The following is a 57,671-nucleotide window of genomic DNA, read 5'->3' as shown; positions in this document are numbered from 1 at the left end:
TCAAGGTGTTAAATCTGTATTAAATGCCAGTCCCGCTAAACTCACCCTAGAATGTTATTTACCACAACCAACAGCACAGCAACAGGGACAGTTTTCAGTACAGACATTTAATCCCTATATCGCCGATGTGCAGATACATTCGCTCTGGATTTGGACACAGCAATTTCATCAATTAGGTTGTTTACCGGCAGAGATTCAATATTTTGAAGAATTTGCATCCGTCCCATTTGGTGAAACGTTTTATGTTACTTGTGAGATTAAATCTCAGACTGCACTAACTGTAATTGCTGATGTCATTACTCACAATCGCCAAGGGCAAGTTTATAATCGCATGATTGGCGCTAAGGGAACTATTTTGAGTCAACCAATTTAAGGAGTTTTAATCGCAGATTTTTGGGTAAATGAACCGCATTTTTTTGTCTCACGCAGAGGCGCAGAGGCGCAAAGAGGAATCAAGAGTTTGGTCTGCAAATGTCCTTCGCAATGCACTTGCTTCTCTGTGTCTCTGTGGTTAGTTAAAAAAATGATTTTGATGACAGACCCTAGCCTTAACTGAACCCAATTGCAAAATAATGGAGAATAATAATGAAAGAATTTTACCAAAATCAATCTCAGAAAATGGCAATTGTGGGGATGGATTGCTATACTGGTGGTTGTCAGGAATTGGATGCTTTTGAACGCTGCATTTATGAAGGTAAGCAGTATTTTGTTTCTGCCAATTATGCCAATGAACGATTACCTTTAATTGATCTTTGCAAATTACCAATTAGCCCAGAGGAAATTAATCAACTTCCACTTCAACAATTGTTAATGCTGAAAGTGGCTGCTCGTACTCTCCAAGATGCAAAACTGCAACCAGAAACAAAAATCGCAGTGATCATGGTGAGTACACCCCAAGGAGATAAACCCAATAAATTAGCCAGTTATATTTCCCGTCTTTGGGATGCGACTAGTCCTGCTTTCGGTGAAGAAAATTCAGTTTTCTCAGCCTTACATTTGGCACAAAAGCTATTAATTAATCAGCAAGTAGATGCTGTTTTAGTTGCAGCAATGGATTTTGCTAGGGAGAAAAATCACGTCACAGGTGTAAATACCCTTAGTTATGATCAAAAAGCTGATGGTATTCTAGTAGGAGAAGGTGCAGGGGCTGTGGTCTTGCAACTCCACAACACAGCCAAACAAAAACATCACCGCATATATGCAGTAATTGATGGTTTGAGTGTGGTGCAGAATTCCCTACACAACTCTGAAGCAGTCACCCAAGCTTGTGAGATGGCTTTTAATCTTGCAGATATTCAACCTCAAGATATTGGCTATTTAGAACTTTGTGCTAATGGTGTTCCTCAACAAGACGATGCGGAAATTCAAGGTTTAATTCAAGCTTATGGAACTACAAACGCAAAATTAAATTGTGCAGTAGGTAGTGTCAAAGCTAATATTGGTCATACTTACGCTGCTTCAGGAATTATCAGCCTCATCAAAACAGCACTTTGTTTATATCACCGCTATATTCCCGCAGTTCCCCAGTGGTCTAGTCCCAAACAGCCGGAGGTGTGGAGTGAAAGTCCCTTTTATGTAGCGACACAATCTAAACCTTGGTTTGTAGAACCAGGTGCGGACAAAAGAATAGCTGCTGTGAATAGTTTGGAGTTAGATGGCAGTTATGTACACGTAATTTTATCAGAAGAACCCAGTCAGATAGAACGTCACAGTCAATATTTAGAGCAAATACCATATTATCTGTTTGCTCTGGCTGCTGAAGATCGCTCTTCTCTATTAGAGCAGCTAAATAGGCTGCAACAAACTATTCAAGATTCCCTCTCCCTATCTCACACCGCTAGTCAGAACTTTAGGGAATTTCAAAAGCGTCAAACAGCAACCTACGCTTTAGCAATTTTGGGACGGAATCAAGATGAATTAACACGAGAAATTCAGCGAGCAATTCCAGGTGTTACAGTTGCTTTTGATACTGGCAAAGACTGGCAAACCCCTATCGGAAGTTATTTTACACCCAAACCACAAGGAAAAATAGGTAAAGTCGCCTTTGTTTACTCTGGTTCCTTCACCTCTTATATTGGACTATGCCGTAATTTATTTCATATGTTTCCTCAACTTTACGAGGACACAATTGTTAAGAGTGTTTACAACCGCGTTGCTAACATCGAAAAACTTCTTTATCCCCGCAGCATCAATAAATTATCAAACAGACAACTAGAAGCCTTAGAACAGCAATTAATTGATGACCCAGTAGCAATGCTGGAATCAGAAGTTGGCTTTGCTGGACTCATAACCGCAATTCTCAAAAATTATTTCCAAATCCAAAACCAATGCGCCTTTGGTTACAGCCTCGGCGAAACCAGCATGATGTTAGCTCAAGGTGTCTGGACTAGCTTTAAAGAAACCAGTGATTACTTAAATTCATCCCCTCTTTTTAAAACCCAGCTATCCGGCCCCAAAAATGCCGTTCGTCAATCTTGGGGATTACCATTAGATGATCAAAATCCAGAATTCTGGAGTAACTACATTCTCATGTGTCCAGTATCCCAGGTCAGGGAAGCTATCAAACATGAGCAACGTGTTTATATACCTTTAATTAACACACCAGAAGAAGTTGTAATTGCTGGAGAAACACAAGCTTGTCAAAGAGTAATTCAACAACTAAATTGTGATGCTTTTCCCACTTCTATCGATCATGTAATTCATTGCGATCCCATGCGCTCTGAATACAAAGAACTGCAAAAAATCAACACTTTACCCGTTCAAAACATCCCCAATTTGACTTTTTATTCTGCCGCCGAATATGAACCAATTACCATCGATAGCCAAACAATTGGCAACAACATAGCTAAATGTCTTTGTCAAGAACTTGATTTTCCTCGCTTAATTAACCGGGTCTATCAAGACAACTACAGAATATTTATTGAAGTAGGCGTTGGTGGTAACTGCTCCAGATGGATTCGTGAAACCCTCAAGCAAAAAGAACACGTTGCCGTATCTATAAATAAAAGAGGCGTAGATGACCATACCTCAATTATTAGAGCCTTAGGTAAAATCCTCAGTCATCGAGTTGAATTAGATTTATCACCTTTGTACGTTCCTTCTGCAACAGATAATCAGCCAAATATCAAAGTAGAAAAAAACTCGGTGTGTCAAAATCAATCTTTAAATTTTCATCCCCATAAAATCTGGAAATCAACTTCCTCCCCAATTCCCAATTTACGCAAACATCACCAACAAAAATTGAGTGATAACAATGCACTAATGACTAAAACCCACAGTTTCTTATTAAAATCTCGCCAAGAATCACTACAGCAAATAAATCTCTTAATTCAGCAACAAATAGACTTTTATAAGCGGACGTTTTAAAGGTATTCATAACCTCCGCAATGATTGTCATAGTAGGGTGGGCATTGCCCACCGCCGCAATGGTAAACTTAAAATCAGATAGCATTGATGATTCCTATATATAGGACTAATATTTGATTTTTGAAATATACGTAGGGTGGGCATTGCCTACCGTATCATGGTTTTGTAAGGCATAGCCCTACCTACAAATACTTAGATCTATTCAAGAATCAAATCGGATGCCTATAGAGATTCATAGTAGAGTAAAGTCCAAAACGTCTTTACGAAAATATCTACTGTTAGGTGAGACAAAAAAAATCAATAATACCAATTAGATTTTACAGAGGTCTACTAACATGTTCAACACAGAAACTATCCTAGAAAAGCCCAATAATTCCCTAAAAATATCTCCTTTATTGAGCCACTATCACCAACCTTGGCAAGGAAATATAAATACTGTTTCATTTGATGCAGAAGGAATTAAATCTAAACTGAGGAATTTAGAAAAACCATGTTATATAGTCAAGAAAGAAGAGCAGATTGGCGTTACCAATGAAGGACATATAGTTGCTATTAACGATGGTAAAAAAGACAAAATAGAAACCCTGATTGCTGTCCCATCCTTATCAATTCAACAATTAGGTGATCCCAGCTTTCTTGATTTTTATGGAGTAAAATATGCCTATGCTACAGGTGCAATGGCTCAGGGAATCGCTTCCGAAGAATTAGTAATTGCGCTGGGAAAAGAAAGAATTTTAAGTTCATTTGGTGCAGGAGGTTTATCTCCTCACCGTGTCGAATCAGCCATTAACCGCATTCAACAAGCTTTACAGCAAAAACCTTACGCTTTTAACTTACTCCATAGTCCTAGTGAACCAGCCATTGAACGCCGTAGCGTTGATTTATATCTCCAATATCAAGTCAGAATAATTGAAGCTTCTGCATTTTTAGATTTGACTGATAACATCGTTTACTATCGAGCCGCAGGACTAAGTTTAAATTCAGCTAATGAAATCGAAATCAAAAATAAAGTCATCGCCAAAGTTTCACGTCGAGAAGTTGCAACTAAATTTCTTCAACCTGCACCCCTAAAAATTCTCAAACAATTAGTTCAACAAGGTCTTATTAGTGAATTACAAGCCACTCTTGCCGAAAAAATTCCTATGGCTGATGATATTACCGTAGAAGCAGATTCTGGAGGTCATACAGATAATCGTCCGCTCATTTGTTTATTACCTTCCATTTTGGAATTGCGAGATGAAATTCAAACTAAATATTGTTATCAACAACCAGTCAGGATTGGTGTAGCAGGTGGAATTTCTACCCCGCAATCAGCATTAGCTGCCTTTATGATGGGTGCAGCTTATGTAGTCACCGGCTCTATTAATCAATCTTGTATCGAAGCTGGAACTTCTCAATATACCAAAGAATTACTAGCTCAATCAGAAATGGCTGATGTGATGATGGCTCCCGCAGCAGATATGTTTGAAATGGGAGTCAAATTGCAAGTTCTCAAACGCGGAACACTCTTTCCTCTCCGCGCTCAAAAATTATTAGAATTATACAAAAACTATAACTCAATTGAAGAGATTCCCCCAGCAGAACTGGAAAAATTAGAAAAGCAAATTCTAAAAAAGACAGTACAAGAAGTTTGGCAAGAAACTGTTACTTATTTATCTCAACGTAACCCAGAAAAATTAAGCAAAGCACTTAGTAATTCCAAATTGAAAATGGCTTTAATTTTTCGCTGGTATCTGGGATTATCTTCCCGCTGGTCTAATACTGGTGAAAAAGGTCGAGAAATTGATTATCAGATTTGGTGTGGTCCAGCAATGGGCAGCTTTAATGATTGGGTAAGAGGGTCCTATTTATCTGAATCTAAAAATAGAAAAGTGGTGGATATTGCTGACCATATTATGACAGGAGCAGCATTTCTATACCGCATTCAAAGTTTAAAAATTCAAGGATTAAAAATTCCAGATGAATACAGTCAATATCCAATACTTGTCGGTTAAGCTAAAAACATTAAATTAGGTAGGTTGGGTTGGGAGCATCCCAAATGTGTAAGTTTGTTTTTATCCGATGACCTAAGGCTTGAAAGAAACGAACCGCAAAGACGCGTTCACGAAGTGTCTTGAAGAGAAGAGCGCGAAGGTCAAGAAAGTTTAAAAGGTTTTGCTGGTGAGTGTGGTGATTTTGCAAAATTGGGATGCTCCCGTTGGGTTGACATTCTTGTTACCCAACATTTACGGACTTTTGTTGGGTTGCGCTGTCGCTTAACCCAACCTACAAAAACTCTTAACCGAACAGTATTGAGTCAATATCGTCCAGAAGGTTTATAAATATGTCCAGCGACAGAAAATTGGGCAATGTAGAACAAGCGATGGAAATACTCAATAGACGTGCGAAAACATGGAATTTAGTCACTATTAGTCGCATCAAAGGTAATTTCCAAGAAGCAGTTCTCAGGCAATCTCTAGATATTCTTCAGTATCGTCATCCTCGTCTCAACTCACGAATTATTCATTTCCGAAAATGTTGCTATTTTAAAACCGCAGGTACAGAAAAAATTGATTTACGGATTGTTAATCACATCAATGAGGAGCAGTGGCAAGAAGTTGTTAATGAAGAGATGAACCAGGAAATTGATAGTAGTAAATGTCTGTTGCGAGTAGTGCTTGTGCATATTCTCAATGAGCAAAAAATTAGTTACTTAATTACTACCCTACACCATGCAATTTCCGATGGTTTATCTAGCATTAAACTGCATTCAGAAATATTGAATTATTATCAAAGACTGACATCTTGTGAACCCATTGAACCAGTTAGAAGATTAGAAACTTTGCCACCTATTGAAACCCTAATACCTAAATCTAAACAGGGGTTTACAGGTAAGATTAGCGGACTTTTATGTTTGTTAAAATTGGGATTTTATAAAATATGGAATCAACCACAAACATTAGGATTTGAAAAATATGTCTCCATCTCTCAGCGTCGTTCCGCTATTATTCACAGGCAGATAGACACAGAATTAACTCAAAAATTTGTTCAGCGCTGTCGGCAGGAAAATACCACAGTACATAGTGCTTTGTCTGCCATTCTCATGTTTACAGTAGCCAGAAAAATCATCAATAAAAATCAAAAAAATGTGCGAGTAAACAGTTTATCATATCTTGATTTACGAAAACGACTGCAACCTACAGTTAATGAAGAAAATCTGGCTGTTTTAGCCACATCAATGATGGGATTTCACAGCATAAAACCCAATACATCTTTCTGGGATTTAGCACGGGAAGTTAAGCAAAATCTAGAAGCTGGAATCAAGCGTCAAGATATCTTTAACATGATATTAATTGCTAAACAACTTATAGACTTTAGTTTGATTTTTCCCAAACAAATAGCTGCTACAGTTTCAGTATCTAATATTGGCAAAGTAAATATTCCCGCAACTTATGGGGAGTTAGAACTAGAAGAAATTAGTTTTGCAGGTTCCCATAGTTTGTATGCAGGTATTTTTGTTATTCATGTTGCCACGTTTCAGGGAAAAATGCTATTAAATTTTGTATTTTCTCAGCCTTCAATTAGCCAAAAAACAATGGAAGCACTTGTCACAAATGTTATTAATTTCATCTCTGATGTCACGTTTAATTCTTTACAACTGAGAGGTACATAAATGAGTAATTCTCTTTCTAATTCCCACAAAGAACCAGCTTACTCTACTTTAGAGATTCAAGCTTGGCTAGTTTCTCAAATTTCTTCTTTATTGGGAGTCAATCCAGATGAAATAGATATTCGAGAACCTTTGGATAGTTACGGTTTAGATTCAGCACAAGCAATGACTCTTGCTAGTAAAGCCGAGAAAATGATGGGATTTAAGTTGTCTCTTATCCATCTTTGGTACTACCCTACTATTGAAGAACTTGCTCAACGGTTAGCCGAAGAATTGGAAAATTCCCAAACCGAAATTTTGCAGATATAAACTCTCATAGTAGTGCGTAATTAGCTACAAGACGATCAACTACTATGCATCTAAAGCAATAAAGAATTTTAAGTTTTTTCCTCCTACAAGACGGACACTTCGCAGGATTGGGGGAAAACCGTTCCAGTGAAGTGTCTTCTTTTTTTCTCTTCTTTGTACTTCCTTAAAAACTGGGAGATTTAGTAATGAACGCATCCGAAATTCTAGCGAAACTGACTCAACAAGGTGTTCAATTTTGGGTAGAAAATACTAAACTAAATATTCGCTCTCCTAAGGGTGTGATTACACCAGAAGTACAGGCTGAAATAGCCACCTATAAAGCTGATATTCTGGCACTAATACAAGAAATGAATATCACACCGAAATGTGAATCTGAGCCTCTAAGTCAGGGAATTAGCTTAGAAACTATTGGCAGATTAATTGGTGGCTTTGCAGGAGAATCACCTCTAGCATATCAACCACCAATTATTAACCCTAAATTGATGGCTGAAAACCTCAGTGTTACATTTAGACCTTTACCTAATGGTTATCAAAATCTAATAATTATTAAATTCCGTCAAGAATTAGCAGTTAAACTCAAAAACTTTGGCGTGAAAGTTCTGCCTTGGCAGGAAGCTACAGCAGATTTCTTTTATGATATTAAAATTCCCATATTTAACAAAAAAATCTCCTTCAAGCTGAGAGGAGTGAAAGCAGAAATTAATGCAGTTATAGATATCGAAAGACCGAATTCTTGGCTCAGAAAAATAGGCATATTCATAGCGGAGAATCTATATAGATTTTCTTCTCGCTGGCTGGCAAAAAATCGCCAAATGTCGGTTGTGCAAATTGCTAAATTGAGTAGTTGGGCTGAAGATCATGCAGCTAAGTATGTTGAAGATCCGACAAATACACAAGTGATTATCCTCAGTGAAATAGATCATAAATTTGTCAATCCAATCACACCATATAAAGAAAAAATTAGCATTGGCATAAACACACTAATTAGAACATTTTCACAAATTGTGATTGGTGTATCTACTAATCAGATTTCTATTCTAAACATGAATCTATCAGATTCTATTTTTTCTAAATCTGAACTAGATAATTTTGTCTCCAAATCCCTAATTCCTAAAGTTTTCGTTCCCATAGCCCCACTATTAATGAGTCGATTTGAAATAGGAAACTATAATCCTCATATATCTAAATATGCTACCAATTTAGTAAATTTAGGACGAGAATTAGCCTCAACTGGTTTATTTCCGGCTGGTTTTAAGCTGGCTGAAGTTCTGAAAAGAAAGTCTCACAGAGATATTGTCAACATCATCGTCAATGGTAGAACAGGAGTCTCTTATGGTTTTGTAGCTTATGCAGAACCTCCTCACTATGTAGGAAAACCAGAAATAACTAATTATGAGTGGGAGAATTTATTGCCAGTTCCTGGATTTAGTAGTAATGAAGTTCGGCAAAATGAAGCAAGTAGACGTTATATTAAAATCATTATTGATGGAGAATATGTATTTAAGCAAATTCCTGATATTTGGCTAGTTAGTTCTCGTTCAGGCTCGAATAAAACCGATTTAAATCTTGAACAAGATATTATCCGGATTGGGTTGCAAGATAAATTATATCTGCAATTACCAATAGAAATGCAGCAGCAAAAAATAGATGTCAAACCTTCGTATGATATCTATGTCATGCTGGCAATTAGTCTTTCTGCTGCTCTGTATACACCGGAATTAATTGAAAATGGTGCGCCAATTGTTCACTTTCACGGCTATCCAGCATTTGATTGGTTTCAAGAACATGAATATTGCGTTGGTGTAACTAATCCGTCAGTACCCTGTGGCACATATGAATCAGGAGTATTGAATTTTTTAGGCTTCTCTAATTTAGCTAATCAAAAAATAAAAAATATCAATTTAGTGAGTTTAATAGAACCAGATCATGGCACAAATTTTATTGCTCATGATGTAGAGTATCTAGTTGATAGGTTAAAATATGGATGTGTGGCCGATCAAATTGAACTAGGTGGTAAAAATTTTGCTTCTCTGAAAGCAAATCTAGGTAATTCCCAAAGTTAAATTAATTTCCAGACTTAGTAATTTTAAAACAACAGTTGCTGCAACAAGTTTAGTCCCGTTGTAGCAACTGTTTTTTGTGGGTAACTAGGTTTGAGCAATTCTTCTACCGAGCGCAAGCTAAAGCAACGTAATTAAGAGGGTACAAGCCCCAAATGATTGCAACTACGTAGGCTACGCCAACGTTCGGCACTATTACGAATTACGAATTACGTATCCCTAGCGGGACCGTAGGCACTATTATCAATTACTTTGACTATTATTTGCGCCATAAAGCGAGAATTATGGCAGGATGGAAAGAAGCTTGTGCAACGAGAAGTCCGAAAGCTGGTTTTCTTCACTCTTCGGAACTTCAAAGGCGCTTTCCTCCTGGGAATCTGTGAACAAATCAGCTGGTAAATCTCCCTGTCTAGTAGTACCCCATGATTTGTGAATTGCGCGTCATCCAGACTAGAAGGTTTAACTTCTGTTGCCAATTTTCCTATAGGTACTCATACTTTACCTGCAAATGAGAAACTAGATCAAGGTCTTCATGAAAGCCATTACCTGGCAAAATGTCGTCAGTTTCGCATTGTCAGCAAAGATTCTGGCAAAAGAATATCTATTATCGTCGGAATGTTTGTCTTTGACTGCGAAAACAGAATATATGTACTCCAACCTTGACTATTAAATGAATCCAGACTACTCAGAAACTTACATAAATCATCCTACGTGGGGTTTGCTATATAGGATCTGTATGGTTGATGATAACCAGGATCTGTTCACTACACTTTATGCCCAACGTTTATTTTTCTTGGTAACAAATGACGTTAAAGGGATTAAATTTCAGTCAATTGGACGTACTGAAGCCAGAATGATGCTGGAAAATCGCTTACGTACTTTACGTCGCAATGGCAAATCCCAGGAGTACGATCAGCTTCAGAGTGTTTTCCAACGCACCTTCCAATGAGTAGTTCGATTAGTGAACGTATTGCTGCCATTCGTGCCTCACTTCCTGATTCAGTGCGGTTGATTGCTATTAGTAAGCAAGTGCCAACCGCACTAATGAGGGAGGCTTATGCCGCCGGAATTCGTGATTTTGGCGAAAATCGCATCCAAGAAGCTGCCAGCAAACAATCCGAGTTGCAAGATTTGTCGGATATTACCTGGCACTTTATTGGAAATTTACAAAGTAATAAAGCTAAAAAAGCTTTGGAACTATTTGACTGGATTCACTCAGTCGATAATTTGCAGATTGCCCAACGTCTCGATAGTCTGGCGCAACAGCTAGGTGTGAGTCCCCAGGTTTGCTTACAAGTCAAAATTCTCCCAGATCCTAGTAAATCTGGTTGGATGGTTCCGGAACTTTTAGCTGATTTGGCGGCACTTAACCAATGCAAAAATTTACAAATTCAAGGTTTGATGACAATTCTCCCCCGTGGTTTGGCTGATGCTGAGATTATAGATGTATTTAATAGGACTAATAAACTAGCAAAAGCCATTGAATCACAAAACTGGCCAAATATTACCATGCAGCATCTATCAATGGGTATGTCAGGGGATTATCAATTGGCAGTGCCAGCAGGTGCAACGATGGTTAGATTGGGAACTATATTATTTGGGGAGAGAACCTGATCTTTTTGCTTCTGGCTTGGGGTTAAGTATCAAAATAAAGACCGAACTTGCTGAAAACCAATTCAGTACGTTACAGTATGATGCGTGTCTTAAAGATATAATATTGACAAATGTAATTACTAAGACAAAATGAAGTAGATAGGATTTTACCTTGACCAAAACTTAGGATATAATTTTGACTCATTGTTGTGTCCAGTTAAGGTATAGTCCTTTCTAGAACCATCTTTTTCTTATGAAAACCTGTACTAGAGGCTACTAAGGGCAATAAAACTGCCCCAGGCAGCGGCTACTATAGCAATCACAATTGGTTGTCAATAATTAACAGCCAAAGCAATTAAGGTAATTTCCACCGGGAGCGTACAAAATGAACAATATATTTTCCAAACTTAGAGATTTTGTAGGGCTGAATGAGCAAGTAGAATACGAGTACTACGAAGAGGAGCCGGAAACTGATAGCTACCAAAATATGTATCAGCAAGAAAATCCTCAACCTGCTCCACAAGAAACCACTACACCCAATCGACGTTGGCGCGAACCCATGCCTACAATGGGAGAAGAAGTAGCCGCAGCAGGGTCAAAGCCTATGAGTAATGTGATTGGTATGCCAGGTGCAATTAATGGAATTTCCGAAGTTTTAGTACTTGAGCCACGAACTTTTGAAGAAATGCCTCAGGCAATTCAAGCATTACGCGAGCGCAAATCCGTAGTATTAAACTTGACGATTATGGACCCGGATCAGGCTCAACGGGCAGTAGATTTTGTGGCTGGTGGTACATATGCTCTAGATGGACATCAAGAGCGGATTGGTGAAAGTATCTTTTTGTTTACCCCCAGTTGTGTGCAAGTTAGCACTCAAGGTGGCTTTTTACATGAAGTACCCCAACCAGCAGCACGCCCCAGTCGTCCCGCAAGTACAACTCCAGCTTGGGGAAGCGAAGTTAACCGAGCAGCACAATAATAAAGTTAAATTAGTCATTAGGTGGACTAATGACTAATATCTATTCACAAATGACTATTAAATTTGGTTTAATTGGTGGCGGGGTAATGGGTGAAGCACTGTTATCCCGCTTGATAGCTAGAGGAATTTATCACGGTTCAGAAGTTATCGTTAGTGAACCGCAAGCTTCTCGGCAAAGTTTTTTACAGCAGCAATATGATGTAAGAGTGACGACGGATAATTGCCTGGTTTTAGCTGAGGCTCAGGAAGCTGTCATGTTGGCAGTTAAGCCCCAGGTATTTAGTGCGATCGCTCAAGAATTAGCAGATATCCTCCCTACAAAACATTCACCCCTGATTATTTCCATCTTGGCAGGTGTAACTTTAAAGCAGCTAGAAGCCGCCTTTCCCCAACTGCCAGTGATTCGCGCTATGCCCAATACCCCCGCTACAGTGGGAGCCGGAATAACGGCGATTTGTTTAGGTGCTTATACTCACCCTATCCACCAGCAAACAGCACAGCAAATTTTTTCCGCAGTAGGAGAAGTTGTCGAAGTTCCAGAAACGCTAATGGATGCGGTAACAGGCTTATCTGGTAGCGGCCCTGCTTATGTAGCGCTGATGATAGAAGCCTTAGCTGATGGGGGTGTAGCCGCAGGTTTACCGAGAATAGTTGCTAAACAACTAGCGTTGCACACTGTACTAGGAACAGCGAAACTCTTAGAAGAAACTAAATTACACCCTGCAGAACTCAAAGACAGAGTTACCAGTCCTGGTGGAACCACAATTGCTGGTGTGAGCGAATTAGAAAAGGCTGGATTTCGTTCCGCTTTAATTGAAGCCGTCAAAGCCGCTAAAGAACGTTCTCAGGAATTGGGGAAAGGGTGATAAATCAATTTAAAATTCAAATTGAGGAAAGTTGCGCGCAATCGCTCTTAGGCGATCTCGCAGAGTAGATGCAAAGGAGCAAAGACGCAAAAGAAGAAATCAATTTATTCAGGGTGTAAACGTATCCTACAAGATTTGCGATGCCTATGGCCAGTGAAGCTATCGCACTAGTACACAACGCGAATCATATGATCACCTCTTTCAGAAGGAGAACCAAGTTTTGGTACACCATGCCCTGCCAAGGTCAAATAACTACCATTTCTAATTCCTGCTGGAATCATCATCTTTGTTTCCCCATCAATTGTATTAACACTAAGCTCTGTACCTATTTGTGCTTGTGCTGCTGTAATCCTAATCTCGGAAACGATGTTGATACCATCACGTTTTAAGCTTTCTTCCTCTAAAGGCATGGCCAGATAGACATATAAATCTCCAGGCTTTTCACCATTTTCATTAACATCTCCTTCTCCAGATAATAGTAACCGTGTTCCTGGTTTAACTCCAGCAGGGACAGAGATCTGTAGCGTTCTAGTCACCGGCATCACGTTGCCATCAGGTTTAGCCTCTAGATGATTGAATTGAATTTCCTTTTCACATCCAAAAATGGCTTCATAAAATCCTAAATTAAGATTGAGCTTTAAATTACCCAGAGCATCAGCCTCGATACTAGTTCCTGGATGAGTTGCAGATCGTTCCTCCAAAATATTCCAACTGTTCTGGCTTTGATAGCGTTCTGAGATTGTCTTCATCCACCAATTTTCTGTGTAAACTTTTCCCCGTCTGAAACCTACGCAAGTTGCTACAATCATTCTTACGTAATAGAAAAGCAGAACAGGAATAATGTAAAAGATAGTAATGTTGGCACAGCCACTTGAGAATGAAGCACAGAGGAGTCTCAAGCCTCGCCAAAAACTAAGTTCTCGGCTATTGGTAAACCATGCTACAGCAAGAAAAAGGCTGGTATTACCAACCAGACACAGTACAAATAATCCAGGATTATCAACAAGGTAAAAAGGATATGCAAGTATTAGGATGACGAATAATAGTGCATACATCCAAGGAAAGACTTGAAAAATCATGATCTTCACACCCTAACTTGTAAGAATGAACCGGCATCAGGCTACAGATATTAATTTAAGAATCAAAACCAACAGACAAGTTTTCGACTGTAGTACAATCAGTAAATTAGACGGTATAACTAACTAATTATACATAAACTTGCTATATAAATTCTTAGATACTCCCGCCCGAACCATCCACCAAAGTTAGTAAAGTTGCAGTGACGATATGAATACAACTACTGAGACAGAAATCTACCATGCAACCACTAACCCCCACAATTTGTGCTTTAGCTCTCAACGTAGCAAATCACGAATCACGTTATGATAGTAGACAGTCTGGTTGCAAAAGATGATTGAGTGAACTATCCTGTCCCATCTTCAGAAATTGACTTAGAGTCAATATTTCCCTTTGAATTAGATCAATTCCAACAAGAAGCGATCGCCTCCCTCAATGCTGGACGCTCCGTAGTTGTCTGTGCGCCCACCGGTTCAGGTAAAACATTAATTGGGGAATACGCCATTTATCGCGCCTTGTCGCGGGGAAAACGTGTATTTTACACCACCCCTCTTAAGGCATTGTCGAATCAAAAATTACGAGACTTTCGAGAAAAATTCGGCTTTGATCAGGTTGGACTACTAACTGGAGACGCTTCTGTTAACAGAGATGCGCCCATTTTAGTCATGACCACCGAAATCTTCCGCAATATGCTCTATGGAACACCCATAGGGCAAATTGGCATCTCCTTAGTAGACGTTGAAGCAGTGGTACTAGATGAATGCCACTACATGAACGATCGCCAACGAGGTACAGTTTGGGAAGAATCCATTATTTACTGTCCCCGTGAAGTGCAACTTGTCGCCCTTTCCGCCACAGTTGCCAATAGTGACCAACTCACCGACTGGCTAAATCGCGTTCATGGGCCCACAGACCTGATATACTCCGATTTTCGCCCAGTTCCCTTAGAATTTCACTATTGCAATCCCAAAGGGCTGTTTCCCCTACTCAATGACAGCAACACCAAAATTAACCCCCGCCTAATTAAGCGTGGTAAAAAAGGACAAGGAGAGCGGGGTAAAGCTGGCAGACCAGAAGCCCCCGGCATCATTTATACCCTCAGTCAACTCCAGCAACGAGATATGTTGCCAGCCATTTACTTTATCTTCAGCCGCAGAGGATGTGATAAAGCTGTGGACGAAGTTGGTGATTTATGGCTGGTAAATAACGACGAATCCCAAATATTACGGCGACAGATTGATGACTTTTTAAGCCGCAATCCCGACGCTGGACGGACAGGACAAATTAAACCGCTCTACCGAGGCATTGCCGCTCACCATGCCGGAATATTGCCAGCATGGAAAGTGTTAGTAGAAGAACTATTTCAACAGGGGCTGATTAAGGTTGTATTTGCCACAGAAACCTTGGCAGCGGGAATAAATATGCCCGCCCGCACCACAGTTATTTCCACCCTTTCTAAGCGAACTGACAACGGACATCGTTTATTGAAAGCTTCCGAGTTTCTGCAAATGTCAGGTCGGGCAGGTCGTCGGGGGATGGATCTCCAAGGTTATGTAGTCACAGTCCAAACTCCCTTTGAAGGAGCTAAAGAAGCAGCGTATTTGGCCACATCCGAAGCAGATCCTTTAGTTAGCCAGTTTACGCCCAGCTATGGCATGGTACTCAACTTACTGCAAACCCACTCCTTAGAGCAAACCAGAGAACTGATCGAACGCAGCTTTGGTCAGTACATGGCGACTTTGCATTTAAGACCAGAGTACGACGAAATTGCGGCAATACAAGCCGAATTAAGGCAAATACAAGATGAATTGGCTGCAATTGATGAAAATGAATTGGCGTTATATGAAAAATTGCGCCAACGCCTGAAAGTAGAACGCCATATATTAAAAACCTTACAAGAGCAAGCGCGGGAAGATAGACAAGAACAATTGGTGATGATGCTGGATTTTGCCGTGTCTGGGACATTGTTGAGTCTTAAAGACAAAAACATCACAGCAACTTTACCGATGACAGCGGTATTAGTTCACAAAGCGCCAAATGCTGGTCAAGCTTCTTACTTCGTATGTTTAGGGCAGGATAACCGCTGGTATGTAGTCACAAGTGCAGATGTCGTTGATTTATATGCCGAATTGCCAAGAGTTGAAGTGTCCCCTGACATCATCCCACCCTCAGAACTGGCATTAAAACGGGGGCAGTGTGTCCGTGGTCATCAAGAAACAGCAGCGATCGCACAAAGCATACCCGATCCTGGCGAATTTATGTATATGCCACAAGAAGTGGTAGAACAACTCAGTCGTGTTAACGCCGTGCAATCGCAATTAGAAAACCATCCCTTACATCAATCAGGGAACATAGCCACAATATTTAAACGCAGGGCGCGTTGTGTAGAATTAGAAGCAGAACTGGAAGAAGTTCAAGGGCAAGTAGAACAACAGTCCCAACGACATTGGGAAGAGTTTCTCAATTTAATTCAAATCTTGCAGCACTTTGGCGGTTTAGATAACTTAGTCCCCACACAATTAGGACAAATGGCCGCCGCTATTCGGGGCGAAAATGAATTGTGGTTGGGTTTAGTCATCGCTAGTGGTGAATTAAATCATTTAGATCCTCATCATTTAGCGGCTGCGGCTGCGGCTTTGGTGACAGAAACACCACGTCCCGATAGTAAGGTACGCTTTGATCTGAGTGAAGAGGTAGCCGATGCTTTGGCGAAATTACGGGGGATTCGTCGGCAAATTTTCCAACTGCAACGCCGTTATAATGTAGCCCTGCCTATCTGGTTGGAATTTGAATTAATAGCGATGGTAGAACAGTGGGCATTAGGTGTGGAGTGGGTAGAATTATGTGCCAATACCACCTTGGATGAAGGTGATGTAGTCAGAATTTTACGCCGGACATTGGATTTATTATCCCAAATTCCCCATGTTCCCCATATTCCAGACTCTTTGCGACGCAATGCTCAACGAGCGATGCAGTTGATTGATCGGTTTCCTGTCAATGAGTCCATGGAGTAAGGGGGACACGGTGACGCGGTGACACGGAGACGGGGAGATTCAATAAAATTGAGTCAGCATGAAAATCTGTGTTAATTTATACGATTTTAAATTCTGACAGTGGTTATACTTATTGCTAAGGTTCTACCTGGGAATTGATGAAGTGGCTTGTCCACTTCATTTTTATGGGCAGAATGTGGAATTTTTAATCATTCACTAGCTCATCACGCCATTTTTCGCGGTTTTCGCGTTTTTCTACATCTCGCACCTCACCATCACGCGCTCGCTCTAAATTCCCCATTGCCCAACTTTCCCACTTGAGGCTTTTTTGTCTTTCCAAGTGGTTGATAAATTGTATTATCGACTGGTCAGCCTGAATAGGTGTTTTTAAATTAAACTGAATTGTTTGGAAAATTTTGCTGTCATTCTTAATGAAGTAGTGAGTTAAAATTTCAGTTAGCCACAGCACAAATCGATTATACATTTTACCAAAAATACTTGTGCGTTTCTTAGTAAGAAAAATCGCCTGACCTTCTGCTTTTCCACCTTCTATAAGACGTAAAGTAAACATAATATAGAAATGCAAAAAGTCTGGGCCAAATGTCACCATTCCAGTCGTACCATACCAATAACAAAGACTGTAAGTAACAGGATTTTTATAGAAGGGACGAATCAGTTTAATCAAAAAATAATCTTCGCCATCCTGTGCAATGTTACTGAAAGTAATGGCATTCTCATTCAGTTCCTGTTTTTCAAAAATCAATTCTGATACCAGCTTGTGGACTGTATTAAAATGTTGAGTATCAATAGCATTAATCATCACCACATTCGGGTGACAATTTGTGATAAAACGCGCTCCAAAATTACTATCACACTCCTCAATTTCTAACTCTGGAATAAACGGTAAAGGTTGTTGTGGTGTTTCTCCAGTCCAAATCCAAATCATGCCATATTTTTCGGCGGTAGGCCAAGTTTTGGCTTTGACATTAATCGGCTCATCTAAACAGGGAACATCAACACAGAATCCTTCTGCATCGTATTTCCAATGATGAAAAAAACATCGCAATTCATTACCCTCAACCTTCCCTTCAGCAAGATGAGCGCCCATATGTGGACAGTAAGCATCAAAAATAACTGCTCGTTGATCTTGACCACGATAAATTACTAATTCTCTCCCTAAAACTGTGACAGGTTTTACTTCATAAACCCTTAATTTTCGAGAGGGTATTACCCAATACCACCCCTCAATAAAACGTTCTGGGTTATTGAAAGTTTTAAGTTTCCGGGGGTAGCTAACATTCTCAGCGTTGACGTTCATTTTTATGGTTTCACTTGCCGTGAAGCGGTTAATCTAGAACTATCATGGCAAGCTAATAAAAACAGTTATTTTCAGTACTAAGCTAAAACCTAAGATGTCGGGTGTGTGAGGAGGAAAGTCCTTAAAACACGGTAAACTTAGGACAATGGTGGTGCAATACTGTTCGGTTAAGCTAAAAACATTAAATCAGGTAGGTTGGGGAGCCATCGCCTTGGACGGGTTTCCCGGCTTGTGGCGAATGGCGTTTGACGTTCTTGTTACCCAACATTTACGGACTTTTGTTGGGTTGCGCTGTCGCTTAACCCAACCTACAAAAACTCTTAACCGACAAGTATTGAATGGTGGTGTACTTTCTAAGCTAATACCATTTTGGATTTTGGATTTTAGGTTGTGAAACATAGACGGGTAATACGTTGGTGCTATCCATCTGTCACAATTATTTTCCCTAATGGTATAATCCACTCTACAGATGTTTGATGTTTAATTAAATTAACCTACTTAATAATTACAATATTGGGGGAAATCAGTTATGTTAACTCAAGATAAACAACTGCTTTTAATTGGTCAGGTAACAGAACTAAGTGGAATTTCCATCAGGACAATTCGCTATTATGAAAGTTTAGATTTAATTCAAGCATCAGCACGCACTGAAGGAGGTTTTCGTCAGTTTTCCTTAGATGTCTTGACTCGTTTAGATTTCATTAAAAGAGCGCAACATCTGGGTTTAAGTCTGGAAGAAATTCGAGATATTCTTCAGGTGTATGATCAAGGAGAACCACCTTGTGGTGAAATTCAAGACAAGTTGCAAGAAAAACTATTGAAAATAGACGATCAAATTGAACAGTTGTTAACTTTACGTGGGGAGATTCAAGGGTTACTTTCAGGCTGGCAAAATAGGGACAAACAACCACAAAAAAGTATTTGTCCTATTATTCAAAAATAGAGTTTAATTTGGCGACTTCTATTCGTTATTAGTCAACTGAGTCGGTGATACTTTTGATTTACTGTAAATAAACCACCATAACTCGATGCCAATTAAGGCTAAACCACCGACTGTAACAGCAACTTTCAAACTGAATGGTTGCTCAATTCTGTGAAATTCGCTAGTTTTCATGGAGTGGTTAGCTGGCATTTCTGCTACTGCACTTGATGTTAGCAGTAATAAACCAATAAGACTTCCCCAAATAGTTTTTTGATTTAACATTTACTTAACTCCTGGTTGAAAGTTACGCAATCTTAAGGCATTAGTGACTACAGAAACGGAAGAAAAGGCCATTGCAGCACCAGCAATAATGGGATTCAGTAACCAACCAAAAATAGGGTAGAGAATACCCGCAGCAATAGGAATGCCAATAATGTTATAAATAAAAGCAAAGAAGAGATTTTGCTGAATATTGTTGATAGTAGCGCGGCTGAGTTGTATGGCGGTAACAATGCCTTGCAAGTCTCCAGAAATCAGGGTAATATCACTAGCAGCGATCGCAATATCTGTTCCTGTACCAATGGCAATCCCTACATCTGCTTGTGCTAAAGCTGGGGCATCATTGATACCATCCCCCACCATAGCGACAATTTGAGATTTTCTATTTGTTTTATTGAGATTATTTGGTAGAGACGTTGCATGCAACGTCTCTACATTAGATTGCAAAGATTGAATAATAGCGGCTTTTTGGTCTGGACGGACTTGGGCAAAAACCTGGTTGATACCAACTTGAAGTGCGATCGCATCCGCAGTTTGCTGATTGTCTCCAGTTAACATTACCACTTCTAAACCTAAATTTTGCAATGCTTTGACTGCCTGTGCTGATGAAGGTTTGAGGGCATCACTAATAGCCATTATTCCTTGTAATGCACCATCAACAGCTATGAAAATCACTGTTTTCCCTGCCGATTCCCAACCCAATTGATACTGCTGTAGAGAATCTGGATTAATTCCTATTTCTGTTAACCAGCGTTGTGTACCGATTTGCACCAGATGGTCATTGACAACCCCTTGTACACCACTACCAGCAATAGCCAGAAAATTATTAACCGTTGCTAAACTCACTTCTTGGGATTTGGCATATTGTACCACCGCTTCTGCCAAAGGATGCTCTGAATTTCTTTCTACAGTTGCGGCTAACTGCAACAATACCAGTTCATTACTATTTGCTGTGCCATGAACAGTGACAAAATCAGTAACTGTGGGTTTACCTTGAGTTAAAGTCCCGGTTTTATCTAAGACGATAATTTGGATTTTGTGGGCTAACTCCAAACTTTCAGCACCTTTAATTAAAATACCATTTTCCGCACCAATACCTGTTCCCACCATCACAGAAGTAGGAGTAGCTAAACCCAAAGCACAGGGACAGGCGATAATCAGAACACCCACAGTTGTCATCGTCGCGAGGGTGAGATTACCCATGATATTAAACCAAATCACAAAAGTTGTAATTGCGATCGCAATCACAGCCGGCACAAACCAACCCGTTACCTGATCTGCTAAACGTTGAATAGGTGCTTTTGAACCCTGCGCTTCTTGCACCCATTTGACAATTTGTGCCAAAAAAGTATCTTTTCCTACCCTTGTTGCCCTAAACTTAAAACTACCAGTTTTATTAATAGTCGCCCCAATCACCTCATCTCCTGGTAACTTCTTTCTTGGTAAACTTTCACCTGTAACCATTGCCTCATCTACCGTTGAAGCACCTTCAATCACTTCACCATCTACGGGAATCTTTTCTCCAGGACGTACCAAAATCACATCATTAATTCTGACCTCAGCAATGGAGATATCCATTTCTACATCATTGCGAATCACTCTAGCAGTTTTCGCTTGTAGTCCCATGAGTTTGCGAATCGCTTCCGAAGTTTTTCCCCTAGCGCGACTTTCCAAAAATCGACCTAACAAAATTAAAGTGACAACCATTGCTGCAACTTCATAATAAACATGAGGTTCTAAACCTTGGCTAATCAACAAACCAGGAAATAGCGTCACCACCAGAGAATATAAATAAGCCGTCCCCGTCCCCAAAGCAATCAAAGTATCCATCGTTGCAGTATGGTGTTTGAGAGACTTCCAACCATTGCGGAAAAAAGACCAACCACACCAAAATTCAACAGGTGTCGTCAACACCAACTGCAACCAAGGATGATGTAAAAAGCTGGGAATAAAAGGCAAATTTAACCCCGTCATCATCGGTAAAGAACCGAAAAACAGGAAAATGCTAATTACACCTCCCGTCTTCAACTTGAGAATCAGTTCCTGTTGTTCTGCTAACCTACTCGCTGTTTCTGTATCATCTTCGCCTTGTGCTTCTGACAGCGAAAAAGACGAATAACCCGCAGCCTCAATAGCAGCTTGGATTTTCTCTAAATTTGTCAGTTTGGAATCATAATTTATACTAGCTTGCTCTGCACCAAAATTAACATTACAATCAATCACCCCAGGAACCGACAAAATTGCCTGTTCCACATTATTAGCGCAACCAGCGCAACTCATACCTCGAAGTTTGAGAGTGAGATTATCCATATTGGTAAGTTAAATTTTTCAGCCGCAGATAAATGCAGACAATTTATCTGTGTTCGTCTGCGTGTATCTGCGGTTTTTTTAGAGAATTGACTCAGCACCGTATTAAGCAGGAGGATACCCAGCAGCCACCAAAGCTTCCTTAATTGCTGTTTCTGAAGCTTGAGTATCTACGCTGACCAGCTTAGTTTTTGGGTCAGCATCTATGTTAGCGTTAGCATCTACAGCCTTTAGGGCATTAGTGATATTGGTTGCACAAGTCGAACAAGCCATTCCGGGAACTGTGAGTTTGAGTGTCATAGGTTTATTGAATCTGATGAAAAACTAATTAAGATGACGCTTTAGACAACTGCTCTAATTGCTGAATTTGAGCGGTTTGCGTTTTGATGATATCTTGAGCTAGATCGCGGAGTTGTTTGTGAGTAGCACTGTTCATGGCTTTCTGTGCCATCATCACAGACATTTGCTGATGGTGAGTCATCCGCTGTAGAAATGCTTTGTCAAAGTCGGGGGAATTTTGCAAAGATTCCATATTCATCATTCCAGCCATTCCCTGATCTTTGCCATGCTGCATTCCCATACAATTCATAGTAGTAGCGGGAACTTCTGTGCCATACAACTTTTTGTACAAGGCTTTCAGTTGCTCAATTTCTTTGGTTTGATCAGTTTTTATCGTTCCAGCCAATGTTTTAATTTCTGGATTTGTAGCTTTTTGTACAGCTAAATCCGCCATTTCTATACTTTTCTGGTCATGATGAATCATCATGGCGACGAAACGCTGATCTTCCCACTTCTGCGTCATAGTAGTAGTCACCCCAGCAGGAGAAGATGGTGACTGGTGGTGCTGTTGTGCTACGGCGCTGTAGGTTGTCGATAAAGCGACAATTAATCCGACAAACCCATAATTTACTAATTTGTTAAGCATACTGTTGCTCCTTTCGCTTCCTCAGGAAGGTTGAGGGCATTTCCGCCAAAAATCAGTAAATGGTATTGCCGTGTTACCAATTTTCGGCTGAGAGTCCTGTTAAATTCATCCTAAACCCTCTAGTGGGATAGAGAGTCTAGAGGAGATTTATAAATCTTAATAATTTTATGAATAAGACGCGGAGCGTATCACCGCGTCAGCTTTAATGATTAGTATTCAGCCGGACAGGATATCAGTCCTGTGGTGTTTGTTCTATTGGTGTTTCGGCTGGGGGAGCAAGTACCGCGTCTGGTGCGACTTCCTCAATGGGAATTGCTGGTTTTGCTTCTGTTTCCCCTTGCGCTGCTTCCACCAGTTCCGGTGATGGGGGGTTGGGAGGAATTACTTCTGGTATACTAACGATTTTATCTTCTATTAGTTGTTCTGCTACGGCAACAGTTACTGCTTCTATTGCCACTTCCTGACTCTCCGTCACCGCGTCACCGCGTCCCCCCGTCACCGCGTCACCGCGTCCCTCCGTCGTAGCTTCTGGGGAAGGTACTTCTATTTCGCTAGGTTGTGCTGGTATAGAACCGGTTTTATCAATTACTTCAACAACAGGTTTTGGTGTAGGTGTAGATGGCTTTTTAGTCATTGTTTGCTCTACCTTACCTTTGACACCACTGAACACACCACCAATAAATGCTGGTAATTGTCCCAGTTTTTCCTGTAGAGAAAAATTAGATACTTGGTCTTGTATACTAATCTTCACTAGCTCCAAACTAGGTATAGGCGTTTGTTGTCTTTCTGGTGTGAGTTGCCGACGTAATGACAGAGTTTGCCAGCCAAAAGAACTCAAAAGAGCAACACTAGCTACATGACCCAGCAGTAAACCCCCAGTAATTCGGGGTGCAAAAATCCATAAGACCAAGGCATAGAACAACCCAACCCCACTCCAAATAAAGTCATTCTTACGGTGGATTTCCGGGAAGAAGAAAGCTGCTATGTAAATGGCTAGGCTGCCAAGTCCAACTACTAAGGCTAGGAAATAGGCCAGCATTTTTCAATACTCCTGATTGTTTCATTTGTGCCAGTATTTTAATTTTGCAAATTTTGTTACTGAATTGTTGACTTAGATACAAATTAAAACTAAATATTGATGTTAGTTGTGATTTTTTTAAATATAGAAAAACTCTTAATATCTTCTTTAGGAGTGAAGCGAAAATCTCGGATTACCCTTAAAGAGAAAGGATCTGCAAGAGTTAGCCAAACAAATTTATGACCCTACAAAGCTTTGGTGTGATTGGATTAGCCGTTATGGGCGAGAACATCGCTCTCAACGTTGAGCGTAATGGCTTCCCAATTGCAGTTTACAACCGCTCTCGCGAAAAAACCGATGCCTTCATGGCGCAACGCGCAGGAGGACGGAATGTTGTTGCAGCCTTTACCCTAGAAGAATTTGTCGCCGCACTAGAACGTCCCCGCAAAATTTTGGTGATGGTGCAAGCTGGTAAGCCTGTTGATGCGGTAATTCAACAGCTTAAACCCTTGCTACAAGAAGGTGATATCATTATTGACGGTGGTAACTCTTGGTTTGAAGATACCGAAAGACGTACTCAGGAATTAGAACCCACTGGTTTACGCTATATCGGTATGGGTGTGAGTGGTGGTGAAGAAGGTGCGCTGAATGGACCTTCACTCATGCCTGGTGGTACAAAAAGTTCCTATGAGTACCTCTCCCCTATTTTCAACAAGATTGCGGCTCAAGTTGATGATGGTCCTTGTGTAACCTACATTGGCCCCGGTGGATCTGGTCACTATGTGAAAATGGTTCACAACGGTATTGAGTACGGCGATATGCAGTTAATTGCAGAAGCCTACGATTTGCTGAAAAATGTGGCTGGTTTAAGTGCTACTCAGCTACATGAAGTGTTTGCCCAGTGGAATACAACTGATGAACTCAATTCATTTTTGATTGAGATTACAGCTAATATTTTCCCCTACGTTGATCCCGAAACCAAGAAACCCCTAGTTGACTTAATTGTTGATGCTGCGGGTCAAAAGGGAACTGGACGTTGGACAGTACAAACTGCTTTGGAATTGGGCGTTGCTATCCCTACAATTACAGCAGCGGTAAATTCTCGGATTATCTCTTCTATTCGAGATGAACGGATTGCGGCTTCTAAGCAAATCACTGGGCCTACTGCTAAGTATACCGGAGAAATCAAGGCTTTTGTGAACATGGTGCGTGATGCGCTCTATTGTTCCAAAATTTGTTCTTATGCTCAAGGTATGGCGCTGTTATCTACAGCTTCCAAGACTTACAATTGGGATTTGAATCTGGGTGAAATGGCTCGGATTTGGAAGGGTGGTTGTATTATTCGGGCTGGCTTCTTGAATAAGATTAAGAAGGCTTTTGACGAAAATCCAGCTTTACCAAACTTGCTATTAGCACCTGAATTTAAGCAAACAATTCTGGATAGACAAGCTGCTTGGCGGGAAGTCATTATTACTGCTGCTAAATTGGGTATTCCTGTTCCAGCTTTCAGTGCTTCTCTAGATTACTTCGATAGCTACCGCCGCGATCGCTTGCCACAAAACTTGACTCAAGCACAACGCGACTATTTCGGCGCTCACACTTATCTTCGTACTGATAAGCCAGGCAGTTTTCACACTGAATGGGTTCCCATTGCTGAAGCTAAGAAGTAAGATACTTCTGGTTAAACTTTAAAGTTAGTTCTTGCTGTTGATTTGGGCAAGGTTGACTGTAGGGGCGGGTTTTCCCGCCCTTAATCGTAAGAATTAAACCCACATTCCGCCTGTTCTAATTTAGCTACTTGTTTGTTAGCTTTTAAGAACTCTTCTTGGATTTTTTTGGCTAGTTTATTGGGGTTGAATAGTAACAGAGAAAACATTAAATCACATCTCCAACTTTGAAAATTCTACCATTGACTGTTACTTGGTCTGTTGGTTCTAATTTCTTTCCACGTCGAGTTTCAACTGTGCCATTGACTTTAACTTCACCATCAACAATCATCAATTTGGCTTGACCTCCTGTTGAGGCTATACCTACTAACTTTAAGAACTGATCGAGTTTAATCATTTTGTTCATTGTCGAAAGTAATTTACCTTGCTTTTTACTTTAAATTGTAAGGCGATGTGTGGGAATATGATGCTTCAACCTAAAAATAGCTGATATGCAGGATTTTGACTTTCATCCCAATAGTGATAACCAAGAGTATCTAGAAATGCTTGCCATTCTTCCATTTCATGGGGTGGTACTTGCATTCCCACAACAATACGCCCGTAATCTGCACCATTGTTGCGATAGTGAAAGAGGCTGATATTCCAATTGGGGGACATAGAACCCACAAATTTCATTAATGCGCCGGGACGTTCGAGAAATTCAAAACGGTATAATAATTCATTGTGGGCGAGGGAAGAATGTCCACCTACCATATGACGCAGGTGTAATTTTGTTAATTCGTCGTCGGTTAAATCAATAGTTTTTAAGCCGTTAGTTTCAAATTTGGCAACTATTTTGGCTGCGTCAGCACGGTTTTCAATTTGCACACCGACAAAAATATGTGCTTCTTTATTATCAGCAATGCGATAATTAAATTCAGTTAGATTGCGATTGCCTATACATTCACAAAACTGATGCAGACTTCCCGGTTCTTCGGGAATAGTCACTGCAAAAATGGCTTCTCGACGTTCTCCAAATTCTGCTCTTTCTGCCACAAAACGCAAGCGGTCAAAGTTCATGTTAGCACCGCAAGCAACGGCGATGAGGGTTTTTCCTTGAATTTGTTCTCGTTCGACGTAGGCTTTGGCAGCTGCGATCGCTAATGCCCCGGCAGGTTCTAAAATAGAACGGGTATCCTCAAACACATCTTTGATCGCTGCACAGGTAGCATCTGTATCCACCAAAATGATTTCATCCACATATTGCTGACACAAACGGAAGGTTTCTTCCCCCACTTCCCGCACTGCTACACCATCAGCAAATAAACCGACTTGGGACAAGCGCACCCGATGACCGGCTTTGAGAGATTGACTCATAGCATCAGCATCTACTGGTTCGACACCGATAATTTTGATTTCTGGACGCAACCGTTTCACATAAGCTGCAATACCGGAAATTAAACCCCCGCCTCCAATAGCCACAAATATTGCATGGATAGGTTGTTGATATTGTCGCAGGATTTCCATGCCGATGGTTCCCTGTCCAGCGATGACATCAGGATCATCAAATGGATGTATAAAGGTTAACCCTTTTTCTGCTTCCAATTGCCGAGCGTGGGCGTAAGCATCATCATAGTTATTGCCATGTAGTACAACTTCTCCTCCCCGTGCTTTGACTGCGTTTATTTTTACCTGGGGTGTGATGACAGGCATCACGATAATTGCTGTTGTTCCCAAGCGACGGGCAGCTAAGGCTACACCTTGGGCATGATTACCAGCAGAGGCGGCAATCACACCTTGTTTAAGTAAGTCTGGTGGCAGGTTGACCATTTTGTTGTATGCGCCCCGCAGTTTGAAGGAGAAGACAGATTGCATATCTTCCCGCTTCAGTAGGAGTTTGTTATTCAGTCTGGCGGAGAGGTTCGGCGCATTTTCCAGTGGTGTTTCCTGGGCTACATCATAGACGCGGGCGGTGAGGATTTGTACCAGGTAATCGCAATACATATCAAGGGGTGCAGTTGGGGTTGGATGTTAATTTTACCCCTTGTTGGGTGTTTGGGGTGGATGGGTTTTTGTGATAGGGGCGATAGTATTTGCTGTTGCATCAGGGGTAACTAGAAATATAATTTATATTAATTTGTATTTTTAATCTAAGTAAAATGTTACTTTAGTAAATTCATAATCCACTATTTAACCCACTATTCACCTGCATGAAAATCAGGATCAAATTCATAGAAGCATATTTGATTATTTACTGTACAGAAGAAAATTCGTGAACATCTTCTATCAATAGTTCCTCTTCCCATTTGAAATACATCTGCACTAGTTTTAGTATATTTCTTTTGATCAATTGTTATTTTTACAGATTTATGTTTATGTAATCTAACATCTATATCTTGTGCATAAATAACTTGAGTTAGAGAGTCAATAAATTTTAGTTTGTATTCTGTATCTTCTTCAGTTATTTTTGCGCTGTTAATAGTTCTCCAAAAATTTGCATGAAAAATATAGTCTTGCTGTGGTAAATTAGGATTCATACGACCAGTCAGAACAGCTTGATGATAACAAATATTTATTATCTTTCTCATCACCTTATCATTGATAGTTTCTTTTTGTAATAGTTGGCAGATATCAAATAGTTCATATACCGTTGCAATTTGTTTTAAATCTACATTAATTAATTGTTCTGATACCAATGTAATTTTAGTTTGATAAGGCAAAGGACTTATAATACGAAGTAATGAATCCTGCTGAGAACATAAAACACATTGATTAATTAGTGATTCCCAAGCAGATAAAACTTCATCAGGAACATGACTGTTAGTACATAAAAAAGCCGAAATTACACTATCTTGTATCTCACAATTACTAGGACACCAATCAATTCTCCTAGTTAATCTTGACAATTCATCACTGAATAACTTTACGTAAAAATTTTCCACTGTAGGTTCGTTTTTGAAAGGATTATAATGATAGATTTTGCTAAATAATTCCTCACTAAATTTAAATTTAACCAATTTATATAAACTATTTGAATCTTTTTCAACTTCCTCAATATAATCAATAATTTCGACAAGTGATGCAAAAATTTCTGCATATACTCTGGTTTTCCAAGTATCTTCATTAACTACTAAATAAACTGGATCAAGATAGTTTTTCATCCTTATTACAAATTAGACATCCGTTTTTTTAAGGTGGCTGATATTAAATCTCGTGAATCATTTTCATCAAAGAATCCGACTGGCCAGTTTTCTATTTCTCCATATTTATTAACTTCAATAGGTTTAGCAATAGAACTTTTATTTTCCTCGTCACAACTTACAAAAAGTATGTTAATTAAATTTCTGGTATCATTAGACTCTTCTTGAGCAATTCTTAAACATAGCCTGTATATGAAATGCTCACTATGGGTTTCAACTACAAGATTTTTACCTGATTTAGCCATACAAATAAAAAAATCAGCAAGCTTTGATTGTAAAGATGGATGTAGATGAATCTCAGGCTGTTCTAAAATTATTGTTTCTCCTTCAGTCATTCTTAGACATTCCACAATGATTGGTAAAATTTGACTAACACCAAATCCTACATCTGTTAAATCTAATTTAATTCCTAAAGAATCAACTTTTACTTGGTTTATAACTCCACTTAGCTCATTTATAGAATGTATGGGAGGAAGTTTCATAAAATCAGATAGCCACCAGTTTACACTATCAATTAATTTATCTTTATCTCTTAATTCATATTTTTTAATAGATTTTTGTTCGCAAATACATCTATAGTATTTAGGAATAATTGTTTCTTTTTCTACAGCTAGAACTAATGGCATATTTTCACCATTTATACCAATATCTATTATTCTTAAATTATTAAATGGATAGAATCTTTTTGGTGCTTCACGTATTGGTCCAATATATCTAAATCCTGACCATAATTTTCTTAATAAAATAACTGTAGCTCTATAAGAAAAGTAATAATCTAATAGAGATACTCCCTTACTTATTGATAAATTTGATAAATCTTCATCTTCTTTACTTATTGATAAATTTGATAAATCTTCATCTTCTTTACTTATTGATAAATCTATGGTTATATATTTATCTTTTTGTGGCTGTTGTTTATCAAGATTAATCATTATTATTATTGATTCTAAATGGGTAACAATCGTATCAATAAGTTTTTCCAAATAACCTGATACTTTACCTCTGCCCATAGATGGTAATTTTTCTCTTATTCTTTTGAGAATACTAGAACTTTGTTGAGGAAAATTGTTGATTAATGTTTGGGTAGGAAATATACTCTGGAAAGTTACTTGAGCATTATCAAAACATTCTTCTTCGATAATTCCTTCTTGAAATAATTTAATATTTTTATCATCCAAATATTTAAATAATTCTCGAATTTTACTAATGCAGTTGTCTCTATAATCTCTATATTTGTAATTGCGATATATCCATTTTGCTATAATATCTTTAATTGAAATATTTCTGAATTTTATTTTATATTTACCATCATTTTTCCTAATCAATTCTAGTGAAAAATCGCTATTTAAATCTTTAAACAAAAAGTTAAATATTTCAAGTTGGGTAAGTGAGTTTTCAATTTCTATATTTTTTATTTTTACAGTCAATTCTGAATTAATAGAGTAATATTTATGAGGTCTAATTTCTATTTTTTCATTTTCTACTTTCCATTTTAATACTATTTCTTCATCATTTGAATGGTTATAAACTACATCTAAAAAACTGCCTAATTGAACGTATGAATCATTAAAAGTTAATGGTAATTGTCCATAAGTATTTGGCAAAGTTTTCGTTGGATTAGACTGTTTCATCAAAAGTAAACTCTGAATCAAAGAACTTTTTCCAGAGTTATTAGTACCACAAATAACGGTCAGTGGTTTAAGGTTTACTGACTGAAGTTCTTTAAAACCTTTGAAATTTGATAATGAAAAACTAATAGACATTTTTCCGCCCTTAACTCAAAGAGTAATTTATGATACACTAATGACAACCTAAAATTGATTAATCATTACTTATTTTATAAAGTTATTGGCATAACCACAATATAAAAACAGGTAAAATATTGATTCTTATTCATCATATCACTTTGCGAAAGCTTTTATCAGCAGATTCAGAATGAAATTATGGCAGGGAGGAGAATAAATTTTAGATAATAAACAGCTTGTCCTAACCCACTACGGTAAACTCAGTGGTAGAGGTGTGTAAATAATTGAACCTGATCAATCTTATCCAGTTTGGTCGCCTTATGATTCTTTCGACGCTGCCAATATTATGTTAGAAGTCTTACAAGCAGCAAAATCTCAAAACAATGACTAATTCTGAAAGATATCCTTATCAACCAGAAATCATCAAAACCGACGAAGAAAACGATCATTTTTTACCAATTGTCGAATATTTTCTTTATCGTCCTCATCTCACACCAGAAGAAAGTACATTATTAGAATTATTAGTGAGATTAATTGAGGAATTTGAAAATAAACATTATCAACTAAATGTTTCTAATCCTCGTTCCAGAATTTTGCATTTATTAGAAGCGCAGGATTTAGGAATAAGTGATTTAGTTCCTATTTTGGGTTCGAGTGAGTCAGTTTCTCAGGTGATTAATGGTGAGATGGAAGTCACACAGGAACAAGCTGAAATGTTAGGTAATTTGTTTCATGTTGATGCAAGTTTGTTTATTGAATAAAAACCATCCTGTAAATCCTAAAATCCTGGACATCCTGATTCAGATAATAGTATAAAATTTGCTTTTCTCTATTAGTCATTTTTTGATATATCACAATTACTCCTATTGCATCAATTTTGAAAAAAGGCTAATTGGTTGATTAATCAATTATTACCTATTCTATCATCTTCTTTCATCCTGTAAATCCTTAAATCCTGTAAATCCTGATTCTGACAAATTATTTCACAACAAATCTTCAATCAACTTATTATTTGTATCCGTTTTAAACTCCAACAATGCACGCGCACCTGAAGGACAAACAACTTGATTATTCTGCACAAAAGGCTGAATTGTTCTAGGTTGAGTTACAGAATCCCTTGTTAAACAAATTACCCCATGAGGTTTATTGTCTAATATAAATATTCCTCCAATATGGCTGTATCGAATAAATCTGTTACCTGCAATTTTTTCACCTAAACTTTTTTCCCTACCCAGAGAATATACCAATACAGCCTGATTGTTAACATCCATTAAAAAATCGTATCTTTTTTTATAATCATTATTTATTGCACCTGATACATAAGCTGGTAAGTCAGCTAGTGTTTTTGCAAAAATACGATTTTTTCGATAGTGGATAATTTGACTTTTTAGAGTTACTCTAACTTGCTCTTGCGAATTACCTTTCCAAATATTATCTACCCTAGCAAAGAAAGATGGCATAACTATAATATATAGTCCTATAGCAACGATGCTAAATACCAGTAAAATATCTAAACCTGAATGCCAAGATGTCCAAGGTAATAGCTTTTTATGATTATCATGATTTTTAGTGTTTTGTTCTTCAGCCATCGTGTTTATATTCGCTTTACTTGAATATTTATACTGTTAGCTATAATTTAAATTATGGCAGAATTGATAGTTAGGGTAAATTTAGGGTAATAAGCCGATCATCAATGTAAAGATTGCTAACAAAACGCCAGTAGAGCGATCGCTTATCCTAAATTGCGAGTAGTCACCCCAAAGTCTGAGCAAGTTTCAAACAACCCAGCGACAAGGCACAATAAAGATAAGTACGAGTTATTTCTCTATGAGTTACTGCCTTAATCCCCATTGTTCCAAACCGGAAAACCCTGATGATGTCAAGTTTTGCCTGACTTGTGGTACAAAATTATTCCTCAAAGAACGCTACCGTGCTATCAAACCGATAGGACAAGGTGGTTTTGGCAGAACTTTTTTAGCCGTGGATGAGGATAAACCCTCAAAACCGCCCTGTGTCATTAAGCAATTTTACCCCCAAGCCCAAGGTACAAACACGGTACAAAAAGCAGTAGAGTTATTTAACCAAGAAGCAGTACAGTTAGACGAATTAGGACAACATCCCCAAATTCCTGCACTTTTGGCATATTGTAACCAAGATGACAGGCAGTATCTTGTACAAGAATTTATTGACGGGCTAAACTTAGCCCAGGAATTAGCAACTAAAGGTGCTTTTAATGAAACGCAGATTCGGCAATTACTGAATGATTTATTACCAGTGCTACAATTTTGTCATGCTAGACAAGTCATACATCGAGATATTAAGCCAGAAAATATTATTCGTCGGGTTAGTGATCATAAATTGGTAATTGTAGATTTTGGGGCTGCGAAATCTACCACAGGTACAGCCCTGAACCGTACAGGTACAAGTATAGGTAGTCCCGAATATGTCGCACCGGAACAAATGCGCGGGAGGGCGATTTTTGCCAGTGATATTTATAGTTTAGGCGTAACTTGTATTAATCTTTTAACAGAGCGATCGCCTTTTGATAGCTATGATAGTCATAATGCTGCTTGGATTTGGGGACAATATCTCAAAACTCCGGTAAGTAAAGAATTAAGTCAGATTATTGACAAAATGGTAGAAAGCATTCCCAATCGCCGCTACCAAACTGCCGATCAAGTTCTTAAAGCTTTAAATCATCATCAGTCACCCGTTAATATCCCACCGACAATTATCACTAAACCCGTTACCCAAGCATCACCAACTTCTCCACCTACCTTTGTTTCTCAAACTTCTCCTGAAATTGAGAAAGAATTACTGGAACTAAAAACGCAATTTACAGGTGGTAACGTACAACCGCCAAATGTTCCCAAACAACCATCTAATCCTACATCTGTGCCTACGAGTAATGATGCTGTAGACAAAGAATTAGAGGAGATGAGAGCTAAGTTTCTTGGTAATGGGTAATTGGCAGAAGGCAGAGGAAGCGGGGGAAGCAGAGAAAGCAGGGGAGGAAAGAAAGATGACAACGCAATTAATAGAACAATCTAAAACCGAAGCATTTGCAGAAAGACTCTTTGATATTCTCAATAGTGGCGCACTAACCCTGGCCATTTCAATTGGTCATCGCACTCGTTTATTCGATACAATGGCGGAACTGCCACCAGCAACCAGTGAAGAAATTGCTCAAGCAGCAGGACTCAATGAACGGTATGTACGAGAGTGGTTAGGTGCAGTGGTGACAGGTCGAATTATTGATTATGATCCCCTGAATCGCACCTATCATTTACCACCAGAACACGCTGCGTTACTGACTCGTGCTGCTACACCAGATAATGTCGCAGTAACCATGCAGCTAGTCCCCCTCATAGCCAACGTTGAAGACAAAATTATTGAATGCTTTAATCACGGTGGTGGGGTTCCCTATTCTGCATATACTCGATTTCATGAAGTAATGGCAGAAGATAGTGGTCAAACAGTTGTGGCTGTACTGACAGATGCAATTTTACCCTTAGTTCCTGGTCTAATTGAGGCATTAAACGCGGGGATTCAGGTGCTAGATACAGGATGTGGCAGTGGTCGTGCTATTAACAAGATGGCGCAAGCATTTCCACAGAGTCAGTTTAGCGGATATGATTTTAGTGAAGAAGCGATCGCCCGCGCACAACAAGAAGCCCAAAACCTGGGTTTAACCAACATCAATTTTCAGGTGCGGGATGCAGCAATAGAGTTTGAGCATGAGTATGATCTAATTACCGCTTTTGATGCCATTCACGATCAAGCACAACCAGCAAAAGTCTTAAGTAATATTGCCAAGGCGTTGCGTTCAACGGGAACATTCCTGATGCAAGATATTCGTGCTTCCAGCCACCTTCACCAAAATCTGGATCATCTAGCAGGCCCTTTTCTTTACAGTGTTTCTTTGATGCACTGTATGTCTGTTTCTTTAGCTGCTGATGGTGCAGGACTGGGTACAGTGTGGGGAGAAGAAAAAGCCTTGGAAATGCTCAAAGATGCAGGATTTAGACAAGTGGAGGTTAAACAACTCCCCCATGATCCCTTAAATAACTTCTACATTGCTACAAAATAAAGTGCGGAAGGTGGGTCTATTTTAGTATTTGTAAATGCCTAAAATCAAAAAATGCTATCATCTGCAAATCTAAAATCCAAACGAGTTGTTGTTGCTTTAGGTGGCGGTATAGCTGCCTATAAAATCTGTGAATTGGTTTCCACTCTATTTAAATCTGGGGTAGAAGTACGAGTTATTCTCACTAAATCTGCTCAAGAATTTATCACACCTTTGACTTTAGCAACTTTATCCCGTCATCAAGCCTACACCGATGATGATTTTTGGCAACCAATTTATTCCCGTCCTTTGCATATTGAGTTGGGTGAATGGGCTGATTTAATTGTGATTGCGCCTTTAACCGCTAATACTTTGGCTAAGTTAACTTATGGAATGGCAGATAATTTGCTGACAAATACCGTTCTCGCTTCTACTTGTCCTGTGTTGTTAGCACCGGCAATGAATACGGATATGTGGGAACAGGTAGCAGTAAAAAGGAATTGGCGGCAGTTATTGACAGATAGTAGATTTTATGGTATGGGAACGGGTTCTGGATTGTTGGCGTGCGATCGCATCGGTGCTGGGAGAATGGCAGAACCCGCAGAAATTTTTGTTTATATTCAATCTTTATTACACACCCAAGGAATCAGAGATTTAGCCGGGAAACAGGTTTTAATCAGCGCTGGGGGAACGCGAGAATATTTAGATCCGGTGCGGTTTATTGGCAATCCCTCAACTGGTAAAATGGGTTTAGCTTTAGCACAGGCTGCACTACACAGAGGCGCAAAGGTAATATTAGTCCATTGTCCAGCAAGTTGGGATGTACCTTTGGGAGTGGAAGCAATTGAGGTAATTAGTGCAGACGAAATGCAGCAGGTGATGTTAAAGCATTTAGCCAATGCAGATATCATTGTTATGTCAGCCGCAGTTGCAGACGTAAAGCCTAGAGATTATAGTACCGAAAAATTGCCCAAGCGATCGCTTCCTGAAAATCTACCTCTAGCAGCTGTACCGGATATTGTCGCTGAAATCGGAAATCGCAAACAACCCCATCAATATTTAATTGGTTTTGCAGCACAAACCGGGGATATTATTACACCTGCAAAAGAGAAATTGCAAAGAAAGAAATTAGATGCAATTGTAGCCAATCCTATTGATAAAGTTGATAGTGGTTTTGGGAGTGATAATAATCAAGCGGTGTTTTTAGATAAAGAAGGAAGAGAGATAGAAATTCCGGCTTGTTCTAAATTAGAAATGGCGCATTATTTGTTTGATTTTGTTGTTTAATAGACATATCCGGTAAAGTAGAGACGTTCCATGGAACGTCTCTACAAGGGTTTCAAACCAGGTACATTTAATTTTCACCAGATGTATCTTAGTATCCAGAACAATTAACTTTCTCATCGTTATATTGTACTTTCTTTAGCATTCTGGAAATCAGTAAATAATTCATCTTCACTAATACCTCTTGTTTCCAGCAATTGTTTAATTTTTTGTACTGCTTCTTGTAAAGCCATTAAATCTTGTTTTTGAGGAGTAGGCTGTGTTGGTATTTGGAAATGGCGCATTATTTGTTTAATTTTTTAATGGGTAATTTGCGAAGAGGGAAAACGTTGAAATTTTATTATAAAAACCCTTGAATAAAATCAATAATTTTTGGTGCTTCTCCAGGATTTGATTGAAATGCGCTTTTAATTAAGTGACTGCCTACAACTTTTTCATCAAGACTTAAATGTTTTGCTGCTGTATATAATTCATTATGCTTACCTGCCATGACAGCTACATCTAATAAATAGTCTACTTCTTCATTTGACATCTCTAATTCTCTCAAAAACCTTTCATAATATGGGGTTTTATCTGTGGGTTTAGTGATCCATAACTCAGGCCATTCCTTACCTGGTATAAACATCAAACGGTTTTTTACCCAAATTGTTGCTCCTTCTTCCAAAGTCTTCTTTTCAAGAGCATTAAGAAATATTCTTATATGATTATTCTTTTCTGCTTCTGATGATTTGTCACCATCAAGAAATACTACAACTTCTACTACTTTACTTGTTTTATGTAAGGCTTCTTTATATCTAGCAGCGAGATGTTTCATAACTGCTGCTGAAGAACCAATAGGTAAAATTTCAGTACGTGAGCGAAGTTCTTTATTTAATACTGTTTCCAAGATCAATTTAGCAGCCTGATCTTCAACTAAAATATCTAATTCACTATTTGGACGCTCCGATAGTTTTCCAGTTGCATAAACTGAGGAAATTTCTGATGTGATAATAGTCTTACTGCCCATCCTTTCGATAAAAATCCTACCTTCTGGTGGCAAAGATTCCAGAATAGAGGAAGAATGAGTTGTACAAATAATTTGAACTTTGCGTTTTTCACAAATATTCTTTAACTCTTTAATTAAACTTTCTTGTGCTTTCTCATGAAGACCTAATTCTATTTCGTCAATTAAGATAAGAGAGCCTTCAGGACATTGATTGAGAGTTGAAAATAACTCAAATAAAGACTGTTCACCTGCTCCCATATTAAAACCAGAATATATATTCTGTTCTCCTTTTGCTACCAGGGGTAAACGGTATGTAGTGTGTCCTCTATAGCTAAAGTTAGTATATTGATTACCTAAAATTCTGCCTACAACGTCACGAACATGATTTTCCCATCCATGTTCTGTTATTGGCTGGAATTTTCCTCGATAATTTTTAGATACGCTTCTTTCAGCCTGTGGAACCATACGCTCAACACCAAGAAAGATTACAGTCCGGTTAACTCGTGAAGCATAATTATTCCACTTACCACCAGATTTTTTACAGCGTAACTGCCAACCTGCTTTAGCTGTTTCTGTATTATTCTTTGTAAGTTTCCATCTATTATAAAGAATTTTGTAGTATATATCTATATCACCAAGTGCAGCTTCTTCTTTTGTTTGGATAAAAAAATCTGAAAAAGTATAGTAAGAATTTTGCCTTCTAGGAAGCTTAAAGCCTTTTTCATTATTATGAAATGCACAGGCAGCTAAAGCTAAAACTGTAGTTTTTCCAGAACCATTTCGACCAGCTATTGCTGTAATTGGATAACGGAAGTCAATTGTTACATTTTCAAGACCGCGTATTTGACCTGTTGTAAGTTTTATTGAGAGCAGAGTTGCACGAGTGGTATCGTTAATAAACCACTTAGAATTTTTATTATCTAAATCTGAATAAGTATATGCCATTTCACAAATATAAATAAGTATTGTTTAAGGTCAGTATAACATTTAGTGTAGTATACACGAGCATATAAAGACATACAAGTTGGTTTAATAAATATCTTGAACTTTGATTTTATAACTCCTGCTTTCTGCTTTGCGTGAAACACCAAATTTAACTATGCTGAGTTTACCCAGATACCCGCCCAGAACTAAAGTTCCGGTCTAATAGCCAAAGTCCGTTAAAACGGACTAAAAATTAATTTATATTGTACTCAGTGGAAAACTACCGTAAGTATTTGTAAATTGGGTTAAGCAACGCGCAACCCAACAAAAAATTAATCAATGTAAAAATTACGCCACTTTAAAAAACGTGCCTAAAACTCGCGGTTCGAGAAGCGGTTCACCATCTGCTAAACATGACTCAATCAGCATTTCTAACACTTCCTGACCATTTTTTAAAGCTTCTTCGTAAGTTTCTCCATGAGTACAAGGCTGCATTACATTAGTAAAATCAGGCAGTAAAACTACATAACATTGATCTTCTTCAGACCATTGAATAATTATTGTATATTTCATTCTTTTGGTTTCTCCTGTTCGTCTGCTTCGATCTTCTTTAGTTAGTTTGCGACAAATTCGCTCTAAAATAGTTGCTTCTGGTAAGCCCTTATTAAATGAAGAGGAAATAGAAAAAGAACTTGCTAGTCGCAGAGGTGGACTACAAGGTAGAAAAGAATAAAAATAACTTATAATGACTAACTAATCGAATAAGGTATTGGTTTAATAAACTGAGTATTTGCACGCACAAAACATCGAATTTTTACATCTTCTGCACTACCTTCCTTGGCAACATATAGCCAGGGTTTACCTCGTTTATCTCGATAAATTTTTGGCGTTCCCACAATATTGATATTGTCGCCTTTTAAAAGCGATCGCACTACACGGTAATTTTCTCCAGCTTGAGCGCGGCAATTAAGTTTGTTAGTTACAACCCCCCATACCAAATGTGGAGATTGTTTCCCATTTTGAAACTTACTGAAAATTGATGTGTAGTCACCTTGTCTGTTTGGTTGAGGATATTGGAAATTAGGTTGAGCGATCGCTAATGTAGGAGCGAGAGAAATTGCTGTACTTAAAGTAATTGATAAAAGTGATTTCATGACTGGAAGTGTATAAATTTGATTTCGAGTATTAAATCCTTTGCCTGGAATTGAACTGAAATTACTCAGCATTAACTCATAAGACATCGGGATTAGCGATCGCTTTCCTCCTTTGCGCCTCTGCGTCTGAAGCGTGAGACTTACCCTTTCACTTCACCTTGTAACCACCCTTCCAAATCAACCAAACTAGAGAAATCCAACAAAGCATCACCTAAAGCTTCCAACCGTTCCAGCGACAAAACCTGAACCTGACGCTGAAGTTCATCAGAAAACTCACCAAATCGCCGTTTTAATAGTCGGAGGACGAGCGATCGCGCTTCTTCTATCCGTCCTTCTTCCCTCGCATCCCGAAAAGCTCTCGGTTCTTCCAGATTCAGTCCCAACATAGCTTCAATCTCCTCTCGACTCAGGTTAGAAAACTTGTAGACAATTATCGTCGTCACCCTTCGGGTTCGGCAGTCGCTCATGGGGGAAACCCCCAAGACCGCGCTGCCTCACCAATTCTATTATCGCTTGTTCCGATTGTTGCTGTGCTTGCTCTAGCAAAAACTGCGCGGCTTCCACTGCTTCCGTTTCAGGAACCGTAGTCAGCAACATCAAACCTAATCCCAGCGGTTGCTGTTGTACCTTCCCCAACTCATCCAGATATACCCGTCGCACTTGATTACTTTCCAACAAAGCACGATGAATAGTTGAGTTAGAGGGTTCCAAACTCCGAGAACCAAAAATTATCACCCCAGACCAATCATCATAACGGATAGAATGCCGATACAGAAACAAAAACAACTCCGAAAAGAAGCGATGATACAAATCATCATCCTTTTGAAACTGCACCTCAGCAAAAAATACAGTTTTAGAAACTGCATCAGCAGGAGGTAGAAATACACCATCAATCCTAAATGCTGTTTCCTTCACCTCCACCGATTCAAACTGGTATTGCTTTGCTTCTGGGGGTGGTTCGTCCACCAATTCAAACAGCAAACCCGGAAATTGCTTAAATAACTTGTAAAATATCGAGTCCCGGCGCATTGTTATTACTCTACAGCGTCCAAATCATGATTGTAAAGCTTAAGACATCAGGATTAGCGATCGCTCTCCTCCTTTGCGCCTTTGCGTCTGGAGCGTGAGAAATCTTATCTATATAAAACCTGATTATCCTCACTCCCTTCCAAATGCGGATACTTACGAACAGGTTGGAAACGCTGACGAATTTTACCAATGATGATATAGAGAATTGGCACAATAAACAAACTCAGAAAAGTAGCCACAAACATTCCCCCAAACACAGCCGTACCCAGAGATTGACGACTCGCTGCACCTGCACCCGTGGCAGTTACGAGGGGAAAAATACCCAGCAAAGTTGAAAAAGCAGTCATCAAAATTGGACGTAAACGACCTTGTGCTGCTTCAACAGCTGCTTTCGTAATTGATAAACCTTGTTGTTCTTGTAATTGATTAGCAAATTCCACAATCAAAATTGCGTTTTTACTTGCTAAACCAATTAACATCACTAACCCTACTTGGCAAAATATATCATTACTTAAACCCCGTAATGATTGTGATGCTAAAGCTCCCATAATAGCTAGAGGAACTGAAAGCATAATAATCAAAGGATCAACATAATTTTCATACTGAGCAGCTAACACTAAAAAGACGAAAACTAAGCCTAAACCAAAAATGATCGGTGCTTGTCCACCAGATTCTTTTTCCTCAGCAGCAATACCCGACCATTCATATCCCATACTCGTCGGTAAAATCTTCTTAGCTAGTTGTTCCATAGCCAGAGTTGCTTGTCCAGAACTAAAACCGGGAGCAGGAGAACCGTTAATTTCAATAGAACGGAATAAGTTGTAGTGATTAATAGTTTGCGCTCCAGTTGTCGGAGTTAACTTCACTAAACTATTCAAAGGAATCATCTGATTAGTTGCAGAACGCACATTTAATAATCCGATATCATCAGGATTGGAACGAAACTGAGCATCGGCTTGGATATATACCCGATATGTGCGGGAAAGGAAATTAAAATCATTGACATATTGTGAACCCAAATAAGTCTGTAGGGTTTTAAAGATATCGTCAATGGAAACTTGCAGAGATTTCGCTTTATTCCGATCAACTTCAATTAAAATTTGGGGTGTATTGGCTTTAAAAGTGCTAAATACAGCTTGTAATCCTGGAGTCTGATTACCCTTCATCATGAACTGACCAACCGTTTGCAGCATAGAATTTAAGCTGTTAGTGCCGGCTATGTCTTGTAATTGAAACTGGAAACCACTAAAACTGCCTAAACCGCGAATTGCGGGGGGATTAACAGGAAAAACGCTGGCTTCGGTAATTCCTGAAAACGTTTGTCGTAATTGACCAATAATGGCTTGTACTGACTGATTTGGTTTGGTTCGTTCATCCCATGATTTGAGAGTAGAGAAAATTACGCCACTGTTAGCAGTGTTACCACTAAAACTAAAGCCACCGATGGCAAAAGTACCTGTAACTTCTGGCAATTTCAGGATTTCTGTTTCCACCTCACTCATGACTTTGCTAGTGTATTCGAGTGAAGAACCTTCAGGCCCCTGAATAATCGTGATGAAATAACCTTGGTCTTCGTCGGGTAGAAATGCTGTGGGTACAGTCATGTAAAGCCAAGCCGTGACACCCAATAAACCGATAAATGCGATCGCTACGATCGCTTTGATTTTTGTCAAAAACCTTAAAGAACGCTCATATCCGCGTCCCGTGGCTTCTAACAACCAGTTAATTCCACCAAATACCCAGCCGAGAATCCCTTTAGGTGCGGGTCTTTGCCGTAACAACAAAGCCGAGAGGGAAGGTGTGAGAGTCACAGCTAAAAATGTGGAAATGGCCGTAGAAAAGGCAATTGTGAGTGCAAATTGTTTGTAAATTTCTCCAGTCGATCCAGGGAAAAAGGCTACAGGTACAAACACGGCCATTAATACGAGAGAAGTAGCAATTACAGCCCCAAATAGGTCTTGCATCGACATTGAAGCCGCTTTTCGGGGTGACATTCCTTTTTCTTGAATTAAGCGGGAGGTATTTTCCACCACAATAATCGCATCATCAACTCCCATACCAGTGGATAGGGTCAAACCAAACATAGTCAAAATGTTGATAGAAAACCCAAAGGCTTTCACAAAGGCAAAAGTGCCAATTAAGGACAGAGGAATAGTGATGACAGGAATTAAAGTAGTGCGCCAATCTTGTAAGAAAATAAAGATGACGATAGTAACGAGAGCGATCGCTTCTAAGAGAGTTTTTACCACTTCTGCCAGAGACTCTTCTATAATCGTAGTGGTATCAAATGCCACTTCATATTTCATCCCTGGGGGAAAGCTTTGGGACAATCGCGCCATTTCTTTTTTGACTGAATTAGCAACGTTCAAGGCATTACTTCCCGGTGTCGGAAATATCCCCATCCCTACACCTTCATTAGCCTTAAAACGGAGAAATGAGCTATAGTTTTGAGCGCCAAGTTCTGCCCTACCCACATCTTTCAACTTAATCAAACTACCGTCAGCAGCAGTTTTGATCACTAAATTGTCAAATTCCTCAGCTTCTGTCAGCCTACTAACTGCCCTTAAGTCAATTTGATACATTTGACCATCGGCAGCTGGTTGCTGTCCAATTTGCCCCACACCCACCTGTAAGTTTTGTTCGTTGAGGGCATTAATGACATCATCAGTAGTTAAATTCCGACTAGCGAGTTTATTCGGGTCAAGCCATAAACGCATCGCATAGCGGCGTTCACCAAAAATCCGCGCCTCACTTACACCTTTAATCCGTTTGAGGGCATCTGCTAAATATAAATCCGCATAATTACTTAAAAAGACATTATTTAGGGCTTTGTTATCACTGAACAAACCGATCCCTAACAGAATATTGTTAGACTGTTTGCTCACAGTCACTCCGTTTTGCTTCAAAGCATCTGGTAATTGCGGTTCAGCCGCAGTCACGCGGTTCTGCACATCAACCGCTGCAATATCCTTATCCCGCGAGGCATCAAATGTCACAGTAATTGTGCTACTGCCATCATTACTACTGCTCGAAGTCATATATTTAATGCCTTCGACACCGTTAATCTGACGCTCTAAAATCGTCGTTACGTTACTTTCAACAATTTCCGCAGTAGCACCAATATAATTAGAACTGACAATAATCTGCGTTGGACTAATTTCTGGATACTGGGCAGTGGGCAATGTCGGAATACTGATTGCACCAACAAGCAAAATGATAATAGCGCAGACACTGGTAAATACAGGTCGCTTAATAAAGAAATCAACCATAATTAATTCGTAATTGAAAGCAAGTAGTCAGGAGTCAGGAGTCAGGAGTCAGGAGTCAGGAGTTTAGGAGTTCAGTAGTGAAGAGAATATCTTCTTCATCTCCCCATCTTCCCAATCAATTACTCAGGAATTATGGGGAGTCCGTCTCTGAGATTTTGTACGCCAGAAACAATGAGTTTTTCATCTGGTTGTAATCCTGTAATCACTTGGTAATCATTACCTTTGATATTGCCTAACTTCACCTGTTTTTGTTTGGCTATTAATTGGGAAACACCGTTAGGAGATTTGTCTGTTTCGGCTACAAATACAAAGGTTTCCGCAGCTATTCGAGATACTGCTATGGACGGAATCAGAACTCCAGAACGCTGATTCCAAATCACTTTAGCCCGAATCATTTGATCTGCTCGTAGCTGTCCTTCAGAATTGTCGTAAAGAGCTTTAACTAATATTGATTGGGAATTATTGGTGATGTTGGGTGAAATAAAGAATACACTACTATTACCAATGGTTTGACCTTGGGCGTTAATTAATTCCACTGGTAGCCCTTGACGCAATTGCGTACCTCGTTCCAGTGGGACAGGGATTTTAACTTCTAAAGGTCGGTTTTGTGTGATAGTAGCTAATGGTGTGGAAGTATTGACAAAATCGCCTACTTTCACAGGAATATCGCCGACAGTACCAGTAAAGGGAGCAGTAATTTTGTAATATTGAAGTTCTACTTGTTGTTGTCTAATATTGGCATCAGCTTGTTCTAAAGACTTTTCAGCTTGGGATATAGTCGCTAGTTGTGCTTGAATTCGGGAATCTATCGCCCCAAGTTGGGCTTTAGCTGTAGCCAGCCTGTTAGCATATAAATCTTTAGTTTGACGAGATACCGCTCCTTGATCAGCTAATGTAGCATAGCGATTATACTCTAATTGGTTTAAACGCACATCCGCAACATTTGCTAACCGTTCTGCTTGCAGAGATTTGAGAGTAGCGCGAGCATTTTCTAGTTGGGCTTGAGAACCCTGACCAGCAGCAGATAAACTACTAACTGCGGCTTGTTGCTGTCTGGAATCTATTTGTAAAATTGCCGCACCAGAGGCAACTGGATCTCCTGACTTCACGAATATTTGAGCAACTTGACCTTGAATTCTGGGTTGGAGATTGACTGAACGTCTAGATTCCAAACTGGCTATATATTCTGTACTATCTTCGACTGTACCTGTTTGCACTGCTGATAGTTTAACTCTTACCCCTGGAGGTGGAGCATTAGCCGCTGCTGGACTTGGTTTTTCAGGAGTTAGCAATTTCCACGCTATAGCCGTTCCACCCCCAAGTATTAATACTAGAGCTAAGAATAAACGTAGCCACCGCTGTGATTTGCTTGGTGGCTCAAATGAAGGTTGTGGAATCTCTTTAAAATCTGCTTGAGGCTCAGGAGATGTCATAGGTTATGGCGAATGGAAAGAACAAGTAATTAAAATTGCGCTGGGATTATATATATTGATATTAAAATTACTTATTTGGTATGATGTATTTACAAAAACTATGTGTTAGCTCATCCAATATACAGTATTTATAATACTTGACAATCTACCTAAAGGTTAATTATTAGCTTTTTGTAGGTGTACCCGTCTATTTAGGCAGAAGATGAGGAGAAAAGAGCTTTTTTCGCTGTCATTAACCCATCTCAATCAATTTAAGAGTCGAGTATACATATTTTCAATTTTGAGTATAGGAAATATTATGCCACTCATGTTATTTGCTAATAAAGATTGGGAACTATAGAAGTAACTCGTTAGACAGTCTGGCTGGAGGGCTGAAAAGATTATGCAGTAAATCTTTCAAAATCTAAAATCCAAAAAGGTACTAGTACAGCAGGGCGAAAATAACTATCCAGTTAAAAAAACCTAAAAAGCTGACTATGGAAAAATTTTTCCCTCCTACCTACTGCTTCCGGCCTCCTGGCTTCTTGCACTAGTACAGCAGGGCGGAAATAACTATACAGTTTAATTTTTAATTTTTAATTCTGCCCTGCGGGATTAGAGTCAATTTCAGAACCTGAATAGGCAAACAACAAGACTATGAGTTGTGATCTCATTACTGTCAATAAAAATACTTATGACTCTCTACAACAGGAACTAGTAGAACTACGTCAGTTAGTAGATCGTTTAAGTCAGGCTGAGTTATCAACCTCTCAGATGTATAACCAAGAACATATGGGTGTATTTATAGAATATACACCCGCTGCGATCGCTATCTTTGACCGTCAAATGCGTTATGTATTGGCAAGTCGTCGTTGGCGACAAGATTACAACTTGGAAGATGAGGAAATTATCGGCCGCTCTCATTATGAATTTTTTCCAGAAATTTCTCCTTCGTGCCGAGAAATTCACCAAAGTTGTTTAGCCGGTGCAATTGAGCAATGTGAAGAACAGCTTTTTAAACGAGACGATGGCACAATTGAATGGGTGAAATGGGAAATGCATCCTTGGTATCAAAATTCTACTGAAATTGGTGGAATTATCATGTTTACTGAGGTAATCACCACTCGCAAACAAGCAGAAATAGCCTTAGCTGAAAGCGAAAAACGCTTAAGAGATATTGCCACTAATGTCCCTGGTGCAATTTTCCAATTCACCAACCGCAATGGTGTTTGGAAAGTAGACTATATGAGCGACTTCATCTGGGAACTGGCAGGAATTACAGCCAATGAAATAATGCAAGATTTAAATAACTTTTTTGTTCTTGTCCATCCAGAAGATTTTAATAGTTATATTAGCTCTGTCGTTGAAGCTATAGAAAATTCTATCCCTTGGCACTATGAAGGAAGACTAATCAAACCTAATGGTGAAATAATTTGGTGGCAAGGAGACTCCACACCAACACAAAATCAACAAGGAGAGATTATTTTTTGTGGAGTACTTTTAGATATTACTGCTCGTAAGCAGACAGAAGAATCACTCAAAAAGCTCAATGAAGATTTAGAAACTAAAATTCAAGAAAGTACAGCCGAATTAAAAGAAAAAGAAGAATTCTTGCGTAGTATTTATGAGGGCATTCAGCAAATCGTATTTGTGGTTGAGGTTCTGGATGGTTGTGATTTTTATTTTGGAGGCTGGAATTATTCAGGAGAAAAATTTACAGGTATAAGTCAAGCAGATGTTATTGGCAAAACTCCAGAATATGTACTTGGAGAAATACCAGGTTCAGCAGCACGTCAACGCTATAAAACTTGTGTAGAATCTGGTAAAAGCATGAGCTATGAAGAATTTGTCCCTATTCAAAATGAGCCTCATTGGTGGCTAACTACACTCAATCCTTTGAAAAGTAGTGATGGTAAAATTTATCGTATAGTGGGGACAACGATGAAGATTACAGAGCGGAAACAAGCTGAGGAAGCACTTCAAGAAAGTCAGCATTTTATCCAACGCATTGCCGATTCTTCTCCCAATATTCTCTATATTTTTGATTTAGAAGAAAAACGCAACATTTACGCAAATAAAAATATACTTTATTCCCTTGGCTACTCTAATCAAGAAATTAAACAGCAAGAATCTAATTTGATTTATACAATTACTCATCCAGAAGATTTAGAAAAAATTACAGCACATTGGCAACGCTTTAGCGATGTTCAAGATGGAGAAATTTTAGAAATTGAATATCGGGTGAGACAAGCAAATGGTGAATGGTGCTGGTTCTATAGTCGAGATACTATCTTCAATCGTAACAGTAATGGTCAAGTCAAGCAAATCTTAGGAGTAGCAACAGATATTACAGAACGTAAAAATGGAGAAATAATTTTACAACAGCAAGCCATAAACCTAGAAAATACCTTAAGGGATCTCAAGCAGGCACAAATCCAACTCATTCATAGTGAGAAAATGTCCTCACTGGGTAATATGGTTGCTGGGATTGCTCATGAAATTAACAATCCAGTTAACTTTATTCATGGCAATATTTTTCCAGCTAGTGAATACATTCATGAATTTTTAAGTCTCATCCAATTATATCAAGAATACTTTCCTGAACCACCAGCAGAAATTCAAGAAAAAATTGCCGACATTGAACTTGATTTTCTCAAAACAGATTTAATAAAAATTCTTAACTCTATGAGTCTAGGAACTGATCGGATTCGAGAAATTGTGCTTTCATTGCGAAATTTTTCTCGCTTAGATGAAGCAGAAATTAAAACAGTCAATATTCATGAAGGTATTGATAGCACCTTAATGATTTTACACCATCGTTTGAAGCCCAAGCCAAATAATGCCGAAATTCATATAATTAAAAAATACGGAGATTTGCCATTAATTCAATGTTATCCTGGTCAATTAAATCAGGTATTTATGAACATTTTCAGTAACGCTATTGATGCTTTAGAAGAGGGAGAATATAATAAACCCAAAGAAATTCATGTTATTACTGAAATGATTAATAGTGACAGATTAGCTATTCGGATCATTGATAATGGAGTGGGAATTTCTGAAGAAATTATTTCCAAATTATTCGACCCATTTTTTACGACCAAAGATGTAGGAAAAGGTACAGGTTTAGGACTTTCCATTAGTTACCAAATCATAGTAGATAAACATCAGGGCAACTTATCTTGTCATTCTACTCTGGGAGAAGGAACTGAATTTATCATTGAAATTCCTACTACTCAGCTACCAGTACAGAAGAATGTTGATTTTTAGGCTTAACTGAACTGTATTACGTTATAGATTAATTAATGTATCTAAAAAACCGGACTCGTTCTGGCTTAGTCTCAATAGCGAAGGTTTACAGATGTTGAATTCATCAGAAACTCCTATAATTGCGGCAGTAGTGCTGGTCGCTTTCGGCATTTTGGGTTGGGGCTTTTATCGCGCCAGACCTTTTGGTAAACTGGGAATCTTAGCCTGGTTACAGTCGGTCGTATTAATGGCTCCTTGGCTGCTGTTCTTTGGCTTGTTTGCGGCAGGGATTTACATCAATATAGCGGGTATATTGTTATTGCTCCTGGCTTCCACTGCAATCTACATCTTCTTAGGTAGACAGTTACGCAACGCTGGGCAAGATGCCATTCTCAAGCAACGGGCAACGGAAAGACTGACTGCTAATGCTTCACAGGAAGCCAATTCCCCATCAAATGCCAACAGTCAAGTACTAGTTGCAGAACTAAAACTGGACGCAATGACAATACCCGAAGAAGATTTGAGTACCATTAAGGGTATTTTCGGGATTGACACATTTTTTGCCACGGAAACCATCCCCTATCAAGAAGGAGCAATTTTCAAAGGCAATTTGCGGGGAGAACCAGAGGAAGTTCACAACCGGCTGACGAAAAGTCTGCAAGAACGTTTAGGTGATAAATATCGCCTGTTTTTAGTGGAGAATACAGACGATAAACCCGTGATGATTGTTCTCCCCAGCCGCACAGATCCACGTCCGATGCAGCTACCACAGAAAGTCTTTGCGGTGATTCTTTTGGTAGCAACTATTGCCACCAATTTTGAAGCTGCGGGATTGTTACTGAATTTTGATTTATTCTCCAACCCATCACGGTTTCCCGAAGCTTTACCTATCGGTTTGGGGATATTTACGATTTTAATAGCTCATGAAATCGGTCATTGGTTACTGGCGCGACGACACCAAGTCCGCCTCAGCTTACCCTTTTTCCTCCCGGCTGTGCAAATCGGCTCTTTTGGGGCAATTACCCGCTTTGAGTCTTTATTACCTAATCGCAAGGCGTTATTTGATATTGCTTTGGCTGGGCCTGCCTTTGGCGGTATCGTTTCTTTGGTAATGTTGGTGACAGGTTTGCTGCTTTCCCACCCAGGTAGTTTATTTCAATTACCAAATCAGTTTTTCCAAGGTTCGATTTTAGTGGGAAGTTTAGCGCGGGTTGTGCTGGGTGCATCTGTCAAAGCGCCCTTAGTTAATGTCCATCCCCTAGTTATTATTGGTTGGTTGGGTTTGGTGATTACAGCATTAAATTTAATGCCAGCTGGACAATTAGATGGTGGGCGGATTGTCCAGGCTATTTATGGACGCAAAACCGCAGGAAGAGCGACATTTGCGACTTTAATTTTGCTGGGTTTGGTGTCTCTTGGTAATCCTTTGGCTATGTATTGGGCGATTGTGATTGTGTTCTTACAACGAGATTTAGAACGCCCCAGCTTGAATGAGGTAACTGAACCAGACGACGCTAGAGCCGCTTTAGGTCTTTTGGCTCTGTTTTTGATGATTAGTACCCTCCTCCCCCTAACTCCGGCTTTGGCTGGGCGTTTGGGAATAGGTTAAGGAGGCAGGGGAGGCAAGGGGCAGGGGGCAGGGGAGCAGGGGAGGAATATTTATCTTTCACCTGTCACCTGTCACCTGTTCGCTGTCACCTGTTGCTTATGGTTTCCAGCCTGCGAGTAAATTAGGATAGGTTGTGGGCTTGGGGAAGATTTGTCCAAAACTAGCTTGACGTTGTTCCGGTTTTTCTTGGCTGATGTTCCAGAGAGTTTCGTAGAAGAAGAAGGAAACTCCGGCAAAATTGCGATCGCGCACTTTCTGTACTTGTGTCTGAATCTGTGACATGGGTACAGAACGATTTTTTAACCCACTCAAAATGCCAATACTCACAGGAATATGTCTTTTTGCTGCTTTCACTTCTGGGTATTCTAATTCGCTGATAAACACATTTAAGTCATTGCGGTATATCTGCAAAACCAAGTCTTCAACTATTCCCATGCGTTCCCATTTCTGCCAGTCTGCTAAAAAGTATTCGTAGGAAAACCGCTGAGGATTAGGTGCAACAGAAACTATACAGTCTTTTTTATTAGCTTTGATAGCTGTGAATACCTGCTTCATGAAGTTTGTGATTTTGTTCGCTCTCCAGCGCACCCATTCTGGATCTTTCGGGTTTTTGGAGGGCGCTTTACCACGATGTTCTTTTTTGTAAAGTGCTACTGTGTAGGCATCATAGCCTAATTCTGATGGTAAGCCGAAGTGGTCATCAAATTGAATTCCGTCAATATCATAGTTTTTAACGATTTCGACAATTAAATTTTGGATAAATTGTTGTACTTCCGGGCGAAAAGGATTGAGCCAAACGCGATCGTGTGTACCTTCTTTGATAATTTTACTGCCGTTGCTGCGGCTGGTAAGCCATTGGGGGCGATTTTTGGCTAAAAGGGAATCAGCAGGAGCCATAAAGCCAAATTCAAACCAGGGAATGACCGTTAAGCCTTGTTTATGTCCCTCAGTGACAATCTCTTGGAGCATATCCCGTCCTTGTAATCCCGGTGTCGGATCGAGAGATTTACCAATGACTTGAGCAGCAACTCTGCTAGGATAAAGTGTATATCCCCAATTCCAAACAGCCGGATAAACAGTATTGAAGTTAAGATCATCTAGACGTTGCAAAGACTTTTTCAAGCGATCGCTCTCAAATAAAACATCGCTATCAATATTGGTTAACCACACCCCCCTTAACTCCGATGTTGTCCCTTGGGAAGAAGCGATTTGAGCTTTTAAAGGTAACGATAGCATCACCACAGTCATCATACTCAGGACAACTATAGCCGCAAACAAACCTGACTTAATACGTTGATGCATATTCCCATGAAGTAATTTTTGGTTCATTTTCGGCTTATTTTTGGCTGATTAAATTCTTTTCAATTTTAGGCTGCTGTTATGCTTCCTATAGTCAGTTTTGCTGAAACCCAGTAGAGTAACGTCAATAATTAGGGAACACCAAAAAATAAATTACCCAAAAATCGTAGGGTGGGTTATATCAATTCACTTAATTAAAGCTACAAATGAATCTCCGCGTCCCCGCGTCCCCGCCTCTCCGCGTCTTTCCATTTGTATCAATCTTAAAGTGAACCGGTATTAGGAGGGTAGTCGGTAACCCACCATAAATTTAGGGGATAATTGTGGGTTACGCGATCGCTCTAGCGAAGCCTGTCCCGCAGGGCTACACCCACCCTACAAATTGGGGATTTTTTTTCATAAGTAGTAGATGGAGGAGATTGAAAGCCTGGATTTCGAGGCTAGTTTCCCCGACCTGTTTACCCTTAAGAGTTAAGAGTTATCGGCTGGGCAAATTTCTATTCCTTCTAGACGGAGATTTATGCCTATAAGTTTCCCTTTCATTTAATCTCTTCCAAAAGAGATATTTTTACGTTCACAGCCCCTATTGACTCGGCAATTGCGGCTTGATCGAGTACCATAGTCCCACATCCGCACAGTAAAAAAATTTGCCAAATTTTTTCCGGATATGCAAAAAATTTTGCGTTTATTGTTACACGTAATTATGTCAGCACTATGAATATTAAACTCGATAAGCACACTCCAGACAATCTGGCATCTTTATTTGTCCTTCTCATGGAAGAAGGTATAACCCCAAATCAGATGATGGCTGGTATTGTTCGTCTTGCGTCGGATACCAGAGAGCTAGAAGGAACAATTGTATCAGTAGATTGTCTTCAATTCTTGCTGGACGCAATGCCAGTAGATAACAGTGCTATGGGGGTGACAGAATATATCTCATCTCTAGCAGCAGAAGGCGTTAGTACCTTAATGTTGTTGGATGCCTTGGGTTTTGCTTGCTATGTTCGTGGTTTGTTCGATTCTGCCAGCATTATCCGCTTGACTTATCAGAGATTGCAAGCCGACAAAATCATCTCACAAATGTTGCGCGATTAAAAGTTAATGACTAACCACTGCTATTCAAGAATTTTTCAGCAAAACCAAAAAAGGCCAAGATCAACGACCATGGACATAATTCAGCTTTTTTCTCAATCCTTGGAGGTGTCCATTGGATGAACTGCTTAAACAGTTGTATGTTGATGATGAGATTTTTAGCCAGTTGTAGTGAAGCGGCGAGAAAGCGCTCTTTATTGGACTGCTGCAACATTTAGGGGTGTTGTACAGTACTCCATCAACAACTGGCGAATGGGTAAGAGTTCTAAGGGTTGGCGCCAATCCGTCCCTGGGAACAATCTTAAAGGCCCCTTTCTCTTTCTTGATATTTCCATTAAAACGGCAACAGAAAAATTTTGTCTGCCAAATTGCCAAAACTTCGGAGTATTAGTTTACGGTTGATATGATTGCATAGGTGGGGTGCTAAGGAGCGCCCCAATTTTTGTTGAAGCGGAGATGGGGGGTGGGAGGACGCGGAGATGGGGGGACGAGGAGATTGGGACGCGGGGACGCGGAGATGGGGAGACGCGGTGAGGTGGAGAGGAGAAGATTCATTTGTGGGTTAAATTTAAGTGAGTTGATATAAAAGACCTCGACTGATATCTCTAATTCAGTAATTCAGTCCCTTATCTTTCAAGCGAGGTTTAACTCCAGTTGAAAGGTTCCCCGCGTCACCGCGTCTCTTCTTCCCTTCCCCTCATATCTTCTTCCCCGCGTCACCGCGTCTCTTCTTCCCCTTCCCTCATCTCTCTTCTTCTTCCCCTCACCGCGTCCCCGTGTCCCCGCGTCTCTTCTTCCCCTCACCGCGTCCCCGCGTCAGTCCTAATAATAAGTATTCAACTGGACACGATATCTCCTGTCTCCTTTGGGTAAAATGGTTTTCTGCTGGCAATTTTGTAGTCCAAAGGAAACTGGGGAATTATGGCGCGTCTAGCCCTGCTGAGTGTATCTAACAAAACTGGTATAATTGACTTAGCCCGTAGCTTGGTTGAAGAATTTGGCTTTGATGTCATCAGCAGTGGCGGAACAGCCAAAACGCTGAAGGATGCCGGAATTCCAGTAACAAAGGTTTCTGACTATACAGGTTCACCGGAAATTTTAGGTGGTCGTGTCAAAACTCTACATCCCCGGATTCATGGGGGTATTTTAGCAAGACGAGATGTGGCAGAAGATGTGACTGATTTGGAAAATAATCAAATTCGTCCCATTGATTTAGTTGTCGTCAATCTTTATCCTTTTGAACAAACGATCGCTAAACCGGGTGTAACATTAGCTGAGGCGGTTGAGCAAATTGATATCGGTGGCCCAGCTATGTTAAGGGCATCATCGAAAAACTTTGCCCACTTGACGGTATTATGTGACCCTGCTCAATATGATGAGTATTTGCAAGAATTACGCCAAAATGGGGAAGCGTCTTTAGAGTTTCGCCAAAAATGTGCGTTAAAGGGATTTTTGCATACTTCTAGTTATGATAATGCCATTGCTGCCTATCTCGCTGGCAAGCAAACACAGGAATATACCCTTTCTGGAAAACAAATTCAACCCTTACGCTATGGTGAAAACCCACACCAACCCGCAGCTTGGTATCAAACGGGAACTACACCCACAGGTTGGACGGCGGCTACTAAACTCCAAGGTAAGGAACTCAGCTACAATAATTTGGTAGATTTGGAAGCTGCACGGCGAATAATTACTGAATTTACGGAAAGTCCCGCAGCGACAATTATCAAACATACTAATCCCTGTGGTACTGCTGAGGCAGATACGATTTTTGCAGCTTATCAAAAAGCTTTTAATGCTGATTCTACTTCGGCTTTTGGTGGGATTGTGGCTTTAAACCGTCCTATTGATGCGGCGACAGCGACAGAATTAACGAAGACATTTTTAGAATGCGTAGTTGCGCCTGGGTGTGACGAGGAAGCGCAGGAAATTCTCACTAAAAAAGGTAACGTCAGGGTTTTGATTTTACCAGATTTGCTGAGTGGACTAAAAGAAAGTGTGAAAGCGATCGCTGGTGGTTTCCTTGTTCAAACAGTTGATGACATCATTGCTGACCCCAGTAAATGGCAAGTTGTCAGCGAACGTCAACCCACTTCTAGCGAATTGGCCGAATTACTATTTGCGTGGAAAGTTTGTAAACACGTCAAATCAAATGCTATCGTCATCAGTAGCGATCGCACTACCTTGGGAGTAGGCGCTGGACAAATGAACCGTGTCGGTTCCACAAAAATTGCTTTAGAACAAGCAGGAGAAAAAGCTAAAGGTGCATTTCTCGCTAGTGATGGATTCTTCCCTTTTGATGATACCGTCAAAGCCGCTGCCGCAGCGGGAATTACTGCCATTGTTCAACCAGGTGGAAGTTTACGTGATAAAGATTCCATCAAAGCTGCTAATGAACTGGGTTTATTAATGGTTTTGACTGGTGTTCGTCACTTTTTACACTAATTTGATCGAAAAGACGAGGTGAGGGGAGGAAGAGACGCGGGGACACGGGGACGCGGGGACGCGGGGACGCGGGGACACGGGGACGCGGGGACACGGGGACAGGGGGAGGGGAAGACACGGGGACGCGGGGAAGAAGAGATGAGGGGAAGAAGAGATGAGGGGAGAGGAAGAGACGCGAAGAACCGTTCAGATTGAGTTAAACCTCACCTGAAAGATAAGCGCCTGAATTACTGAATTAGAGATATCCGTCGAGGTCTTATATCAACTCACTTAAATTTAACCCACAAATGAATCTTCTCCTCTCCACCTCCCCGCGTCTTCCCCTCACCGCGTCCCCGCGTCCCCCCTCACCGCGTCTTCCCATCCCCGTCAACGCTTTTTGTGTTGTATGACAGACTGGTGCAGTTGTGAAAGTGGCACTTAAGATACTTATTATTTAATTCAAAAGTGATAATTTGACCCTTGTGTGAGGAGTAAGTTGAAACGAAAAACGCTTGGGGTGGAAACACGGCAACACTCCCAGGCGTTTTTTATTTTCCCCTTAAACGACATATTAAAATTACTAATATAGCAGGAGGCAGGAGGCAGAGGGCAGGAGGCAGGAGGCAGGAGGGAAAGCCTTATTATATCTAAGTTTCAAGGATTAATAATGTCCTAATTATCCTGGCTACAGCTATATAAAAAAGTTTATGAAAATACTTGCGCTTTTATTTAACTAGTGATATAGTCTATTTGTGTGAGGAGCAATGTTGAATATAAAAAGCGCTTGGGGTGGAAACACGGTAACACTCCCAGGCGCTTTTTATTTTGAATAATAAATTCAATTCATCAAATTAGATAGTGCAGAAATTGCTTTCCACTCAGTTTCAGAAAGTGGTTGTATTTCTATTTGCATATTAAAACAATCACAGGCGGCGATAATTAAAGCTTCTATAATTGCTTTTCTATTGAGATTTTGGGGAAGTTGACTAGGGGTAAAAGACTCTTGAGCAAATACTTGACCAAATAAATCTATATCTGGATTTAAGCGAATGGAACCATGTTGTAAAATTGCTTCACCTCGTCGGAGTTGGGCGCTACCAATGAGTTTAGAACCATTTGCTAAAACTAAATCTGCACCAGTCGCAGTGCCAAAACAGTTAGGATTGTGGATATAACCGCGCCCAGCTTGACCATAGTTTAACTCTACGCCAAGCGATCGCCATCCTTGAATCAAAAACTCACAAATTTTTGCATAAGCTTGGAGACGACTGCCCATGATTCCAGATGTCACCACAGCGTAGGTTAAATCGCCTTGGTGCAGCACTGCCCGTCCACCACTAGGACGGCGTACCAAATCGAGTTTTTCACCTTGCCAGATTAAATTTTGCCAAGATTCAGGATATTTTTTCTGATGATAGCCCAGGGAAATTGCAGGTGGCGACCAAGTATAAAACCGCAGAGTTGGAGGATGCTTTCTTGACTGGTGCTGTTCTAGTAACCAGTAGTCAATTGCCATTTGCACATTACCCGCAGTTTCTAGTAACGGAATTAGTCGCCAAACCTGCTTATTTTGCAATGCTGTAGATTCCAATCTAAAATCCCAAATCCAAAATCTAAATTTGCCTAAGCTGCACCAAACTCAGCAACCAAAGCTTCATCATTATCATCAGCGATGGTGGCAACAATGGTAATTATGCGGGAAACTTCGCTAGGTGACAACTCTGCTAAAGTGCGTGACGAGATCACAACCACCTCATTTTCAATAATTCCAAAACGAGCTTCAAAGGTACTTGTGCAATTCAACTCTAACAGATGGCGCATTAATTTGGGTTCATCTTTGGCGGGTAACTTCAACACCGCAGACCACACTGTGATAGTATCTTCATCACTTGAACCTGTGAGTTGTACGAATACTTCGACGCTGCCATATTTAAATTTCCACAGATAAGCACCGTTTTCGCTGTGGCTAACCATTGCACTTTTATCTTGTTCGAGAGTGCTAATGACGCTTTCAATTACTTCGACATGGGTGATATTAGTAGTTTCAGCAATGAGTTCATCAATTGATTGATCAGAAGTTAAGTTTTCTTGGTAGGTTGCCATACAGACTTATTCCTCAATATAGTTACTGCTTTAATCTACACCTACTTTATCGCTTGTAGGCAAGGTTAGTTTTAGCCTTTGGAGATCAGACTTTTCACAAACAAATAAATTACCTGTAATATATCTGTGAGTACAACGGATTTCCAAATTTCATGCTGCAAAAGATACCCGAACCTACTTCCCCTATCTCTCCAGTTAGACCAATTTCTGTCCGCCAATTAGGTATCAATCCCAATCACTGGTATGTTGTTGCACGCAGTAGCGAAGTGACAAGTCAGCCTTTGGGTGTAACAATTTGGCATCAAGTGATGGCTACGCCCGCCGCAGGCATCGCACTCTATCGAGATAGTACCGGAAAAGTTCACGCTTTGGAAGACCGCTGTCCCCATCGTCAAGTTAAACTGAGTCATGGGCAAGTCATAGGCGATGAATTAGAATGTGCTTATCATGGTTGGCGTTTTCATAGTGGTGGTGAATGTGCCGCAGTTCCCTACTTAGCCGCAAATCAAAAATTACCTAATTGCCAAATTCGCCGTTATCCAGTCAAAGAACAAGATGGTTTTATTTGGTTATTTCCCTCAGACGTGGAACCATCTGTAGAACCAATGGGTTTACCAGAATGGGAACATCTAAATTATATCGCCACAGTTTCCGTAATTAATACTCAGGCTCATTATTCCTATTTAATTGAAAACTTGATGGATATGTATCATGGACATTTACATCAGGATTTGCAAGCTTGGTCTGAAGCATCACTGCAAAATATTGATGAAGATGAAAATAGTGTTCATGCCCATTATACAGCCCAAAGTTATTACAAAATAGATAAAATTTGGTCTATATCACAATTATTTTTCCCAGCTTTGCGACGCTTACATTCTGAACCTTTGGATGTAAGTTATGTTTACCCCCATTGGGTATCTACATTGGGGAAAGATTTTAAAATTTATTGTTTATTATGTCCTGTGAATGAGACACAAACAAAAGCCTATTTAATTCACTTTACCTCACTTAATGCCTTTTGGCGACTGCATAAATTACCTGTATGGTTTCGGCGGTTTATCAAAGATAGCTTATTTGGTGCAGCCCAAAAGTTGCTTGATGGTTTGGTGATCCAAGATGTGAAGATGATTGAAGAAGAACAGCAAGCTTATTTGCAGAATCCAGAAATACGGAATTATGAGTTAAATCCCGCCTTGGTAATTGTGCAGAAGCTGATGAAGAATCAAGTTGAAAAATCAGGACTTCTAGTCAGCAAAGCCTCAGAGGATGTTTGAAAATTCGTAAAGTTTACCGAAAGGGGGGAGAAGCCACGATTACTGGCTGAAAATGGTACTGAAGCACTTGAACGTGCGGTAATGCTAAGTTCAGCACAAATGCACATCACATCAGCTTTTCTCAATGCTACGCTGAGGGTTAATTAACAGTAGCTAAAAAACTAACAATTACTACCAATTACTCACTTATGCTTCCATGCTAAGTCATCTGCTATGAGTGACTATCTTGGGATTTGGCTGTAA

The 57,671-nt window shown here is 39.7% G+C and carries 48 protein-coding genes and 1 pseudogene (1 of these 49 running past the window's edge); 25 read left to right on the top strand and 24 right to left on the bottom strand.

Going from position 1 to position 57,671, the window contains the following annotated elements; translation table 11 throughout:
• The 11 genes from H6G68_RS18250 to proC all read left to right on the top strand — a co-directional run.
• A protein-coding gene (locus H6G68_RS18250) for a type I polyketide synthase (RefSeq protein ID WP_190907918.1) crosses the window boundary here: on the top strand, window positions 1–373 show its final stretch. Its footprint begins 6,932 nt before the window's first position; only the last 373 of its 7,305 coding nucleotides appear in the window; the start codon falls outside the window, past its left edge; the stop codon is at window positions 371–373.
• A 212-nt stretch (window positions 374–585) separates the two neighbouring features.
• Complete coding sequence (locus H6G68_RS18245) at window positions 586–3,366, top strand: type I polyketide synthase (protein ID WP_190907917.1); 2,781 nt, start codon at window positions 586–588, stop codon at window positions 3,364–3,366.
• Between the two features lie 335 nt (window positions 3,367–3,701).
• A complete protein-coding gene (locus H6G68_RS18240) occupies window positions 3,702–5,360 on the top strand; it encodes a PfaD family polyunsaturated fatty acid/polyketide biosynthesis protein (RefSeq protein WP_190907916.1) in 1,659 nt (552 codons plus the stop codon).
• A 329-nt stretch (window positions 5,361–5,689) separates the two neighbouring features.
• Complete coding sequence (locus H6G68_RS18235) at window positions 5,690–7,018, top strand: phthiocerol/phthiodiolone dimycocerosyl transferase family protein (protein ID WP_190907915.1); 1,329 nt, start codon at window positions 5,690–5,692, stop codon at window positions 7,016–7,018.
• Window positions 7,019–7,324 carry a phosphopantetheine-binding protein gene (locus tag H6G68_RS18230; RefSeq protein ID WP_190907914.1) on the top strand — a complete coding sequence of 102 codons (306 nt, stop codon included), beginning with the start codon at window positions 7,019–7,021 and terminating at the stop codon, window positions 7,322–7,324.
• 185 nt (window positions 7,325–7,509) lie between these two features.
• Window positions 7,510–9,387, top strand: coding sequence for a TubC N-terminal docking domain-related protein (locus H6G68_RS18225; RefSeq protein ID WP_190907913.1), 1,878 nt, complete (start codon window positions 7,510–7,512; stop codon window positions 9,385–9,387).
• A gap of 426 nt (window positions 9,388–9,813) precedes the next feature.
• Window positions 9,814–10,047: a hypothetical protein gene (locus H6G68_RS18220; protein WP_190907912.1), complete on the top strand. Its 234-nt coding sequence runs from the start codon at window positions 9,814–9,816 to the stop codon at window positions 10,045–10,047.
• Window positions 10,048–10,054: 7 nt separating this feature from the next.
• Window positions 10,055–10,333 carry a transcriptional coactivator PipX gene (gene pipX, locus H6G68_RS18215; RefSeq protein WP_127053282.1) on the top strand — a complete coding sequence of 93 codons (279 nt, stop codon included), beginning with the start codon at window positions 10,055–10,057 and terminating at the stop codon, window positions 10,331–10,333.
• Window positions 10,330–10,998, top strand: coding sequence for a YggS family pyridoxal phosphate-dependent enzyme (locus H6G68_RS18210; protein ID WP_190907911.1), 669 nt, complete (start codon window positions 10,330–10,332; stop codon window positions 10,996–10,998). The genes pipX and H6G68_RS18210 overlap by 4 nt, the downstream gene beginning before the upstream one ends.
• 364 nt (window positions 10,999–11,362) lie before the next feature.
• Window positions 11,363–11,956 (top strand): cell division protein SepF, encoded by a 594-nt coding sequence (locus H6G68_RS18205; RefSeq protein WP_190716621.1) that lies wholly within the window; start codon window positions 11,363–11,365, stop codon window positions 11,954–11,956.
• A 50-nt stretch (window positions 11,957–12,006) separates the two neighbouring features.
• Window positions 12,007–12,822, top strand: coding sequence for a pyrroline-5-carboxylate reductase (gene proC, locus H6G68_RS18200; RefSeq protein ID WP_190907928.1), 816 nt, complete (start codon window positions 12,007–12,009; stop codon window positions 12,820–12,822).
• Window positions 12,823–12,989: 167 nt separating this feature from the next.
• Here the strand turns inward: proC and H6G68_RS18195 are convergent, their stop codons facing one another.
• A complete protein-coding gene (locus tag H6G68_RS18195) occupies window positions 12,990–13,901 on the bottom strand; it encodes a DnaJ C-terminal domain-containing protein (protein ID WP_190907910.1) in 912 nt (303 codons plus the stop codon).
• Window positions 13,902–14,240: 339 nt separating this feature from the next.
• Here H6G68_RS18195 and H6G68_RS18190 point away from each other — a divergent pair, with 339 nt between their 5' ends.
• Window positions 14,241–16,913, top strand: coding sequence for a DEAD/DEAH box helicase (locus H6G68_RS18190; RefSeq protein WP_190907909.1), 2,673 nt, complete (start codon window positions 14,241–14,243; stop codon window positions 16,911–16,913).
• A 184-nt stretch (window positions 16,914–17,097) separates the two neighbouring features.
• Here H6G68_RS18190 and H6G68_RS18185 read toward each other — a convergent pair whose 3' ends face one another.
• The gene (locus H6G68_RS18185; protein WP_190907908.1) at window positions 17,098–18,210 is read right to left on the bottom strand and encodes an aromatic ring-hydroxylating dioxygenase subunit alpha; all 1,113 of its coding nucleotides are present in this window, start codon (window positions 18,208–18,210) and stop codon (window positions 17,098–17,100) included.
• A gap of 145 nt (window positions 18,211–18,355) precedes the next feature.
• On the opposite strand from H6G68_RS18185, the gene H6G68_RS18180 reads away from it, so the two are divergent.
• Complete coding sequence (locus H6G68_RS18180; protein ID WP_190907907.1) at window positions 18,356–18,604, top strand: hypothetical protein; 249 nt, start codon at window positions 18,356–18,358, stop codon at window positions 18,602–18,604.
• Between the two features lie 135 nt (window positions 18,605–18,739).
• Window positions 18,740–19,153, top strand: coding sequence for a heavy metal-responsive transcriptional regulator (locus H6G68_RS18175; RefSeq protein WP_190907906.1), 414 nt, complete (start codon window positions 18,740–18,742; stop codon window positions 19,151–19,153).
• An 18-nt stretch (window positions 19,154–19,171) separates the two neighbouring features.
• On the opposite strand, the gene H6G68_RS18170 is transcribed toward H6G68_RS18175, so the two are convergent.
• The 5 genes from H6G68_RS18170 to H6G68_RS18150 form a co-directional block, all read right to left on the bottom strand.
• Window positions 19,172–19,414: a hypothetical protein gene (locus H6G68_RS18170; RefSeq protein WP_190907905.1), complete on the bottom strand. Its 243-nt coding sequence runs from the start codon at window positions 19,412–19,414 to the stop codon at window positions 19,172–19,174.
• The gene (locus tag H6G68_RS18165; RefSeq protein WP_190907904.1) at window positions 19,415–21,721 is read right to left on the bottom strand and encodes a heavy metal translocating P-type ATPase; all 2,307 of its coding nucleotides are present in this window, start codon (window positions 21,719–21,721) and stop codon (window positions 19,415–19,417) included.
• Between the two features lie 102 nt (window positions 21,722–21,823).
• On the bottom strand, window positions 21,824–22,018 hold the full coding sequence (locus H6G68_RS18160; protein WP_016952490.1) for a heavy-metal-associated domain-containing protein: 195 nt from the start codon (window positions 22,016–22,018) through the stop codon (window positions 21,824–21,826).
• Between the two features lie 28 nt (window positions 22,019–22,046).
• Window positions 22,047–22,643 carry a DUF305 domain-containing protein gene (locus H6G68_RS18155; protein ID WP_190907903.1) on the bottom strand — a complete coding sequence of 199 codons (597 nt, stop codon included), beginning with the start codon at window positions 22,641–22,643 and terminating at the stop codon, window positions 22,047–22,049.
• Window positions 22,644–22,875: 232 nt separating this feature from the next.
• Window positions 22,876–23,682: a Ycf66 family protein gene (locus tag H6G68_RS18150; protein WP_190907902.1), complete on the bottom strand. Its 807-nt coding sequence runs from the start codon at window positions 23,680–23,682 to the stop codon at window positions 22,876–22,878.
• A gap of 218 nt (window positions 23,683–23,900) precedes the next feature.
• Between H6G68_RS18150 and gndA the strand changes: the two genes are divergently transcribed.
• On the top strand, window positions 23,901–25,331 hold the full coding sequence (gene gndA / locus H6G68_RS18145; protein WP_190907901.1) for an NADP-dependent phosphogluconate dehydrogenase: 1,431 nt from the start codon (window positions 23,901–23,903) through the stop codon (window positions 25,329–25,331).
• A gap of 80 nt (window positions 25,332–25,411) precedes the next feature.
• Here the strand turns inward: gndA and H6G68_RS27670 are convergent, their stop codons facing one another.
• From H6G68_RS27670 to H6G68_RS18125, 5 genes are all read right to left on the bottom strand, one after another.
• Window positions 25,412–25,537: a hypothetical protein gene (locus H6G68_RS27670; protein ID WP_277925541.1), complete on the bottom strand. Its 126-nt coding sequence runs from the start codon at window positions 25,535–25,537 to the stop codon at window positions 25,412–25,414.
• The gene (locus H6G68_RS18140) at window positions 25,537–25,725 is read right to left on the bottom strand and encodes an RNA-binding S4 domain-containing protein (RefSeq protein WP_190907900.1); all 189 of its coding nucleotides are present in this window, start codon (window positions 25,723–25,725) and stop codon (window positions 25,537–25,539) included. Before H6G68_RS18140 ends, H6G68_RS27670 begins: the two co-directional genes overlap by 1 nt.
• Before the next feature lie 74 nt (window positions 25,726–25,799).
• The gene (gene ilvA, locus H6G68_RS18135) at window positions 25,800–27,311 is read right to left on the bottom strand and encodes a threonine ammonia-lyase, biosynthetic (protein ID WP_190907899.1); all 1,512 of its coding nucleotides are present in this window, start codon (window positions 27,309–27,311) and stop codon (window positions 25,800–25,802) included.
• Window positions 27,312–27,505: 194 nt separating this feature from the next.
• Window positions 27,506–28,468: a hypothetical protein gene (locus H6G68_RS18130; RefSeq protein ID WP_190907898.1), complete on the bottom strand. Its 963-nt coding sequence runs from the start codon at window positions 28,466–28,468 to the stop codon at window positions 27,506–27,508.
• Between the two features lie 5 nt (window positions 28,469–28,473).
• The gene (locus H6G68_RS18125; RefSeq protein ID WP_190907897.1) at window positions 28,474–30,270 is read right to left on the bottom strand and encodes an AAA family ATPase; all 1,797 of its coding nucleotides are present in this window, start codon (window positions 30,268–30,270) and stop codon (window positions 28,474–28,476) included.
• 365 nt (window positions 30,271–30,635) lie between these two features.
• Between H6G68_RS18125 and H6G68_RS18120 the strand changes: the two genes are divergently transcribed.
• Window positions 30,636–31,013, top strand: coding sequence for a helix-turn-helix domain-containing protein (locus H6G68_RS18120; RefSeq protein ID WP_190907896.1), 378 nt, complete (start codon window positions 30,636–30,638; stop codon window positions 31,011–31,013).
• Window positions 31,014–31,235: 222 nt separating this feature from the next.
• Here the strand turns inward: H6G68_RS18120 and H6G68_RS18115 are convergent, their stop codons facing one another.
• Window positions 31,236–31,841, bottom strand: a complete 606-nt coding sequence (locus H6G68_RS18115) for a hypothetical protein (RefSeq protein WP_190907895.1) — start codon at window positions 31,839–31,841, stop codon at window positions 31,236–31,238.
• A gap of 238 nt (window positions 31,842–32,079) precedes the next feature.
• On the opposite strand from H6G68_RS18115, the gene H6G68_RS18110 reads away from it, so the two are divergent.
• The 3 genes from H6G68_RS18110 to coaBC are packed head-to-tail and all read left to right on the top strand — an operon-like array spanning window position 32,080 to window position 35,605.
• Window positions 32,080–33,219, top strand: a complete 1,140-nt coding sequence (locus H6G68_RS18110) for a serine/threonine-protein kinase (RefSeq protein WP_190907894.1) — start codon at window positions 32,080–32,082, stop codon at window positions 33,217–33,219.
• Window positions 33,220–33,274: 55 nt separating this feature from the next.
• Window positions 33,275–34,342: a class I SAM-dependent methyltransferase gene (locus H6G68_RS18105; protein ID WP_190907893.1), complete on the top strand. Its 1,068-nt coding sequence runs from the start codon at window positions 33,275–33,277 to the stop codon at window positions 34,340–34,342.
• Window positions 34,343–34,393: 51 nt separating this feature from the next.
• Window positions 34,394–35,605: a bifunctional phosphopantothenoylcysteine decarboxylase/phosphopantothenate--cysteine ligase CoaBC gene (gene coaBC, locus H6G68_RS18100; RefSeq protein WP_190907892.1), complete on the top strand. Its 1,212-nt coding sequence runs from the start codon at window positions 34,394–34,396 to the stop codon at window positions 35,603–35,605.
• Window positions 35,606–35,724: 119 nt separating this feature from the next.
• Here coaBC and H6G68_RS18095 read toward each other — a convergent pair whose 3' ends face one another.
• From H6G68_RS18095 to H6G68_RS18085, 3 genes are all read right to left on the bottom strand, one after another.
• Window positions 35,725–35,886, bottom strand: a complete 162-nt coding sequence (locus H6G68_RS18095) for a hypothetical protein (protein ID WP_242045309.1) — start codon at window positions 35,884–35,886, stop codon at window positions 35,725–35,727.
• A 56-nt stretch (window positions 35,887–35,942) separates the two neighbouring features.
• Complete coding sequence (locus H6G68_RS18090; RefSeq protein ID WP_190907891.1) at window positions 35,943–37,532, bottom strand: ATP-dependent nuclease; 1,590 nt, start codon at window positions 37,530–37,532, stop codon at window positions 35,943–35,945.
• A 327-nt stretch (window positions 37,533–37,859) separates the two neighbouring features.
• The gene (locus tag H6G68_RS18085) at window positions 37,860–38,084 is read right to left on the bottom strand and encodes a type II toxin-antitoxin system HicB family antitoxin (RefSeq protein WP_190907890.1); all 225 of its coding nucleotides are present in this window, start codon (window positions 38,082–38,084) and stop codon (window positions 37,860–37,862) included.
• A gap of 4 nt (window positions 38,085–38,088) precedes the next feature.
• On the opposite strand from H6G68_RS18085, the gene H6G68_RS18080 reads away from it, so the two are divergent.
• Window positions 38,089–38,244 (top strand): hypothetical protein, encoded by a 156-nt coding sequence (locus tag H6G68_RS18080; protein ID WP_190907930.1) that lies wholly within the window; start codon window positions 38,089–38,091, stop codon window positions 38,242–38,244.
• A gap of 16 nt (window positions 38,245–38,260) precedes the next feature.
• Here H6G68_RS18080 and H6G68_RS18075 read toward each other — a convergent pair whose 3' ends face one another.
• The 4 genes and pseudogenes from H6G68_RS18075 to H6G68_RS18060 all read right to left on the bottom strand — a co-directional run bounded on the left by H6G68_RS18075 (window position 38,261) and on the right by H6G68_RS18060 (window position 44,396).
• Window positions 38,261–38,665: an SH3 domain-containing protein gene (locus H6G68_RS18075; protein WP_190907889.1), complete on the bottom strand. Its 405-nt coding sequence runs from the start codon at window positions 38,663–38,665 to the stop codon at window positions 38,261–38,263.
• Between the two features lie 140 nt (window positions 38,666–38,805).
• Window positions 38,806–39,694 (bottom strand): annotated as a pseudogene (locus tag H6G68_RS18070) (DUF2887 domain-containing protein).
• Window positions 39,695–39,798: 104 nt separating this feature from the next.
• Window positions 39,799–42,966, bottom strand: a complete 3,168-nt coding sequence (locus H6G68_RS18065; RefSeq protein WP_190907927.1) for an efflux RND transporter permease subunit — start codon at window positions 42,964–42,966, stop codon at window positions 39,799–39,801.
• A 116-nt stretch (window positions 42,967–43,082) separates the two neighbouring features.
• Window positions 43,083–44,396, bottom strand: coding sequence for an efflux RND transporter periplasmic adaptor subunit (locus tag H6G68_RS18060; RefSeq protein ID WP_190907888.1), 1,314 nt, complete (start codon window positions 44,394–44,396; stop codon window positions 43,083–43,085).
• 636 nt (window positions 44,397–45,032) lie between these two features.
• Between H6G68_RS18060 and H6G68_RS18055 the strand changes: the two genes are divergently transcribed.
• Complete coding sequence (locus H6G68_RS18055; RefSeq protein ID WP_190907887.1) at window positions 45,033–47,642, top strand: PAS domain-containing sensor histidine kinase; 2,610 nt, start codon at window positions 45,033–45,035, stop codon at window positions 47,640–47,642.
• A 91-nt stretch (window positions 47,643–47,733) separates the two neighbouring features.
• Window positions 47,734–49,230: a site-2 protease family protein gene (locus H6G68_RS18050; RefSeq protein WP_190907886.1), complete on the top strand. Its 1,497-nt coding sequence runs from the start codon at window positions 47,734–47,736 to the stop codon at window positions 49,228–49,230.
• 96 nt (window positions 49,231–49,326) lie between these two features.
• On the opposite strand, the gene H6G68_RS18045 is transcribed toward H6G68_RS18050, so the two are convergent.
• Window positions 49,327–50,559 (bottom strand): glycoside hydrolase family 10-like protein, encoded by a 1,233-nt coding sequence (locus H6G68_RS18045; RefSeq protein WP_190907885.1) that lies wholly within the window; start codon window positions 50,557–50,559, stop codon window positions 49,327–49,329.
• 684 nt (window positions 50,560–51,243) lie between these two features.
• On the opposite strand from H6G68_RS18045, the gene H6G68_RS18040 reads away from it, so the two are divergent.
• Window positions 51,244–51,624 (top strand): hypothetical protein, encoded by a 381-nt coding sequence (locus H6G68_RS18040; RefSeq protein WP_127053223.1) that lies wholly within the window; start codon window positions 51,244–51,246, stop codon window positions 51,622–51,624.
• 10 nt (window positions 51,625–51,634) lie between these two features.
• Here H6G68_RS18040 and H6G68_RS18035 read toward each other — a convergent pair whose 3' ends face one another.
• A complete protein-coding gene (locus H6G68_RS18035; protein WP_190907884.1) occupies window positions 51,635–51,835 on the bottom strand; it encodes a hypothetical protein in 201 nt (66 codons plus the stop codon).
• Between the two features lie 707 nt (window positions 51,836–52,542).
• Between H6G68_RS18035 and purH the strand changes: the two genes are divergently transcribed.
• Window positions 52,543–54,066, top strand: coding sequence for a bifunctional phosphoribosylaminoimidazolecarboxamide formyltransferase/IMP cyclohydrolase (gene purH / locus H6G68_RS18030; RefSeq protein ID WP_190907883.1), 1,524 nt, complete (start codon window positions 52,543–52,545; stop codon window positions 54,064–54,066).
• Window positions 54,067–54,886: 820 nt separating this feature from the next.
• On the opposite strand, the gene H6G68_RS18025 is transcribed toward purH, so the two are convergent.
• Complete coding sequence (locus H6G68_RS18025) at window positions 54,887–55,624, bottom strand: lipoate--protein ligase family protein (protein ID WP_190907926.1); 738 nt, start codon at window positions 55,622–55,624, stop codon at window positions 54,887–54,889.
• A 47-nt stretch (window positions 55,625–55,671) separates the two neighbouring features.
• A complete protein-coding gene (locus H6G68_RS18020) occupies window positions 55,672–56,151 on the bottom strand; it encodes a YbjN domain-containing protein (RefSeq protein WP_190907882.1) in 480 nt (159 codons plus the stop codon).
• A gap of 152 nt (window positions 56,152–56,303) precedes the next feature.
• Between H6G68_RS18020 and H6G68_RS18015 the strand changes: the two genes are divergently transcribed.
• On the top strand, window positions 56,304–57,428 hold the full coding sequence (locus H6G68_RS18015) for an aromatic ring-hydroxylating dioxygenase subunit alpha (RefSeq protein ID WP_190907881.1): 1,125 nt from the start codon (window positions 56,304–56,306) through the stop codon (window positions 57,426–57,428).
• Window positions 57,429–57,671: the final 243 nt, after the last annotated feature.

This window comes from Anabaena catenula FACHB-362, assembly GCF_014698735.1.
Taxonomy (GTDB): Bacteria; Cyanobacteriota; Cyanobacteriia; order Cyanobacteriales; family Nostocaceae; genus Anabaena; species Anabaena variabilis_A.
The sequence above is the reverse complement of the archived record's forward strand: the minus strand, read 5'-3'. Positions and strand labels throughout refer to the sequence as shown.

Coding starts and splice junctions, on each gene's coding strand:
- H6G68_RS18235 (WP_190907915.1), top strand. CDS start 5,690: ATGTCCAGCGACAGAAAATTGGGCAATGTAGAACAAGCGATGGAAATA.
- H6G68_RS18180 (WP_190907907.1), top strand. CDS start 18,356: ATGGTGGTGCAATACTGTTCGGTTAAGCTAAAAACATTAAATCAGGTA.
- H6G68_RS18165 (WP_190907904.1), bottom strand. CDS start 21,721: ATGGATAATCTCACTCTCAAACTTCGAGGTATGAGTTGCGCTGGTTGC.
- H6G68_RS18095 (WP_242045309.1), bottom strand. CDS start 35,886: ATGCGCCATTTCCAAATACCAACACAGCCTACTCCTCAAAAACAAGAT.
- H6G68_RS18110 (WP_190907894.1), top strand. CDS start 32,080: ATGAGTTACTGCCTTAATCCCCATTGTTCCAAACCGGAAAACCCTGAT.
- H6G68_RS18125 (WP_190907897.1), bottom strand. CDS start 30,270: ATGTCTATTAGTTTTTCATTATCAAATTTCAAAGGTTTTAAAGAACTT.
- H6G68_RS18045 (WP_190907885.1), bottom strand. CDS start 50,559: ATGAACCAAAAATTACTTCATGGGAATATGCATCAACGTATTAAGTCA.
- H6G68_RS18155 (WP_190907903.1), bottom strand. CDS start 22,643: ATGCTTAACAAATTAGTAAATTATGGGTTTGTCGGATTAATTGTCGCT.
- ilvA (WP_190907899.1), bottom strand. CDS start 27,311: ATGTATTGCGATTACCTGGTACAAATCCTCACCGCCCGCGTCTATGAT.
- H6G68_RS18090 (WP_190907891.1), bottom strand. CDS start 37,532: ATGGCATATACTTATTCAGATTTAGATAATAAAAATTCTAAGTGGTTT.
- H6G68_RS18195 (WP_190907910.1), bottom strand. CDS start 13,901: ATGATTTTTCAAGTCTTTCCTTGGATGTATGCACTATTATTCGTCATC.
- purH (WP_190907883.1), top strand. CDS start 52,543: ATGGCGCGTCTAGCCCTGCTGAGTGTATCTAACAAAACTGGTATAATT.
- H6G68_RS18115 (WP_190907895.1), bottom strand. CDS start 31,841: ATGGCTGAAGAACAAAACACTAAAAATCATGATAATCATAAAAAGCTA.
- H6G68_RS18210 (WP_190907911.1), top strand. CDS start 10,330: ATGAGTAGTTCGATTAGTGAACGTATTGCTGCCATTCGTGCCTCACTT.
- pipX (WP_127053282.1), top strand. CDS start 10,055: ATGAATCCAGACTACTCAGAAACTTACATAAATCATCCTACGTGGGGT.
- H6G68_RS18120 (WP_190907896.1), top strand. CDS start 30,636: ATGACTAATTCTGAAAGATATCCTTATCAACCAGAAATCATCAAAACC.
- H6G68_RS18020 (WP_190907882.1), bottom strand. CDS start 56,151: ATGGCAACCTACCAAGAAAACTTAACTTCTGATCAATCAATTGATGAA.
- H6G68_RS18140 (WP_190907900.1), bottom strand. CDS start 25,725: ATGATTAAACTCGATCAGTTCTTAAAGTTAGTAGGTATAGCCTCAACA.
- coaBC (WP_190907892.1), top strand. CDS start 34,394: ATGCTATCATCTGCAAATCTAAAATCCAAACGAGTTGTTGTTGCTTTA.
- H6G68_RS18075 (WP_190907889.1), bottom strand. CDS start 38,665: ATGAAATCACTTTTATCAATTACTTTAAGTACAGCAATTTCTCTCGCT.
- H6G68_RS18175 (WP_190907906.1), top strand. CDS start 18,740: ATGTTAACTCAAGATAAACAACTGCTTTTAATTGGTCAGGTAACAGAA.
- H6G68_RS18060 (WP_190907888.1), bottom strand. CDS start 44,396: ATGACATCTCCTGAGCCTCAAGCAGATTTTAAAGAGATTCCACAACCT.
- H6G68_RS18040 (WP_127053223.1), top strand. CDS start 51,244: ATGAATATTAAACTCGATAAGCACACTCCAGACAATCTGGCATCTTTA.
- H6G68_RS18105 (WP_190907893.1), top strand. CDS start 33,275: ATGACAACGCAATTAATAGAACAATCTAAAACCGAAGCATTTGCAGAA.
- gndA (WP_190907901.1), top strand. CDS start 23,901: ATGACCCTACAAAGCTTTGGTGTGATTGGATTAGCCGTTATGGGCGAG.
- H6G68_RS18170 (WP_190907905.1), bottom strand. CDS start 19,414: ATGTTAAATCAAAAAACTATTTGGGGAAGTCTTATTGGTTTATTACTG.
- H6G68_RS18085 (WP_190907890.1), bottom strand. CDS start 38,084: ATGAAATATACAATAATTATTCAATGGTCTGAAGAAGATCAATGTTAT.
- H6G68_RS18055 (WP_190907887.1), top strand. CDS start 45,033: ATGAGTTGTGATCTCATTACTGTCAATAAAAATACTTATGACTCTCTA.
- H6G68_RS18130 (WP_190907898.1), bottom strand. CDS start 28,468: ATGAAAAACTATCTTGATCCAGTTTATTTAGTAGTTAATGAAGATACT.
- H6G68_RS18185 (WP_190907908.1), bottom strand. CDS start 18,210: ATGAACGTCAACGCTGAGAATGTTAGCTACCCCCGGAAACTTAAAACT.
- H6G68_RS18150 (WP_190907902.1), bottom strand. CDS start 23,682: ATGCTGGCCTATTTCCTAGCCTTAGTAGTTGGACTTGGCAGCCTAGCC.
- H6G68_RS18230 (WP_190907914.1), top strand. CDS start 7,019: ATGAGTAATTCTCTTTCTAATTCCCACAAAGAACCAGCTTACTCTACT.
- H6G68_RS27670 (WP_277925541.1), bottom strand. CDS start 25,537: ATGTTTTCTCTGTTACTATTCAACCCCAATAAACTAGCCAAAAAAATC.
- H6G68_RS18245 (WP_190907917.1), top strand. CDS start 586: ATGAAAGAATTTTACCAAAATCAATCTCAGAAAATGGCAATTGTGGGG.
- H6G68_RS18205 (WP_190716621.1), top strand. CDS start 11,363: ATGAACAATATATTTTCCAAACTTAGAGATTTTGTAGGGCTGAATGAG.
- proC (WP_190907928.1), top strand. CDS start 12,007: ATGACTATTAAATTTGGTTTAATTGGTGGCGGGGTAATGGGTGAAGCA.
- H6G68_RS18160 (WP_016952490.1), bottom strand. CDS start 22,018: ATGACACTCAAACTCACAGTTCCCGGAATGGCTTGTTCGACTTGTGCA.
- H6G68_RS18015 (WP_190907881.1), top strand. CDS start 56,304: ATGCTGCAAAAGATACCCGAACCTACTTCCCCTATCTCTCCAGTTAGA.
- H6G68_RS18225 (WP_190907913.1), top strand. CDS start 7,510: ATGAACGCATCCGAAATTCTAGCGAAACTGACTCAACAAGGTGTTCAA.
- H6G68_RS18240 (WP_190907916.1), top strand. CDS start 3,702: ATGTTCAACACAGAAACTATCCTAGAAAAGCCCAATAATTCCCTAAAA.
- H6G68_RS18050 (WP_190907886.1), top strand. CDS start 47,734: ATGTTGAATTCATCAGAAACTCCTATAATTGCGGCAGTAGTGCTGGTC.
- H6G68_RS18035 (WP_190907884.1), bottom strand. CDS start 51,835: ATGTTGCAGCAGTCCAATAAAGAGCGCTTTCTCGCCGCTTCACTACAA.